General features: G+C 60.0%; 51 protein-coding genes and 4 tRNA genes (1 of these 55 only partly in view). 23 read left to right on the top strand and 32 right to left on the bottom strand.

The annotated features are described in order from the left end of the window. From HBO09_RS10625 to leuC, 6 genes are all read right to left on the bottom strand, one after another. Positions 1–613 carry the 5' portion of an aspartate-semialdehyde dehydrogenase gene (locus HBO09_RS10625; protein ID WP_169992306.1) on the bottom strand. Its footprint begins 398 nt before the window's first position, so only the first 613 of its 1,011 coding nucleotides appear in the window; its start codon is at positions 611–613; its stop codon lies beyond the left edge, outside the window. Between the two features lie 239 nt (positions 614–852). After that, positions 853–1,965, bottom strand: a complete 1,113-nt coding sequence (gene asd, locus HBO09_RS10620) for an aspartate-semialdehyde dehydrogenase (RefSeq protein ID WP_169992308.1) — start codon at positions 1,963–1,965, stop codon at positions 853–855. Between the two features lie 64 nt (positions 1,966–2,029). After that, positions 2,030–3,112 carry a 3-isopropylmalate dehydrogenase gene (gene leuB / locus HBO09_RS10615; RefSeq protein WP_169992311.1) on the bottom strand — a complete coding sequence of 361 codons (1,083 nt, stop codon included), beginning with the start codon at positions 3,110–3,112 and terminating at the stop codon, positions 2,030–2,032. 51 nt (positions 3,113–3,163) lie between these two features. Beyond that, positions 3,164–3,928, bottom strand: a complete 765-nt coding sequence (locus HBO09_RS10610; RefSeq protein ID WP_169992313.1) for a class I SAM-dependent methyltransferase — start codon at positions 3,926–3,928, stop codon at positions 3,164–3,166. Positions 3,929–4,074: 146 nt separating this feature from the next. Continuing rightward, on the bottom strand, positions 4,075–4,719 hold the full coding sequence (leuD, locus tag HBO09_RS10605; protein ID WP_003192559.1) for a 3-isopropylmalate dehydratase small subunit: 645 nt from the start codon (positions 4,717–4,719) through the stop codon (positions 4,075–4,077). Between the two features lie 10 nt (positions 4,720–4,729). After that, positions 4,730–6,148, bottom strand: a complete 1,419-nt coding sequence (gene leuC / locus HBO09_RS10600) for a 3-isopropylmalate dehydratase large subunit (RefSeq protein WP_169992315.1) — start codon at positions 6,146–6,148, stop codon at positions 4,730–4,732. Positions 6,149–6,294: 146 nt separating this feature from the next. On the opposite strand from leuC, the gene HBO09_RS10595 reads away from it, so the two are divergent. Together HBO09_RS10595 and HBO09_RS10590 are read left to right on the top strand one after the other, a co-directional pair. Beyond that, positions 6,295–7,185: a LysR family transcriptional regulator gene (locus HBO09_RS10595; protein WP_169992317.1), complete on the top strand. Its 891-nt coding sequence runs from the start codon at positions 6,295–6,297 to the stop codon at positions 7,183–7,185. Between the two features lie 63 nt (positions 7,186–7,248). After that, a complete protein-coding gene (locus tag HBO09_RS10590; protein ID WP_169992319.1) occupies positions 7,249–10,542 on the top strand; it encodes an EAL domain-containing protein in 3,294 nt (1,097 codons plus the stop codon). A gap of 13 nt (positions 10,543–10,555) precedes the next feature. Here the strand turns inward: HBO09_RS10590 and HBO09_RS10585 are convergent, their stop codons facing one another. The 13 genes from HBO09_RS10585 to gltX form a co-directional block, all read right to left on the bottom strand. Continuing rightward, entirely contained in the window at positions 10,556–11,875 is a 1,320-nt protein-coding gene (locus HBO09_RS10585; RefSeq protein ID WP_169992321.1) for a hypothetical protein, read from the bottom strand. Between the two features lie 178 nt (positions 11,876–12,053). After that, positions 12,054–13,019 carry a hypothetical protein gene (locus tag HBO09_RS10580; protein ID WP_346266430.1) on the bottom strand — a complete coding sequence of 322 codons (966 nt, stop codon included), beginning with the start codon at positions 13,017–13,019 and terminating at the stop codon, positions 12,054–12,056. A gap of 88 nt (positions 13,020–13,107) precedes the next feature. Continuing rightward, positions 13,108–14,007, bottom strand: a complete 900-nt coding sequence (locus tag HBO09_RS10575) for a hypothetical protein (protein WP_169992323.1) — start codon at positions 14,005–14,007, stop codon at positions 13,108–13,110. 568 nt (positions 14,008–14,575) lie between these two features. Next, positions 14,576–15,025: an Hsp20 family protein gene (locus tag HBO09_RS10570; protein ID WP_169992325.1), complete on the bottom strand. Its 450-nt coding sequence runs from the start codon at positions 15,023–15,025 to the stop codon at positions 14,576–14,578. A gap of 117 nt (positions 15,026–15,142) precedes the next feature. Next, positions 15,143–16,102, bottom strand: a complete 960-nt coding sequence (locus tag HBO09_RS10565; protein WP_169992327.1) for a tRNA-dihydrouridine synthase — start codon at positions 16,100–16,102, stop codon at positions 15,143–15,145. A gap of 166 nt (positions 16,103–16,268) precedes the next feature. After that, complete coding sequence (locus tag HBO09_RS10560; protein ID WP_169992329.1) at positions 16,269–16,709, bottom strand: thioesterase family protein; 441 nt, start codon at positions 16,707–16,709, stop codon at positions 16,269–16,271. A 55-nt stretch (positions 16,710–16,764) separates the two neighbouring features. Next, a complete protein-coding gene (locus HBO09_RS10555) occupies positions 16,765–17,598 on the bottom strand; it encodes an alpha/beta fold hydrolase (protein WP_169992331.1) in 834 nt (277 codons plus the stop codon). Between the two features lie 30 nt (positions 17,599–17,628). After that, complete coding sequence (locus HBO09_RS10550; protein ID WP_169992333.1) at positions 17,629–18,168, bottom strand: TetR/AcrR family transcriptional regulator; 540 nt, start codon at positions 18,166–18,168, stop codon at positions 17,629–17,631. Positions 18,169–18,350: 182 nt separating this feature from the next. Beyond that, a tRNA-Glu gene (locus HBO09_RS10545) sits at positions 18,351–18,426 on the bottom strand. Positions 18,427–18,504: 78 nt separating this feature from the next. After that, a tRNA-Ala gene (locus HBO09_RS10540) sits at positions 18,505–18,580 on the bottom strand. Between the two features lie 50 nt (positions 18,581–18,630). After that, positions 18,631–18,706, bottom strand: a tRNA-Glu gene (locus HBO09_RS10535). A 78-nt stretch (positions 18,707–18,784) separates the two neighbouring features. After that, a tRNA-Ala gene (locus tag HBO09_RS10530) sits at positions 18,785–18,860 on the bottom strand. 147 nt (positions 18,861–19,007) lie between these two features. Then, entirely contained in the window at positions 19,008–20,489 is a 1,482-nt protein-coding gene (gene gltX / locus HBO09_RS10525) for a glutamate--tRNA ligase (protein WP_169992335.1), read from the bottom strand. 198 nt (positions 20,490–20,687) lie between these two features. Here gltX and HBO09_RS10520 point away from each other — a divergent pair, with 198 nt between their 5' ends. Together HBO09_RS10520 and HBO09_RS10515 are read left to right on the top strand one after the other, a co-directional pair. Next, on the top strand, positions 20,688–21,734 hold the full coding sequence (locus tag HBO09_RS10520; RefSeq protein ID WP_169992337.1) for an HlyD family secretion protein: 1,047 nt from the start codon (positions 20,688–20,690) through the stop codon (positions 21,732–21,734). Between the two features lie 49 nt (positions 21,735–21,783). After that, a complete protein-coding gene (locus tag HBO09_RS10515; RefSeq protein ID WP_169992793.1) occupies positions 21,784–23,274 on the top strand; it encodes an MDR family MFS transporter in 1,491 nt (496 codons plus the stop codon). Between the two features lie 259 nt (positions 23,275–23,533). Here the strand turns inward: HBO09_RS10515 and uvrB are convergent, their stop codons facing one another. After that, entirely contained in the window at positions 23,534–25,549 is a 2,016-nt protein-coding gene (gene uvrB, locus HBO09_RS10510; RefSeq protein WP_169992339.1) for an excinuclease ABC subunit UvrB, read from the bottom strand. A 343-nt stretch (positions 25,550–25,892) separates the two neighbouring features. Between uvrB and HBO09_RS10505 the strand changes: the two genes are divergently transcribed. Together HBO09_RS10505 and HBO09_RS10500 are read left to right on the top strand one after the other, a co-directional pair. After that, positions 25,893–27,089, top strand: a complete 1,197-nt coding sequence (locus HBO09_RS10505; protein ID WP_169992342.1) for an amino acid aminotransferase — start codon at positions 25,893–25,895, stop codon at positions 27,087–27,089. 149 nt (positions 27,090–27,238) lie between these two features. Beyond that, the gene (locus HBO09_RS10500) at positions 27,239–27,448 is read left to right on the top strand and encodes a hypothetical protein (protein ID WP_029294097.1); all 210 of its coding nucleotides are present in this window, start codon (positions 27,239–27,241) and stop codon (positions 27,446–27,448) included. 82 nt (positions 27,449–27,530) lie between these two features. Here HBO09_RS10500 and HBO09_RS10495 read toward each other — a convergent pair whose 3' ends face one another. After that, on the bottom strand, positions 27,531–28,445 hold the full coding sequence (locus tag HBO09_RS10495) for a LysR family transcriptional regulator (protein ID WP_092231440.1): 915 nt from the start codon (positions 28,443–28,445) through the stop codon (positions 27,531–27,533). A gap of 104 nt (positions 28,446–28,549) precedes the next feature. Here HBO09_RS10495 and HBO09_RS10490 point away from each other — a divergent pair, with 104 nt between their 5' ends. From HBO09_RS10490 to chrA, 3 genes are all read left to right on the top strand, one after another. Further along, complete coding sequence (locus HBO09_RS10490) at positions 28,550–29,941, top strand: aldehyde dehydrogenase family protein (protein ID WP_169992346.1); 1,392 nt, start codon at positions 28,550–28,552, stop codon at positions 29,939–29,941. Positions 29,942–30,023: 82 nt separating this feature from the next. Beyond that, positions 30,024–30,887 (top strand): sensor domain-containing diguanylate cyclase, encoded by an 864-nt coding sequence (locus tag HBO09_RS10485; protein ID WP_169992348.1) that lies wholly within the window; start codon positions 30,024–30,026, stop codon positions 30,885–30,887. A gap of 51 nt (positions 30,888–30,938) precedes the next feature. Then, the gene (gene chrA / locus HBO09_RS10480; protein WP_169992350.1) at positions 30,939–32,129 is read left to right on the top strand and encodes a chromate efflux transporter; all 1,191 of its coding nucleotides are present in this window, start codon (positions 30,939–30,941) and stop codon (positions 32,127–32,129) included. Positions 32,130–32,144: 15 nt separating this feature from the next. Here chrA and HBO09_RS10475 read toward each other — a convergent pair whose 3' ends face one another. Next, entirely contained in the window at positions 32,145–32,378 is a 234-nt protein-coding gene (locus HBO09_RS10475; protein WP_169877465.1) for a hypothetical protein, read from the bottom strand. A 247-nt stretch (positions 32,379–32,625) separates the two neighbouring features. Next, on the bottom strand, positions 32,626–33,057 hold the full coding sequence (locus HBO09_RS10470; RefSeq protein WP_169992353.1) for a VOC family protein: 432 nt from the start codon (positions 33,055–33,057) through the stop codon (positions 32,626–32,628). A gap of 248 nt (positions 33,058–33,305) precedes the next feature. Here HBO09_RS10470 and HBO09_RS10465 point away from each other — a divergent pair, with 248 nt between their 5' ends. The 3 genes from HBO09_RS10465 (at position 33,306) to HBO09_RS10455 (ending at position 35,751) form a co-directional block, all read left to right on the top strand. Next, a complete protein-coding gene (locus HBO09_RS10465) occupies positions 33,306–33,875 on the top strand; it encodes a DJ-1/PfpI family protein (protein WP_169992355.1) in 570 nt (189 codons plus the stop codon). Between the two features lie 541 nt (positions 33,876–34,416). Beyond that, positions 34,417–34,866, top strand: coding sequence for a hypothetical protein (locus tag HBO09_RS10460; RefSeq protein ID WP_169992357.1), 450 nt, complete (start codon positions 34,417–34,419; stop codon positions 34,864–34,866). A 69-nt stretch (positions 34,867–34,935) separates the two neighbouring features. After that, positions 34,936–35,751 (top strand): hypothetical protein, encoded by an 816-nt coding sequence (locus HBO09_RS10455; protein ID WP_169992359.1) that lies wholly within the window; start codon positions 34,936–34,938, stop codon positions 35,749–35,751. Between the two features lie 260 nt (positions 35,752–36,011). Here the strand turns inward: HBO09_RS10455 and argC are convergent, their stop codons facing one another. Continuing rightward, entirely contained in the window at positions 36,012–36,941 is a 930-nt protein-coding gene (gene argC / locus HBO09_RS10450) for an N-acetyl-gamma-glutamyl-phosphate reductase (RefSeq protein ID WP_169992361.1), read from the bottom strand. Between the two features lie 114 nt (positions 36,942–37,055). On the opposite strand from argC, the gene HBO09_RS10445 reads away from it, so the two are divergent. Continuing rightward, complete coding sequence (locus HBO09_RS10445) at positions 37,056–37,940, top strand: LysR family transcriptional regulator (RefSeq protein ID WP_169992363.1); 885 nt, start codon at positions 37,056–37,058, stop codon at positions 37,938–37,940. A 114-nt stretch (positions 37,941–38,054) separates the two neighbouring features. Here HBO09_RS10445 and HBO09_RS10440 read toward each other — a convergent pair whose 3' ends face one another. After that, a complete protein-coding gene (locus HBO09_RS10440; RefSeq protein WP_169992365.1) occupies positions 38,055–38,540 on the bottom strand; it encodes an ATP-binding protein in 486 nt (161 codons plus the stop codon). Between the two features lie 201 nt (positions 38,541–38,741). Between HBO09_RS10440 and HBO09_RS10435 the strand changes: the two genes are divergently transcribed. From HBO09_RS10435 to HBO09_RS10410, 6 genes are all read left to right on the top strand, one after another. Next, positions 38,742–39,785 carry an FAD-binding oxidoreductase gene (locus tag HBO09_RS10435; RefSeq protein ID WP_169992367.1) on the top strand — a complete coding sequence of 348 codons (1,044 nt, stop codon included), beginning with the start codon at positions 38,742–38,744 and terminating at the stop codon, positions 39,783–39,785. A 107-nt stretch (positions 39,786–39,892) separates the two neighbouring features. Next, a complete protein-coding gene (locus HBO09_RS10430; protein WP_169992369.1) occupies positions 39,893–40,579 on the top strand; it encodes an MOSC domain-containing protein in 687 nt (228 codons plus the stop codon). A gap of 90 nt (positions 40,580–40,669) precedes the next feature. After that, on the top strand, positions 40,670–41,929 hold the full coding sequence (locus HBO09_RS10425; RefSeq protein WP_169992371.1) for a hypothetical protein: 1,260 nt from the start codon (positions 40,670–40,672) through the stop codon (positions 41,927–41,929). A gap of 198 nt (positions 41,930–42,127) precedes the next feature. Continuing rightward, positions 42,128–42,295 carry a DUF2986 domain-containing protein gene (locus HBO09_RS10420; protein ID WP_169992373.1) on the top strand — a complete coding sequence of 56 codons (168 nt, stop codon included), beginning with the start codon at positions 42,128–42,130 and terminating at the stop codon, positions 42,293–42,295. Between the two features lie 69 nt (positions 42,296–42,364). After that, the gene (locus HBO09_RS10415) at positions 42,365–42,991 is read left to right on the top strand and encodes a glutathione S-transferase (protein ID WP_169992375.1); all 627 of its coding nucleotides are present in this window, start codon (positions 42,365–42,367) and stop codon (positions 42,989–42,991) included. Between the two features lie 65 nt (positions 42,992–43,056). Then, on the top strand, positions 43,057–43,596 hold the full coding sequence (locus tag HBO09_RS10410) for an AAA family ATPase (protein ID WP_169992377.1): 540 nt from the start codon (positions 43,057–43,059) through the stop codon (positions 43,594–43,596). A 207-nt stretch (positions 43,597–43,803) separates the two neighbouring features. Here HBO09_RS10410 and HBO09_RS10405 read toward each other — a convergent pair whose 3' ends face one another. From HBO09_RS10405 to HBO09_RS10385, 5 genes are read right to left on the bottom strand one after another with little or no spacing between them, the layout of a single operon-like run. Next, positions 43,804–44,100 carry a DUF3144 domain-containing protein gene (locus HBO09_RS10405; protein ID WP_169992379.1) on the bottom strand — a complete coding sequence of 99 codons (297 nt, stop codon included), beginning with the start codon at positions 44,098–44,100 and terminating at the stop codon, positions 43,804–43,806. Positions 44,101–44,157: 57 nt separating this feature from the next. Continuing rightward, entirely contained in the window at positions 44,158–44,868 is a 711-nt protein-coding gene (locus tag HBO09_RS10400) for a tRNA (adenine(22)-N(1))-methyltransferase TrmK (RefSeq protein ID WP_262381213.1), read from the bottom strand. Continuing rightward, a complete protein-coding gene (locus HBO09_RS10395) occupies positions 44,865–46,322 on the bottom strand; it encodes a TolC family protein (protein ID WP_169992382.1) in 1,458 nt (485 codons plus the stop codon). Before HBO09_RS10395 ends, HBO09_RS10400 begins: the two co-directional genes overlap by 4 nt. Further along, positions 46,319–49,420, bottom strand: coding sequence for a MexW/MexI family multidrug efflux RND transporter permease subunit (locus tag HBO09_RS10390; RefSeq protein WP_169992384.1), 3,102 nt, complete (start codon positions 49,418–49,420; stop codon positions 46,319–46,321). Before HBO09_RS10390 ends, HBO09_RS10395 begins: the two co-directional genes overlap by 4 nt. Beyond that, positions 49,417–50,508, bottom strand: a complete 1,092-nt coding sequence (locus HBO09_RS10385) for an efflux RND transporter periplasmic adaptor subunit (RefSeq protein WP_169992386.1) — start codon at positions 50,506–50,508, stop codon at positions 49,417–49,419. The genes HBO09_RS10390 and HBO09_RS10385 overlap by 4 nt, the downstream gene beginning before the upstream one ends. A 122-nt stretch (positions 50,509–50,630) precedes the next feature. Between HBO09_RS10385 and soxR the strand changes: the two genes are divergently transcribed. Together soxR and HBO09_RS10375 are read left to right on the top strand one after the other, a co-directional pair. Next, entirely contained in the window at positions 50,631–51,104 is a 474-nt protein-coding gene (gene soxR, locus HBO09_RS10380; RefSeq protein WP_029294036.1) for a redox-sensitive transcriptional activator SoxR, read from the top strand. A 248-nt stretch (positions 51,105–51,352) separates the two neighbouring features. Continuing rightward, positions 51,353–52,651 carry an MFS transporter gene (locus HBO09_RS10375; protein ID WP_169992388.1) on the top strand — a complete coding sequence of 433 codons (1,299 nt, stop codon included), beginning with the start codon at positions 51,353–51,355 and terminating at the stop codon, positions 52,649–52,651. 175 nt (positions 52,652–52,826) lie between these two features. Here HBO09_RS10375 and HBO09_RS10370 read toward each other — a convergent pair whose 3' ends face one another. Then, complete coding sequence (locus HBO09_RS10370) at positions 52,827–53,951, bottom strand: integrase core domain-containing protein (protein ID WP_262381212.1); 1,125 nt, start codon at positions 53,949–53,951, stop codon at positions 52,827–52,829. A gap of 285 nt (positions 53,952–54,236) precedes the next feature. Between HBO09_RS10370 and HBO09_RS10365 the strand changes: the two genes are divergently transcribed. After that, positions 54,237–55,127 carry a bestrophin family ion channel gene (locus HBO09_RS10365; RefSeq protein WP_169992392.1) on the top strand — a complete coding sequence of 297 codons (891 nt, stop codon included), beginning with the start codon at positions 54,237–54,239 and terminating at the stop codon, positions 55,125–55,127. 137 nt (positions 55,128–55,264) lie between these two features. Beyond that, on the top strand, positions 55,265–57,124 hold the full coding sequence (locus HBO09_RS10360; RefSeq protein WP_169992394.1) for a DUF3857 and transglutaminase domain-containing protein: 1,860 nt from the start codon (positions 55,265–55,267) through the stop codon (positions 57,122–57,124). Here HBO09_RS10360 and HBO09_RS10355 read toward each other — a convergent pair. Next, positions 57,105–57,605 (bottom strand): DUF2938 domain-containing protein, encoded by a 501-nt coding sequence (locus HBO09_RS10355; RefSeq protein ID WP_346266429.1) that lies wholly within the window; start codon positions 57,603–57,605, stop codon positions 57,105–57,107. The two genes, HBO09_RS10360 and HBO09_RS10355, sit on opposite strands and share 20 nt — an antisense overlap. Between the last annotated feature and the right edge of the window lie 66 nt (positions 57,606–57,671).

The raw sequence follows: 57,671 nt of genomic DNA, 5'->3' as shown, positions 1-57,671 counted from the left end.
CCGGCGTACCGACCTGGGCCAACAGGTTGAAGGCCATTTGCCGATCGAAGAACTTTGGCTCCAGGGGGCGCACATTCAATAACTCGGCGGTTTGCCGAGCCAGCTCGCTCACGGCTTCGCGGCCCTGGGCAGATACGGCCAGGTTGGCGGTGACGCTGACGCGCTGAATGTCCAACAAGCCCCGCAACGGCGCCAGAACCACCGCCAGATGAGTGGCGCACGGGCTTGGGCTAGCGAGCTGGAAGGGCTTTTTCAAGCCGTCCAGGACGTGGGCGTTGGCTTCCGGCACCACCTGAGGTGCTTGCTCGGCCGGCAAGGCGCCAGACAGGTCGATCAGCGAGCAACCTGCCGCCGTGGCGCGCGGGGCGAAACTCAAGGTGACCGGAGGGCCTGCCGCGAAAAAGGCCAGTTGCACCTTGCTGAAATCAAACTCGTCGACTTCCCGCACCCGCACGTTCTTGCCGCGAAATGGCACCGAAGCGCCGGCCGACTCACTGCTGGCCAGCAGGTGCAGGGTGCCGACCGGGAAATCCAACTCTTCGAGGATCTGTACCAGGGTTTCGCCAACGGTGCCGGTGGCGCCGATCACGGCGATATCAAAGGTCTGGGTCATGGAGGCTGCCTCGGGCATTGCGGGGGGAGCGGCACTTTACCGGGTGGTTGGGGGTGAGGCAATTAACCCAGGTTTTGTGGTGTGGCTGATGACCCTTTCGCGAGCAAGCCCGCTCCCACATTTGATTGCATTCACACATCAAAATGTGGGAGCGGGCTTGCTCGCGAAAGGGCCCTAAAGAGCAATAAAAAACCCACGCCTGTCACCAGAACGCGGGTTTGTTCAACACGCCAAAGCGATCAACGCTCCAGCAGGATCCGCAACATCCGGCGCAACGGCTCGGCCGCGCCCCACAGCAGTTGGTCACCAACGGTGAAAGCGCCCAGGTACTGGGTACCCATGTTCAGCTTGCGCAGACGCCCCACCGGAACATTCAGGGTGCCGGTGACCTTGGTCGGGCTCAGCTCCTGCATGCTGATATCACGGTTGTTCGGCACCAGCTTGACCCACGGGTTGTGCTGGCTGATCAGCCCTTCGATATCGGCGATCGGCACGTCTTTGTTGAGCTTGATGGTCAGCGCCTGGCTGTGGCAGCGCATGGCGCCGATCCGCACGCAGATACCGTCCACCGGGATCGGGTTCTTGAAGCGCCCGAGGATCTTGTTGGTCTCAGCCTGGGCCTTCCACTCTTCGCGGCTCTGGCCGTTCGGCAGTTCCTTGTCGATCCACGGGATCAGGCTGCCGGCCAATGGCACGCCGAAGTTCTCGGTCGGGTAGGCTTCGCTGCGCATGGCCTCGGCCACACGACGGTCGATGTCGAGGATCGCGCTGGCCGGGTCGGCCAGTTGATCGGCGACGGCGGCGTGGGTTGCGCCCATCTGCTTGATCAGCTCACGCATGTTCTGCGCACCGGCACCGGAGGCCGCCTGATAGGTCATGGCACTCATCCACTCCACCAGCCCGGCTTCGAACAGGCCACCCAGGCCCATCAGCATCAGGCTGACGGTGCAGTTGCCGCCGACATAGTTCTTGGTGCCGGCGTCGAGCTGCTGGTCGATGACCTTGCGGTTGACCGGGTCGAGGATGATCACCGCGTCGTCCTGCATACGCAGGCTGGACGCCGCATCGATCCAGTAACCCTGCCAGCCGGCTTCACGCAGCTTGGGGAAGACTTCACTGGTGTAGTCGCCGCCCTGGCAGGTCAGAATGACGTCGAGGGTCTTGAGCTCTTCAATGTTGTAGGCGTCCTTGAGCGGGGCGATATCCTTGCCCACGGACGGCCCTTGGCCACCGACATTCGAAGTGGTGAAAAACACCGGCTCAATAAGATCGAAATCCTGCTCTTCCAGCATCCGCTGCATGAGCACGGAACCGACCATACCGCGCCAACCGATCAGACCTACACGTTTCATCGCAACTACACCTTGTTAAAAAGTGGGCCGCCTTGCAGCAACAACTGCAAGCGGGCCCGAGAGATTACAGATTCCGCAGCGCGGCGACTACTGCGTCGCCCATTTCCTGCGTACCGACCTTGGTGCAACCCTGCGACCAGATGTCGCCCGTGCGCAGGCCCTGGTCCAGCACCCGGCTCACCGCCTGCTCGATCGCGTCCGCCGCTTCGCTCAGGTTGAAGCTGTAACGCAGCATCATCGAGACCGACAGGATGGTTGCCAGTGGGTTGGCAATGCCCTGGCCCGCGATATCCGGCGCCGAACCGTGGCACGGCTCGTACATGCCCTTGTTGTTGGTGTCCAGGGACGCCGACGGCAGCATGCCGATGGAACCGGTGAGCATCGAGGCCTGGTCGGACAGGATGTCGCCGAACAGGTTGTCGGTGACGATCACGTCGAACTGCTTGGGTGCACGCACCAGTTGCATGGCGGCGTTATCGACGTACATGTGGCTCAGCTCGACGTCCGGGTAGTCCTTGGCCACTTCTTCGACGATTTCCCGCCACAGCTGGCTGGAGGCCAGGACGTTGGCCTTGTCCACCGAGCAGACCTTTTTGCCACGCACACGGGCCATGTCGAAACCGACCCGGGCGATACGGCGGATTTCGCTCTCGCTGTACGGCAGGGTGTCGTAGGCCTGGCGCTCGCCATTTTCCAGCTCACGCACACCCCGTGGCGAGCCGAAATAGATACCGCCGGTCAGCTCGCGCACGATCAGGATATCCAGGCCCGCCACCACTTCCGGCTTGAGGCTCGACGCGTCGGCCAGTTGCGGGTAGAGGATGGCCGGGCGCAGGTTGCCGAACAGGCCCAGTTGCGCACGGATTTTCAGCAGGCCGCGCTCCGGGCGGATGTCGCGTTCGATCTTGTCCCATTTCGGCCCACCCACGGCGCCGAGCAGCACGGCGTCGGCAGCACGGGCACGATCCAGGGTTTCGTCGGCCAGGGGCACGCCATGCTTGTCGATGGCCGCGCCGCCGATCACGTCGTGGCTCAACTCAAAACCCAGGCTGTACTTGCTGTTGGCCAATTCCAGGACCTTGACCGCTTCGGCCATGATTTCCGGACCAATGCCGTCGCCAGGGAGAATCAGAATCTGCTTGCTCATGCTTTCCTCATTTCATCGGGCGACCTGCCCACGGGCAGGTCGGGAAAATTATTAGCGTTCGGCCCAGACCACCAGCACGTCGGTGCTGAAGGTGCCGTCGGCTTGAATCTCGAAATAATCGCGGACTTCCTGGCCCATCGCCTTTTGCAGTTCCAGGATCGCTGCGCGCAATACCTCTGGCGTGCGCATGCGCTCGACCCACGAGGTGTATTCCAGGCGCAGGCGCTGGCGACTGCTGTTGCGCACATGCAGGCCGGCTTCGCTGAGCTGGCGCATCCACTCGCCAGCGGAGTAATCGCGCACATGGCTGGTGTCGCGCAGCACTTCGACGGTTTGCAGGTAAGTGTCCAACAGCGGGCTGCCCGGTGACAAGACGTCGACAAATGCCGCCACGCCGCCCGGCTTGAGCACCCGGCGCACTTCGCGCAGGGCCAGGCCCAGGTCGCTCCAGTGATGGGCCGAGTAGCGGCTGAACACGAAGTCGAACTCGCCATCGGCAAACGGCAGACGCTCGGCGGCGCCGTGCAGGGTGCGGATATTGTCCAGGCCACGGTCTGCGGCAGCAGCGGCGACCACATCGAGCATTTGCTGCGACAGGTCGTAGGCCACCACTTCTTTGACCAACGGTGCCACGTGAAAACTCACGTGACCGGCGCCACAGCCCAGGTCCAACAGGCGCGCATCACCCTGCCCGGCCAGCTCGGCCTGCAGCAGTGCGAATTCGGTGCCCTGGGCGTGCACGGCACTGCTCAGGTAGGCCGAGGCCTGTTCGCCGAATTGTTTTTGCACGACTTGGGAGTGGGCGGTGCTGGTCATGGTGATGCTCCTGGCTTTTGTGTTGTTCATACCGGCCCTTTCGCGAGCAAGCCCGCTCCCACACTCGACCGAGTTCCTTCAGTTGAAATGCGATCAAATGTGGGAGCGGGCTTGCTCGCGAAGGGGCCAGTCCAGCCTACATAGAATTACGCGTCACGAAACAACCAAGGCTGGCTCGCCCGGTGCTTGGCTTCAAACGCTGCAATGGCATCGCCGTCCTGCAAGGTCAGGCCGATATCGTCCAGACCGTTGATCAGGCAGTGCTTACGGAACGCATCCACTTCAAAGTGATACACCTTGCCGTCCGGACGGGTCACGGTTTGCGCCGCGAGGTCGACGGTCAATTGGTAGCCCACATTGGCTTCCACTTGCTGGAACAACTCGTCCACTTCGGCATCGCTCAAGATGATCGGCAGCAAGCCGTTCTTGAAGCTGTTGTTGAAGAAGATATCGGCGTAGCTCGGCGCGATGATGCTGCGAAAGCCATATTCTTCCAGGGCCCAGGGCGCATGCTCACGGCTGGAACCGCAACCGAAGTTTTCCCGGGCCAGCAGCACACTGGCGCCCTGGTAACGCTCAGCGTTGAGCACGAAATCCTTGTTCAACGGGCGCTTGGAGTTGTCCTGGTAGGCATAGCCCACGTCCAGGTAGCGCCACTCATCGAACAGGTTCGGACCAAAACCGGTGCGCTTGATCGACTTCAAGAACTGCTTGGGGATGATCTGGTCGGTGTCCACGTTGGCACGGTCCAACGGTGCGACAAGACCTGTGTGTTGGGTAAAAGCTCTCATCGGGTATTCCTCAGATCAATTCGCGAACGTCGATGAAACGACCGTTGACGGCAGCCGCAGCGGCCATGGCCGGGCTGACCAGGTGGGTACGGCCACCGGCGCCCTGACGCCCTTCGAAGTTACGGTTGGAGGTGGACGCGCAATGCTCGCCAGACTCCAAACGGTCCGGGTTCATCGCCAGGCACATCGAACAGCCCGGCTCGCGCCATTCAAAACCGGCTTCGAGGAAGATCTTGTCCAGGCCTTCGGCTTCGGCCTGGGCCTTCACCAGGCCCGAACCAGGTACCACAATGGCTTGCTTGATGGTCGAGGCCACCTTGCGGCCCTTGGCGATCACCGCCGCGGCGCGCAGGTCTTCGATCCGCGAGTTGGTGCAGGAACCGATAAACACGCGGTCCAACTGGATATCGGTGATCGCCTGGTTGGCTTTCAAGCCCATGTACTTCAAGGCACGCTCAATGGAGCCGCGCTTGACCAGGTCAGCTTCCTTGGCCGGGTCCGGCACGTTCTGGTCAACGGCCAAGACCATTTCCGGCGAGGTGCCCCAGCTGACTTGTGGCTTGATCTGGGCCGCGTCGAGCTCGACCACGGTGTCGAACACTGCATCTTTATCGGAAACCAGGTCTTTCCAGGCCTCCACAGCGGCATCCCAATCGGCGCCTTGCGGAGCGAATGGACGGCCCTTGACGTATTCAACAGTCTTTTCATCCGCCGCCACCATCCCCACGCGCGCACCGGCTTCGATGGACATGTTGCAGATGGTCATGCGGCCTTCGATGGACAAATCGCGAATCGCGCTGCCGGCGAACTCGATGGCATGGCCGTTACCGCCGGCGGTGCCGATCTTGCCGATCACGGCCAGCACGATGTCCTTGGCGGTCACGCCGAAGGGCAAGGTGCCTTCGACCAACACCAGCATGTTCTTCATTTTCTTCGCGACCAGGCACTGGGTGGCGAACACATGCTCCACCTCGGAGGTGCCGATACCGTGGGCCAGGGCGCCGAACGCACCGTGGGTCGAGGTATGGGAGTCGCCGCAGACCACGGTCATGCCCGGCAAGGTTGCGCCCTGCTCCGGGCCGATAACGTGGACGATGCCCTGGCGCACGTCATTCATCTTGAACTCGGTGATGCCGTACTCATCGCAATAGTCGTCGAGGGTCTGGACCTGCAAGCGCGAGACCTGGTCGGCAATGGCTTCGATGCCGCCTTTGCGCTCCGGGGTGGTCGGTACGTTGTGGTCCGGGGTGGCGATGATCGAGTCGACGCGCCAAGGCTTGCGCCCGGCCAGTCGCAGGCCTTCGAACGCTTGGGGCGAGGTCACTTCATGGATGATGTGACGGTCGATGTAGATCAGCGATGACCCATCATCGCGCCGTTTCACTTCATGGGAATCCCAGAGTTTGTCGTAAAGCGTTTTGCCGGCCATCAGTCGGTCCTCATCAGCGTCTTTCTATGCCCTGGGCGTTGAACGATTCAATAACCCTTTGGCTTGTGAGGCTGATGCTATGGCGTTACATTAAATAACTCAAATTCATATTTTTCATGCTTTGGATAACCAACTGGAATACAACCATGGACCTGGCCAACCTCAATGCCTTTATTGCTATCGCCGAAACCGGCAGCTTCTCCGGGGCCGGGGAACGCCTGCACCTGACGCAACCGGCAATCAGTAAGCGCATCGCCGGCCTTGAGCAGCAACTGAAGGTGCGCCTGTTTGATCGACTGGGCCGTGAAGTCGGCCTGACAGAGGCCGGGCGCGCGCTGCTGCCTCGCGCCTATCAGATCCTCAATGTGCTGGATGACACCCGTCGTGCCCTGACCAACCTGACCGGCGAAGTCAGCGGGCGCCTGACCCTGGCGACCAGCCATCACATCGGCCTGCACCGCCTGCCCCCGGTTTTGCGTACTTTCACCCGGGAATACCCGAACGTGGCCCTGGATATTCAGTTCCTCGACTCGGAGGTGGCCTACGAGGAAATCCTCCATGGCCGTGCCGAAGTGGCCGTCATCACCCTGGCGCCGGAGCCGCACAACCTGGTGCGGGCCACCCCGGTCTGGGACGACCCCCTGGATTTCGTGGTGGCGCCCGAGCATAGCCTGGCCAATAACGGCACTATCAGCCTTGCCGACATCGCCCGCCATCCGGCGGTTTTCCCCGGCGGCAATACCTTTACCCACCATATTGTGCACCGGCTGTTCGAGGCCCAGGGCCTGACGCCGAACATCGCCATGAGCACCAACTACCTGGAAACCATCAAGATGATGGTCTCCATCGGCCTGGCCTGGAGCGTGTTGCCGCGCACTATGCTTGATGATCAAGTGGCCAGTATCGCTTTGCCGGGCATACAGCTCAGTCGCCAGCTAGGCTATATCGTGCACACCGAAAGGACGCTGTCGAACGCTGCGCGGGCTTTCATGAGCCTATTGGATGCACAGGTCGATCCGGCTGGGATGCCGGCATGAGGCCGTGCCGCCTGTAGACCCTGCTCCCGCGCCGAATGCCCATCGAGCCAAGGCCCCTTGATAATGCCCAACCCCGTCGATCCCATGCCGCCGCTGCCTCGTATTCACGCCCTGGACCCCCAGCAGGCGGAACAAAGCTGGGAAAGCGCCCCGCAGCTGCTGGCGGCGCTCAATGCCGCACGGCTCGGCGCCTGGAGCTGGGATATCGACAGCGGGCGGATCAGTTGGTCGCGCGGCACCCAGGCGCTGTTTGGTTTCGACCCCCGCCAGCCGCTGCCCAAGGACCTGGATTACCTCGACCTGCTGCCCCACGAGGACCGCGGACGGGTGATCCGGGCGTTCCATGCGGCACTCACAGGCGAACCCTTCGGGCAGGCCATGCACCATCGCATCCAATGGCCCGACGGCAGCCTGCACTGGCTGGAGATCAACGGCAGCCTGCTGCCGGACCCGTCCGGGCGACGCCGCATGATCGGGGTTATTCGAGAAATCACCCATCAGCGCGAGCGCGAACAAGCCCTCAGCCACTCCGAAAAACGCTTCGCCACGCTGTTTCATCTGTGCCCGAACATGGTCCTGCTGACCCGCCAGGAAGACGGCCTGATCAGTGAGGCCAACGAGTATTTTGAAAGCCTGTTTGGCTGGCCGGTAACCGATGCCATTGGCCGCACGACCCTGGACCTGGGGCTGTGGGTGCATCCGGAACAACGAGCCCTGCTGGTCAAGGCCACCCAGCGCAAGGGCGAACCCATCACCATGGAGGTGCAGTTTCGCGCCAGTAATGGGCAAATCCATGACGGCACACTGAGCGCGCAAAAGGTCGAACTCGACGGCCAGGCCTACCTGATCAGCACCTTCCTCGACACCACCGAGCGCAAGAACGCCGAACAGGCCCTCAAGGACAGCCAGGAGCGCCTGGACCTGGCCCTGGATTCGGCCCAACTGGGCACCTGGGACTGGCATATCCCCAGCGGCATGCTCTATGGCTCGGCGCGGGCCGCACAGTTGCACGGCCTGGAACCGCACCCGTTCCATGAGTCCTTCGATGCCTTCTTTGAAGGTATGCCCGATGAAGAGCGCGCCAGTATGCGCGACGCCTATCGCACCTTGCGTGAAGGCCCGGCAGGCAATTACCAACTGACCTACCGCGTGCAACTGGAAGACGGCCGCTCGCGCTACCTGGAAAGCCGCGCCCGCCTTTACCGTGACACGCAGGGTGCACCACTGCGCATGGCCGGCACGCTGCTGGATATCACCGATCAGGTGGAGCGTGAACAACGCCTGAGCGCCTCGGAAGAGAAGTTCGCCAGCCTGTTTCTCGCCAGTCCCGACCCGATCTGCGTCACACGCCTGGCCAGCGGTGAATTCATCGAAATCAATCCCAGCTTCAGCCAGACCTTTGGCTGGAACGCCGCCGAAGTCATCAATCACACCGCCGAGCAGATCGGCTTGTGGGATGAGCCGACCCAACGCCTGCAGCGCATCGAGCAGGTGATCCGCGAACAAGCGCTGAACAACGTGGCGATCATCGTCCACCACAAGAATGGCCAGCGTCTGACCTGCATGATTTCCAGCCGGCTGATCACGGTCGGCAACCAGCCCTGCGTGGTCACCACCCTGCGCGATATCACCCAGCAACAGCGCTCGGAAGCGGCGCTCAAGGCCAGCGAGGAAAAATTCGCCAAGGCCTTTCACTCAAGCCCCGACGCGGTATCCATTACCGAGCGTGACACCGGGCGCTACGTGGAGGTCAATGACGGTTTCTGTCGCCTGACCGGCTACCGCGCCGAGGAAGCCATTGGCCTGACCCTTTACCAGATCGGCATCTGGGCCGATGACAATCAACGCGCCGCCCTGCTGGCCGAGCTGCAGATCAAGGGCCGTATCCACCACCTGGATATGCTCTGGCGCAACAAGCGCGGCGAGTTGCTGGCAGTGGAAGTGTCGGTCGAGCCCATTACCCTCAATGAAACGCCGTGCCTATTGCTCACGGCACGGGATGTCAGCCTGTTGAAAAGCGCGCAGGCGCAGATCCGCCACCTGGCCTATCACGACCCGCTGACCAACCTGCCCAACCGCGCGTTACTGATGGACCGCCTGAGCCAGCAGATCGCTTTGCTCAAACGCCACAACCTGCGCGGCGCGCTGCTGTTTCTGGACCTGGACCACTTCAAACACATCAACGATTCCCTCGGGCACCCGGTGGGCGATACCGTGCTGAAAATCGTCACCGCGCGCCTGGAAGCCAGCGTACGCATGGAGGACACCGTGGCGCGCCTGGGCGGTGATGAATTCGTCGTACTGCTCAGCGGCCTGGAAGGTTCGCGAATGGAGGTCAGCAAACAGGTGCAGGTGCTGTCCAACACCCTGCGAGAACTGCTGTCGGAACCGATGTTCCTCGATGGCCAACGCTTACAGGTCACCCCCAGTATCGGTGTTGCGCTGATTCCCGACCACGGCTCGACCCCGGCGGACCTGCTCAAGCGCGCGGACATTGCCCTGTACCGGGCCAAGGACTCCGGGCGCAACACCACGCAGATGTTCCATAACAGCATGCAACGCACCGCCAGCGAGCGTCTGCGCATGGAGACGGACCTGCGCCTGGCGTTGTCGCGGGGCGAGTTCAGCGTGCATTACCAACCCCAGGTCGATGCCCGGGGCAATCGCATTGTCGGCGCCGAAGCCCTGGTGCGCTGGCAACATCCACAGTTGGGCGCACAATCACCGACAGAGTTCATCAAGGTCCTGGAGGACAGCGGTCTGATCCTCGAGGTGGGCACCTGGATCCTCGATGAAGCCTGTGCCACCTTTGCCAGGCTGATTGCCGAGGGCCTGGTGAAGCCCGAGAGTTTCAGCCTGTGCGTGAACATCAGCCCCCGGCAGTTTCGCCAGAACGATTTTGTCGAACGGGTGGAACACAGCCTCAAGCGGCACCAGTTGCCCTTTAGCTTGCTGAAACTGGAAATCACCGAAGGCATCGTGATTCAAAACCTGGACGACACCATCAACAAAATGCGGCGCCTGAAAAAACTCGGGGTCAGCTTCGCCATGGACGACTTCGGCACCGGTTACTCATCATTGACCTACCTCAAGCGCCTGCCGGTCGACGCCCTGAAAATCGATCAGTCCTTTGTCAGGGACGCCACCCACGACCCGAACGATGCAGAGATCATCCGCGCAATCGTAGCCATGGCGCGCAGCCTCAACCTTGAAGTGATTGCCGAGGGCGTGGAAACCCCCGAGCAACTGGCGTTCCTGCAAGGCTTGGGCTGCCACCTGTATCAAGGCTACTTGCACAGCCGACCATTGCCCGTGGAGACGTTCATGCAACTGTTGAGGGACGGCGCGCAGACCTGAAAACAACCGGACGTCAGACCAATTTCAACGCTCGCACGAAGTAGCCCTTCCAGTCCGAGGCTTCCAGGCTGCGTTTTTGCCCATACAGGTCGAACATTCCGTCAACGACCGTCACTGAGTGACTGGTATCAGCCAGCGTTCCAATGGCCCCGTCAATCAGTTCTTGAACCGTGCTTTCCCGGACATAGGCATGCAGCCCCAGCCTGCGAAGCGCCGACCCGGGATACTCGCCGTCACTCAAGGTTTGCATGGCGATCTCATAACTCTGGTTTGCACGACCGTCGTTGTTCTCCAATTGCGCCCGCTTGGCACTGACGGCGTACAAGAAATTGGCATCGGCCAAAAGTGCCTGGTCGCTGCCCTTCAAACCGGAGTGCGCCTTGGCCTTTTTCAACTCATCGTGGGTCACAGTCAGTTTGTAGCCATCTCGCATGACCACTTCGTATCCATCAGCGGTGGCGGAGATTTTTTTATAGATGCCTTGCGGATTTTGCCCAAACCTCATCATGGCGGCCTTGATCGCGGACACCGTGACGCAGTTGCCTTCCACGCCCTGGTAAAAACCACTCCAGATATTAGCGGGACGAACACCCACACGCGCATTTGAGATAAGCAGATCATTTGTATCAGTGGTTTCAACGGGCGCATCTGGCGCCTTCTTATCATTGAACAACATATAACCGTAACTTCTGTCGACCTTGCGCTGCTCCGAATATACATGCTGGGTATTATCCATCACGAACGCAGAGCCAAAGTTATGGGTTTCTACGATCCCCAATGCGCCACCCGCCGCCATATAAGTTGTAGGCAAAAACTGCGCAAAACCCATCATCCCCATACCACGCAGGCAGTTCTGCGTGGTTTCACCTTCAAGACTCTTGAGCAAGACACTCTCGAAACGTTCATGATTGCCGGTGAGCTGCTTGCGCTTGATAAAAGCCGCAAGCACAACGTTGGCCTGCGAAATAGCCGTCCCATCACTCCCGGAAAATCGTGACGCCTGTGCGGTCAGCCTCAGCTCCTCGGCAGACACATGAACTTTAAACTCATCCTTCATAGTGATCTCATAACCGTCGCCCACCGCCTTGACCTTCTCGAACATATCATGGGGACTTTGACCAAACGTCATCATCATCAACTTGATGACTGCAGCATGAGTACTGTTATCAAAGGACTCGCCAAAGTTGCCTCGAGTGGCGGTAAACGCTTTCAAAATACCATGGGGTTTCGCCCCTTCCGCCGCCGACAAGGTCACTGAAGACAAACGCTTGATGGGCTGGTGATCCGCCCTGAAACCATCAAATACTGCTCGACCCAACAGTCCTACATTCATAAAAACCTCCTACCCAATCCATTATTAAAGACGCGACAAAGCACACATCGCCGACAAGCGAAGAACTTCACAACTTAAAAAACAGTAACAAGCAAAAACCTGCGCAGGATAAAGACAGCCAACTTTATTATTAAAAACAACATCCACTGCAAAAACGATTACTTACCAACAATATTAATCAATCAACTAACGCCACTGCATGCCCATGGGTTGGCGTCTTTCCTTTTCTCCCCCACCACTCTTCCTTACCGCCAATCACCGCAACTGAATGCCCAGTCCGGTTGACCATACCGACTTGCCCCTTGGCCAGGACACTTACAGCCACGCGCCGCATGTATTTCTTCAACCCCAAGCGCAGAAACCCTTCTCCCGCCCCTCTCTCATCTTCACCGTCATTCAGGCTACGGATTGCCGCGCTAAAACTTCTCGCCGCCCGGCCATCGTTGTTTTCCATCTGCGCGCGCTTGGCGCTGACAGCAAACAGGAATTGAGCATCCTTGAGCATTCCCCTGTCTCGTCCAAAAAAGCGCGCCCCCGTTGCCGCTTGCTTCAACTCTTGCTCGGTAAGCGTCAGCTGAAAGTCATCTCGCATGGTGATGGCATAGCCGCGCTCGGTCTTACTGACTTTTTTATAAATGTCCGTCGGGCTTTGCCCAAACTTATGCATGGCCGCCTTGATTGCCGATACCGTTACGCAGTTACCATCGGGACCTTGACGAAAACCGCTCCAGATATCATCGGCCTTCGCCCCATTACGTTTATCCGAGAGACAATCAAGAGGCGGGGTGGGTGGAGTTACTGCGGGTGTAGGCTCCACCTTGGGTAAGGCCAGATCGGGGGTGGTCTCGTCAAAAACGAGCTTCTCTTTGTTCCGGCCAGACAACAGGACTGACATCTGATTGAAAAAAGCCCTGAACATTGAGACAAGGCCCTTTAATTCCGCCTCCAGGCTTTCCGAGTAATTACTGAAACCCGTTGATTTGTTATTTTCAGCAAGATGGCGGGATACGCCAATGACACTCGCGTTATGCCGCAGGGGTGTTTGGCTCACAGTTTTTAAACTACCCTGCGTCCTTGCTGAACAATCGCACATAGCATTTGAAGTACTGTAAACACTTAAAACAGACATCATTTGTTCTCCCACAAAGTGCCCCTCCGGCCGTCACTTGACCGGAGAAGCAACTGATTGAAACCAACAACTGGAGTTGGTGCTTATTGCTGCAATGGATGCCCTAGACCCGGCGAGAAAAACCCCGTGCCCTGCCTATTTCATCTGGGCCACGACCAGGGCCCGGGGACGTCAGATCCGGTTCTGGTACAGGGTTGTGCTGCGGCACCGCAGGTGTTGGCCGGGGGAGAACCTCAGGACGTACGTGCACGTGGGGCTCCGGTACTGCCCGATCAGGCACTAAACCGGGCTTTATGTGTTTGTCGTTCACGAATACTGTCGGCCTGTGCACCAGGTCGGGCCTGATATGAGTGTCGATCATCGGCGAGGGCCGGGGATGGGGTCGCACTGGCACCGTAGGTCGAGGGTCCTCCGGGCAGTGGCAATTGTTTATGTTGAGATCGAGGTTCACCCGCACCACGGTGTCAGACGACACCTTGGAATCGGTACCTGCAACCTTTGGCATAATCGTGATATCGGGCACCACCACAGATTGCTTGCCGCCCTCCAACTTCACTCTGGCATCCGCACCTGGGATCGCAGGCTTGCTGTCGGACAGCACCTTGAGGTCCTTGCCGGGCGCCACCGGTTTGTCCGCGATTAGTCCATTCTTCTGCGGACGCTTGTCCGCTTCGACCTGCACTTTTGCGTCCTGTCCGGTGGTCAGCACTTTGTCAAAAAGTGTGGGTTCAAGTGAAGGTTTCTTGCCAGACAACATGTCTCGCATCGCTTTGAAAACAAGCTCAAACATATCAAACAGCTTTGAAAATGCTTCCGCACTGAAGGCTACGCCGTTACGGCCGACCTCTACAGGGCGATTATTTTCAGGCAAAACCGTTGGTTTATTACCCAGTAACTTATTCCCCTCCCCAAGGGGCATGGGTACTGGCATCGGTGACGGCAGGTCAAGTGGGCGATTGGGGACAATAACACTTGGAGGATTATTAAAAGACAGATAAGACATTATTCATTCCTCTTCTCAGAACAGCACCAGGGTGTTCAAACACCCCTAACGAATACTAGTTACTTAAAACTTGAAACGGCGGTCACCGCTTCGAAGTCCCTAGTTTCGTGGAGCAAAAAACGTTCGAGTTCCAGAAATCGCGGAAAACATAAGGACACCAAAAGAAAACTTCAGACTTTTACCCATGGACATCTGCAAAAAACCTGCTACCCAAGGGCTTCCTCTGAAAAAAGCGATGTCATACCCGCTAATAAACAGCGCCCATGAAAAAAAAACGATATGATTACTTGAACTTCCTTTACCGCGCCCATGCTATTCACCGCGCGTTAATACTGTTGCCGCTCTATAAAAAATCGAAAAACAAATAGTCGTACTCACCCCCTCAACTGGCTGGCACTACAATTACGTTACATATACCCGCTCTTAATAAACCAGACTGAACAACAAAACCAAACATGAACCTCACCGGGAGCGACTGAATTACGTGCTCATCCAGCAAAGCCTTAAACAAAAAAAGGGCGCCAGAGGCGCCCTTTTCAGAGGAAGTGAAAAACTTAAAAACATGAACTCAATGTTGCAAAGCCGGCTTCTGCGCGCCATTGATTGGAATGCGCTTGGCCTTGGCTTCTTCCGGCACCACCCGTAACAGGTCGATACTCAGCAAGCCGTTGCTCAGGTCCGCCGCCTTGATTTCAATGTGATCCGCCAAGCGGAACGACAATTTGAAGGCGCGCTGGGCAATGCCTTGATGCAGATAAGTGACACTCTCAGCCTTGGTATCGCGCTTGCCGCCACTGACGGTCAATACGCCCTTCTCCACCTGCAGCTCTAGGTCATCTTCCTGGAAGCCGGCAGCCGCGATGACAATGCGGTACTCGTCGTCGCCGTGCTTCTCGACGTTGTAGGGTGGGTAGCTGCTGCCCGGCTCATTGCGCAGTGCAGTCTCGAACAGGTCATTGAAACGGTCGAAACCCACCGACGAGCGGAACAGCGGCGCCAGGGAAAATGCAGTACTCATGGTCAAATCTCCTGAAATATCAGCAAGGTTCTTTATCTCCACGACCCGAATTCGGCATCGTGTAATCCCTAGATAAGGACCGCCAATTACATTTCAAGAGAGGCCGTAGGAAAAATTTCAGGCCACTTGCGGGTGGGGCATTCCGAGTAAACGGCTGACCTGCTGAAGGTCGGTTTCCCTGCGCAACGCGGTAAACAGCTCCACGGCTTGCGGGTAGTTACGCGTCAGCATGGCCAGCCACTGCTTCAGGCGACCCGGTGCCTGGCGCTCAGTCAATTGCGCCACGGACTGCCTCCAGAATTCCTGGAGCATGGGCTGCATGTCCTCCCAGGTCATTTCCACCACCTCGTGACCTGCGCGCGCAGCAGCGATCTGTCGGGCCAGGTCGGGACGCGCTACCAGGCCGCGACCCAGCATGATGTCTTCGACCCCGCTGATCTCACGGCAGCGCCGCCAATCCTCGACACTCCAGATATCACCATTGGCAAATACCGGCACCTTGACCACGTCCTGCACCCGCGGGATCCATTCCCAGTGCGCAGGCGGCTTGTAGCCATCGGCCTTGGTTCGCGCATGCACCACGATATGCGCTGCGCCGCCTTCGGCCAGGGCCGTGGCGCACACCAGCGCGCCATCCGGGCTGTCGAAGCCCAGGCGCATCTTGGCGGTCACTGGGATATGCGCAGGCACTGCGCGACGCACATGTTCGACGATCTGGTTGAGCAGCTCCGGCTCCTTGAGCAGCACCGCACCGCCACGGGATTTGTTGACGGTCTTGGCCGGGCAGCCGAAGTTAAGGTCAATAACCTCAGAACCCAACTCACAGGCCAACGCGGCGTTTTCCGCCAGGCACACTGGGTCGGAACCGAGCAACTGCACGCGCAACGGCACGCCCGCAGCGGTCTTGGCGCCGTGCAGGAGTTCAGGAGCAAGCTTATGGAAATAGGCCGGGGTCAGCAGGCGGTCGTTGACCCGGATAAATTCGGTCACGCACCAATCGATACCGCCAACCTGGGTCAGCACGTCCCGAAGGATGTTGTCGACCAACCCCTCCATGGGCGCCAAGGCAATTTGCATGGAAAACACTCAACGAAAAACGTGGCGCAGTTTACTGGGTTTCCCACAGCAACCGTTAACCCTACCGCCCATGTAGGAGCGAGCTTGCTCACGAAAAGCGCCCAGACGACACGGTAAAACTGATCGACCGCGTTATCGTTGACGTTCTTCGCGAGCAAGCTCGCTCCTACATGGACGATGCCGTAAGCGCTACGCCATAGCCCTCGACAAACTCTGCGGGCATGCGCTTGGGCTTGCCGCTGGAGAGCTCGATACAGACAAAGGTGGTTTGCGCACGCAACAAGGTAGTGCCATCGCTGGGGCGCATCAGTTGAAAGCGCCGGGTCATTTTCAGGCGCTGGTCCCAGTCGACAATCCACGTGGCCAATTGCAACTCGTCGCCTTCGTAGCCCGCCGCAAGGTAGTCGATCTCATGGCGCACAACCGCCATGGCCCGGTCCAGGCGCCGGTACTCGGAGAGATCCAGGCCCAGGCGCTGGGAGTGGCGCCAGGCGCAACGCTCCAGCCAGGACACGTAGACGGCATTATTGGCATGCCCCAGGCCGTCGATGTCCTCAGGGGCCACCTGCAGATCGATGATAAACGGCTTTGCCAAGTCCCAGCCCATGCCCTGCTCCCGGTCGATTAATGTCGGCGGGGAGCAGTGTAACCCATCGTTCGGCTCAAGCGGTTTGCCGGGCCGGCTCACGGCAGCCGGCGAGCAGCGCCAGCACACCTTCGATCACCCTTGGATCGGCCAGGACTTTCTGGTGCCCGCCCTGCTCCAGACGCAACAGGCGACTGTCGAACCAGGCCTCATGGATCATCTGAGAGGCTTTTACCGGAACGAAGGTGTCATCTTCGGCATGCACGATCAGCCCCGGGATGTTCATTTGATAGTGGGCGACATCCAGATGCTTGAGCGGGATGCCCAGCGAGTACTCGACCTCTTGGATAAACGCCGTGCGCGCCCGCTCCGGCATGCCGACCACCCCGGCAAAGCCACGCAATACATCAAGCAAGCGTGAAGGGGCAGCAATGCTCACCAGCGCATTGGTGCGCAGGCCCAACTGGATGGCCAGCATCGCACTGGCGCCACCCATGGAGTGGCCCACCACCGCGTGCAAGGGCGGCAACTCAGCGGCAGCTTCCAGCATCGCCCGGGCAAACAGCACCACATGGGCTTCGCGGCCCGGCGAACGACCATGGGCCGGACCGTCGAGCGCTATCACCGAGTAACCCGCGCCCACCAGTGCGTCGATCAGGCTGGCGAACTGGGTCGGGCGCCCTTCCCAGCCATGCATCATCAGCACCGCCGGGCCCTGGCCCCAGCGCAGGGCCGACAGGCCAAAGCGCAAGGTGACGCGCTCGGCCTGCGCCAGCAATGGCAACTCCCAATCACGCGGCGGCAAGTCCCGCGGCGTCATGAAGGCGCGACGCATCTGATTGGCGATAGTTTGCGGGGCCAGCCTGCCCAAGGTGCCGTTGACGCGGCGAATCCAGCTTAAGGTGCTCATCCATTCACTCCCCAGGCTCACAAGCCTTGTTCAGCGCACTGCCGACTTGGAGGCGCGCAATACACGATCCGATAATTCGCCTGGCCCCAAGGCCCGGGCCAATGCCAGGCCACCAATCATCAAGGCCATGTCGGCCAGGGCCTTGTCGGTGTCTTCCGGGCTGGCGGCCAGCTGTGCGGCCATCAACTCGACATGCTGGTTCAATACATTGCGAAACTCATCCGGCAGGCGGCTCATCTCGCCAACCGTGGCCGGGATCGGACAGGCTTGGGCGGTAGAATCGCGGTGCTTGCGCGAGAGGTAGAACGCAGCGACCAGGGCTCGGCGTTCTTCGCCTGTCAGACTGGGGTCCATATCGTCGATAGATGCCCGACGCCGCGCCAATAGTTGCTCGAACGCCTCCAGCATCAGGGCGTCCTTGCTTTCAAAGTGGGCGTAGAAGCCACCAACGGTCAGCCCCGCCGCCCCCATGACTTCACCCACACTCGGTTCGGCCGGGCCACGCTGGATCAGCGCGGAGCTGGCGGCCTGCAGAATACGTTCACGGGTTTGCGCTTTTTTATCGCTCATGACGGCCTCCGAATATTACGGTTAAAATATTATCTGCATAATAATTTTTAGCAAGCGGTGAATTCGACCGTTGGTCAGAAGAGGTATTTTGAAGAGGGTGGGAGAAAACCCAAACGCCAGACAAACAAAAGGGCCATTCAATAATTGAATGACCCTTAAAAATCCCGCATAGCGGGTAATCGTGGCGTCCCCTAGGGGACTCGAACCCCTGTTACCGCCGTGAAAGGGCGGTGTCCTAGGCCACTAGACGAAGGGGACACAAACCTTCTATACACATGATCAGGCTGAGACTGATCGATCCAAGGACGGTGTGGCCGGAACCTTGAACCTGTAAATTGGTGGAGCTAAACGGGATCGAACCGTTGACCTCTTGCATGCCATGCAAGCGCTCTCCCAGCTGAGCTATAGCCCCGGATTTTTCGTCTCGCGACGCAGCAGACCTTGCGAACTGCTTGTTGAAACTGGCGTCCCCTAGGGGACTCGAACCCCTGTTACCGCCGTGAAAGGGCGGTGTCCTAGGCCACTAGACGAAGGGGACAAAACCTTCTGTACAACTGATCAGAGCTGAGTTCTGATCGATTCAAGGACGGTGTGGCCAGACCTTGAACCTGTAAATTGGTGGAGCTAAACGGGATCGAACCGTTGACCTCTTGCATGCCATGCAAGCGCTCTCCCAGCTGAGCTATAGCCCCTCATCGGTGAGGACGGGGCGAATCTTAATGGTGGTTTGGAAACGTGTCAAATTTATTTTCAACAATTTCCAAACTTTTTTGCCGGGATAACAATCACTTACCGACGAAACCCCGGAAAACCTGGGTTTCGTCGTTTCAACAGGCTCCTTAAGCGATAGCGCCCAGCAGCTTTTCCCATTCCTTGTTTTCTTTCTTCGACACACCGCCAAGCAAATCAAGGGCTTGGCGCAGACGGAAACGGGTCAGGTCAGGACCAAGGATTTCCATCGCATCCAGTACCGACACCGAACTGGCTTGCCCGGTAATCGCAGCAAACATCAGCGGCATGGCATCGCGCAGTTTCAATTCCAGGGATTCGACCACGGCTTGGATGGTGGCGGTGATGGCATCCTTTTCCCACTGGCGCAGGCTTTCGAGTTTCCACAGGATCAACTGCATCAACTGGCGAACCTGGTCACCCGAGAGCTTCTTGGACTCGAATAGCTTGGCATCCGGGTTCACGCCACCGGCAAAGAAGAAGCTGGCCAACGGTGCGACCTGGCTGAACGTCTCCACCCTGCCCTGCACCAGCGGCGCGATCTTCATCATGTACTCAGGGTTCAACGCCCATTGCTGCACACGGCTGGCAAACTCTTCCACTGGCAGGTCACGCAGCCATTGGCCATTGAGCCACGACAGCTTCTCGATATCGAAGATCGGCCCGCCCAGTGAGACGCGGGATAGGTCGAAGTTATCGACCATTTCCTGCAGGGAGAACTTCTCGCGCTCGTCCGGCATCGACCAGCCCATGCGGCCCAGGTAGTTGAGCATCGCTTCAGGCATAAAGCCCATGCGCTCGTAGAACGTCACCGAGGTCGGGTTCTTGCGCTTGGACAGCTTGCTCTTGTCCGGGTTACGCAGCAGCGGCATGTAGCACAACTGCGGCTGCTCCCAGCCGAAGTATTCGTAGAGCAGGATCAACTTGGGTGCCGACGGCAGCCATTCTTCGCCACGCAGCACGTGGGTGATGCCCATCAGATGGTCATCGACCACGTTGGCCAGGAAGTACGTCGGCAGGCCGTCGGTCTTCATCAGCACTTGCATGTCCATGCGATCCCACGGGATCTCCACATCACCGCGCAACATGTCCGGCACCACGCACACGCCTTCGCTCGGCACTTTCATGCGGATCACGTGAGGCTCGCCCGCGGCCAGACGCCGGGCTACTTCTTCCTTGGACAGCAGCAGCGCACGACCGTCGTAGCGCGGGGTTTCGCCACGGGCCTGTTGCTCGGCGCGCATCTGGTCCAGTTCTTCGGCGGTGCAGAAGCACGGGAAGGCGTGGCCCATATCGACCAGTTGCTGGGTGTACTTCTTATAGATGTCGCTGCGCTCGCTCTGGCGATAGGGGCCGTGTGGGCCGCCCACATCCGGACCTTCAGCCCAGGTAATACCCAGCCAGCGCAGGGCATCGAAAATCTGCTGTTCCGACTCACGGGTCGAACGCACTTGGTCCGTGTCTTCGATCCGCAGGATGAATTCACCGCCGTGCTGCTTGGCAAAGCAGTAGTTGAACAAGGCGATGTAGGCAGTACCGACGTGGGGATCCCCAGTAGGCGATGGCGCGATGCGCGTGCGGACGGTGGTCATGGCGGGTCTCGAATGGGCAATAAAGCTGAAAATAAAACAAGGGGCGAATGGTAACAGCCCCAAGCCCCCCGGCTCCAGCGTGGGCCGATCAACAAAGGGCATATAAGCCAAGGTTGGGGCTGCAAGCGTGAGATAGCTATTTGCCAGATCGTTAGCTGGCTATATTCCATTACCTTTTGTAACTGACACTGCGCCGCCATGCCTGCCCAACTCAAACGCCGCCTGTTTATCTTCCTGTTCATCGTCGCCTTGATCGCCGCGGGCTTCTTCGCCCACTGGTTCTTCAAGGGGCGCTTTTATGAAAGCACCGACAACGCCTACGTGCAGGGCGAGATCACCCGGGTCTCCAGCCAGCTCGGCGCACGCATTGCCGAGGTCAAGGTGGGCGATAACGAGCACGTGGAAAAAGGCCAGTTGCTGGTCATTCTGGAACAGGACGACTTCCTGCTGGCCATCGACCGCGCCAACGCCGCCCTCGCCACCCGCGAGGCCGAACGCTTGCAGGCCACGAGCAAGCTGACCCAGCAGGCCAGCCTGATCGCCGCCGCCGATGCCCAGGTGTCGTCCAGCCAGGCGACCCTGGGCCGCGCGCAGATCGACTTGTCCCGCGCGCAAACCCTGCGCAAGCCCGGCTATGTCTCGGAAGAACGCGTCACCACCCTCTCAGCCGATAACCATATCGCCCGCTCCCAGGTCGCCAAGGCTCAGGCCGACCTGCAAGGCCAGCGCCAACAGGTCAGCGCCCTGAACGCCGAAATCAAGCGCCTAGACGCGCAGATCGCCAATGCCCGCGCCGACCTCGCCCAGGCAGAACTGAACCTGACCCGCAGCGAAATCCACGCGCCCATCAGCGGTCTGATCGGTCAACGCGCCGCGCGCAACGGCCAATATGTGCAGGCCGGCGCGTATCTGCTGTCCATCGTTCCCGACCAGGACATCTGGATCCAGGCCAACTTCAAGGAAACCCAGATCGGCCACATGGCCCCTGGGCAAAAAGCCGAACTGACCTTCGATGCCTATAGCGACACCCCTATCGAAGCCCGCGTCGACAGTTTGTTCGCCGCCTCCGGTGCGCAGTTCAGCCTATTGCCGCCAGACAATGCCACCGGCAACTTCACCAAAGTCGTACAGCGTATTCCGGTAAAACTCACCTTCGCCGCCGACAACCCACTGCACGGCAAGATCCGCCCCGGCATGTCGGTGACCGTCAAAGTGAAGATCCAAGACCCTGACCATGGCCGGTGATCAACTGCTGCGCCCGGTCGGCGAACCGACCCGGCGCGACTGGATCGCGGTGATGAGCGTGATGCTCGGCGCCTTTATGGCGGTGCTTGATATCCAGATCACCAACTCCTCGCTCAAGGATATCCAGGGCGCGTTGTCGGCCACCTTGGAAGAAGGCTCGTGGATTTCCACCTCCTACCTTGTCGCCGAAATCATCATGATCCCCCTCACCGCCTGGCTGGTGCAGTTGCTGTCGGCACGGCGCCTGGCGGTGTGGGTTTCGGTGGGTTTCCTGATCGCCTCGCTGATGTGCTCCATGGCCTGGAGCCTGGAAAGCATGATTGTGTTCCGCGCCCTGCAAGGTTTTACCGGCGGCGCGCTGATCCCGCTGGCCTTCACCCTGACCCTGATCAAACTGCCCGAACACCACCGCGCCAAGGGCATGGCGATGTTCGCCATGACCGCCACTTTCGCCCCGTCCATCGGCCCGACCATCGGCGGCTGGCTCACCGAAAACTGGGGCTGGGAATACATCTTCTATATCAACGTACCGCCAGGCCTGTTGATGATCGCCGGCCTGCTATACGGCCTGGAGAAAAAGGCCGCGCACTGGGAGCTACTCAAAAACACCGATTACATGGGCATCCTGACCCTGGCCGTGGGCCTCGGTTGCCTGCAAGTGTTTCTTGAAGAAGGGCATCGCAAGGACTGGCTGGAGTCGAGCCTGATCGTCAGCCTGGGCAGCATCGCCCTGCTGAGCCTGATCACCTTCGTTATCGTGCAACTGTCCAAGCCCAACCCGCTGATCAACCTGGGTATTTTGGCCAACCGCAACTTTGGGCTTTCAAGCATTTCCAGCCTGGGCATGGGCGTGGGGCTGTACGGTTCGATCTACCTGCTGCCGCTGTACCTGGCGCAGATCCAGAACTACAACGCCCTGCAGATCGGCGAAGTGATCATGTGGATGGGCGTGCCACAGCTGTTCCTGATCCCGCTGGTACCGAAATTGATGAAGTACGTGTCACCGAAGTGGCTTTGCGCGGTGGGATTCGGTCTGTTTGGCTTCGCGAGTTTTTCCTCGGGCGTGCTCAACCCGGACTTTGCCGGCAGCCAGTTCAACCAGATCCAGATCATCCGCGCCCTCGGCCAGCCGCTGATCATGGTCACGATTTCGTTGATAGCCACGGCGTACATCCTGCCCCAGGACGCGGGCTCGGCGTCGAGCCTGTTCAACATCCTGCGCAACCTGGGCGGTGCCATCGGCATTGCGCTGTTGGCGACATTACTGGATGCGCGGACCAAGACCTACTTTGACTACCTGCGCGAGGCCATTGTGCCCACCAACCCGCAGGTGGCCGAACGCATGGCGACGCTGACGCAGAAGTTTGGCAATGAAACGGCGGCGCTGGCCAAGCTCAGTGAAATCGCCCATCAACAGGCGCAAATCATGGCCTATAACGATGCGTTTCACTTTGTCGGATTGGCGTTGGCGGTGAGCATGTTGGCGATCTTCTTGACCAAGGCGTTGCCGGCGGGGCTCAAGGCTGGGGAAGCCCATTAGGCCGAGGCGCCGCCATCGGTATCTACACAACACTCAGACACCGACGACCTCCCCTGTGGCGAGCGGGCTTGCCCCGCGCTGGGCTGCGAAGCAGCCCTAAACCCGCCTATCGCGGTTTATCTGAAGAAACGCGGCGGACTTGTTGGGGCTGCTTCGCAGCCCAACGCGGGGCAAGCCCGCTCGCCACAGGGAAGTTCGTCGGTGTCTGAGTGTTGTGTAAATACCGCTGCTGGGATGAGGCCCCAGCAGTCAGCGCAAATCAGACCGCCAGCAACCGCTCACGCAACTTACCAATCTCATCCCGCATCTGCGCCGCCGCTTCAAACTCCAGGTCCCGCGCCAACTGGTACATTTTCTCTTCCAACTGGCGGATCCGCTTGGTGATTTCGCTCGGTGAGCGCAGTTCGTTTTCGTACTTGGCGTTTTCTTCGGCAGCCTTGGCCATGCCTTTGCGCTTCTTGCTGCGCGACCCCGGCACGGTGGCGCCTTCCATGATGTCGGCCACGTCCTTGAACACGCCCTTGGGAGTGATGCCATTGGCCAGGTTGAACGCAATCTGCTTCTCGCGACGGCGTTCGGTCTCGCCGATGGCCCGTTCCATGGAGCCGGTGATGCGGTCGGCATACAGGATCGCACGGCCATTGAGGTTACGCGCCGCACGGCCGATGGTCTGGATCAGCGAGCGCTCAGAGCGCAGGAACCCTTCCTTGTCCGCGTCCAGAATCGCCACCAGCGACACCTCAGGCATGTCCAGGCCTTCACGCAGCAGGTTGATCCCCACCAGCACATCAAAAGTGCCCAGGCGCAGGTCGCGGATGATCTCTACGCGCTCCACGGTATCGATGTCCGAGTGCAGGTAACGCACACGCACGCCGTGGTCGGCCAGGTAATCGGTAAGGTCTTCGGACATGCGCTTGGTCAGCGTGGTGACCAGCACCCGCTCTTCCAGGGCCACGCGCTTGGTGATTTCCGACAGCAGGTCATCGACCTGGGTCAGGGCCGGGCGGATTTCGATTTGCGGGTCGACCAGGCCGGTGGGGCGCACCAGCTGCTCGATCACCCGCCCAGCATGCTCGGCCTCGTAGTTGCCCGGCGTGGCGGAAACAAAGATGGTCTGCGGGCTGATGCTTTCCCATTCGTCAAAGCGCATCGGCCGGTTATCCAGTGCCGAAGGCAGGCGGAAGCCGTACTCCACCAGGGTTTCCTTGCGCGAGCGGTCGCCTTTATACATGGCGCCGACTTGCGGCACGCTGACGTGGGATTCGTCGATCACCAGCAACGCATCTGCCGGCAGGTAGTCGTAGAGGGTCGGCGGCGGCGCACCGGATTCACGACCCGACAGGTAGCGCGAGTAGTTTTCGATGCCGTTGCAGTAACCCAGCTCAAGGATCATCTCCAGGTCAAAACGCGTGCGCTGTTCCAGACGCTGGGCTTCCACCAGTTTGTTGTTGGCGCGCAGGTACTCGAGGCGCTCGGCAAGCTCGGCCTTGATCCCTTCCATGGCATCCAAAAGGGTTTCACGCGGGGTCACGTAGTGGCTTTTTGGATAGAAGGTGAAACGCGGCAGTTTGCGGATCACTTCGCCAGTCAACGGATCGAAGGCCGACAGGCTCTCGACTTCATCATCGAACAGCTCGATACGAATCGCTTCCAGGTCCGATTCAGCCGGGTAAATATCGATCACATCGCCACGCACGCGGAAGGTCGCGCGGGCGAAGTCCATGTCGTTGCGGGTGTACTGCAAGTCCGCCAGGCGCCGCAGCAAGGCGCGCTGGTCGAGTTTGTCGCCGCGATCGACGTGCAGCACCATCTTCAGATAGGTTTCCGGGCTACCCAGGCCGTAGATGCACGACACCGTGGTGACGATGATCGCATCCTTGCGCTCCAGCAGCGCTTTGGTCGCCGACAGTCGCATCTGCTCGATATGGTCGTTGATCGACGCATCCTTCTCGATAAAGGTATCGGAAGACGGCACATAGGCTTCGGGCTGGTAGTAGTCGTAGTAGGAAACGAAGTACTCCACCGCGTTGTTCGGGAAGAATGCCTTGAACTCACCGTACAGCTGCGCGGCCAGGGTCTTGTTCGGCGCCAGCACCAGGGTTGGGCGGTTGATCTGTGCGATCACGTTGGCGATGCTGAAGGTCTTGCCCGAACCGGTCACCCCGAGCAGCGTCTGGTGCGCCAGGCCAGCCTCGATGCCTTCGACCATCAGGCGAATGGCCTCGGGCTGGTCGCCAGCAGGTTCAAAGCGGGTGACTAGTTGGAAATCCGACATAACGTACCTCTTGAAGTCACCCCAGACTGTAAACCCGTCGGGGACGAAAAAGACCACAGCCCGCAAAACTTCAGAGCAGGCCATAGGAAAAAACCATGATAGCTGTAGAAGTGGAGGCGAATGTGAGGGGTTTCAAGGTAATAGTCCTACACGCCCACAGCCATCAATGTTGCAATAAGACTAACGGTCGATAAATAAACCGAAAAACTTGGCCGAAAAGCCATTTCGGCTGTCGCCGCGAGCGGTGTTGGCCTCTATACTAGCTCCCCGTTTGTGCACCGCTCTAGTGCATTCGGCTGGAGCGCGACACGTCCCTCCATTCCCCCATAGAGCTGCCGCAAAAATGAGCCTGTTCTCCGCTGTCGAAATGGCACCACGCGATCCTATCCTGGGCCTCAACGAAGCATTCAACGCCGATACCCGTACTACCAAGGTCAACCTTGGCGTAGGCGTTTACTGCAACGAGGAGGGGAAAATTCCACTCCTGCGTGCCGTTGCCGAAGCGGAAGCCATTCGCGTGGCGCAACACGCCGCCCGTGGCTACTTGCCGATCGACGGCATTGCCGCCTACGACCTGGCCGTGCAAAAGCTGCTGTTTGGTACCGACTCGCCGCTGCTGAGCGCTGGCCGTGTAATCACCGCCCAAGCCGTTGGCGGCACTGGCGCGCTGAAGATCGGCGCAGACTTCCTCAAGCAACTGCTGCCCAACGCCGTCGTCGCCATCAGCGACCCAAGCTGGGAAAACCACCAGGCACTGTTTGAAAAAGCTGGCTTCCCGGTGCAGACCTATCGCTACTACGACGCAGCCACCCACGATGTGAACCGTGCCGGCCTGCTGGAAGACCTCAACGCCCTGCCCGCCCAGTCCATCGTCGTGCTACACGCCTGCTGCCACAACCCGACCGGCGTCGACCTGAGCCCGGCCGACTGGAAAGACGTACTGGAAGTGGTCAAGGCCAAGAACCTGGTGCCGTTCCTCGACATGGCCTACCAGGGCTTTGGCGACGGTATCGACGAAGATGCCGCCGCCGTGCGCCTGTTCGCCGAGTCCGGCCTGACCTTCTTTGTGTCCAGCTCGTTCTCCAAATCGTTCTCGCTGTACGGCGAGCGCGTGGGCGCACTGTCCATCGTCAGCGAATCGAAAGAAGAAAGCACGCGCATCCTGTCCCAGGTCAAGCGCGTGATCCGCACCAACTACTCCAACCCGCCGACCCACGGCGCGGCGATCGTGGCGGCGGTGCTCAACAACCCGCAACTGCGCACCCAGTGGGAAGCCGAACTGGCCGAAATGCGCCTGCGCATCCGTGGCATGCGCGAGCAGATGGTCAGCGAACTGGCCAAGGCTGCTCCAGGCCACGACTTCAGCTTCGTCGGTCGCCAGCGCGGGATGTTCTCCTACTCCGGCCTGACCGTAGAGCAAGTCACCCGCCTGCGCAGCGAGTTCGGCATCTACGCCCTCGACACCGGCCGCATCTGCGTAGCCGCGTTGAACCAGGCGAACATCGATGCGGTGACCAAGGCGATTGTGCAGGTGCTGTAAGCCTGATCGCGAGGTACAAAGGGGGAAGCCAGCGGCTTCCCCTTTTTTGTGCCTTGCCCCTGTAGGAGCCCGCTCCTACAAAAAGCTCAGCGCTGGCAAGGCAAGCCCCTTAGACTGAAGCACGACTGCCCTTTGCGATGAGACTTTCTATGAGAAATGACGACCTGGACCTGCGTGCCGACCGCGACGAACTGGACCACTTCACCCCGCGCACACCTCAAGCCAAGCGGCAAAAAAGCCTGGTCCTGCAAGTAGCCCTGGGCGTCTTCCTCGGCGGCCTGGCCTTGTGGCTGGTGCAATTGGGCGCCACAGCGCTGATGGCCAAATTGGCGATGGGCACCCTGCAGTTCGGTGGCTGACCCTACCACCCTGTGGCGAGCGGGCTTGCCCCGCGCTGGGCTGCGCAGCAGCCCCACTACTTATTCAGGCAAAAACACCGCACTAGGGGTTTAGGGCCGCTTCGCAGCCCAACGCGGGGCTAGCCCGCTCGCCACAATGGGTCCGCTCCTGGAGCAGTTGCACAAAACTGTCCAGGCTCTGCGACACCGTGCCCCGGCGCCAGATCAACCAGGTGTTCAGCAGGCGAAACTCGTCCGCCAACGGCCACACGCTCACCGTGGTAAAGCCCGGCATGCTCTCCAGCATGCTGCGTGGCATCAACGCCAAACCCGCACCGGCACTGACGCAGGCGAGCATGCCGTGGTACGACTCCATCTCGAAAATCTTCCCCGGCACTGCACCGTCCTGAGAAAACCAGCGCTCAAAGTGGTGCCGATATGAGCAGTTGGAACGGAAGGTATAGATGCTTTCCCCGTTCACATCCTGCCCGCGGGTGATCGGGCCATGATGCAACGGCGCAATCACCACCATCTCCTCTTCAAACACAGCCACTCCCTCCAAGGTCGGATGCAGCACCGGGCCATCAACAAACGCTGCCGCCAGTCGACCCGATAGCACGCCTTCGATCATCGTCCCCGAGGGCCCGGTGCTCAGGTCCAGTTCGACCTTGGCGTGTTTCTGGTTATAGGCTGCGAGCAACGCCGGGATACGCACCGCGGCGGTGCTCTCCAGCGAACCCAGGGCAAACGGCCCCTGGGGTTCCTCCCCCGCCACGGTGGCGCGGGCCTCTTGCACCAGGTCGAGAATCCGCCGCGCATAGCCCAGGAAATTCCAGCCGGCAGGCGACAGGCGCAGTCGACTTTTCTCACGGATAAACAGCTCGACGCCCAGGTCCTGCTCCAATTGCTTGATACGCGTGGTCAGGTTCGACGGCACCCGATGAATCAACTGCGCGGCGGCACTGATGCTGCCTTGCTCGGCTACGGCCTTGAAAATCTCCAGTTGCACCAGATCCAAGTCATTCTCCAATCGTGAACGTATTGCTTAATATTATTCAGTTCCCGGAAAAGGTACAGCCCCGTACGCTGGGCACCTTCCCAAATGCTGCGCAGGACGGTGCCATGAACGCTATTTCTCACCAGACCCATGCCTTGTCGATCAACCCCGCCAATGGCGAAACTGTCGGCAGCTACCCGTACGAATCCGCCGCGCAACTGGACGCCGCCCTCACCCGCGCCAGCACCGCCTTTGCCAATGGTCGCAACACGCCCGTAGCGCAACGCGCCCAATTGCTCCTGGCCCTGGCCGGCGCCCTGCGCGAGCAAGCTGAGCAGATGGCGCAAATGATCACCCTGGAAATGGGCAAACCCATCGTCCAGGCCCGAGGCGAAATCGAGAAGTGCGCCTTGCTGGCCGAGTGGTACGCCGCCCATGGCCCGGCCATGCTTGCACCGGAGCCGACGCTGGTGGACAACGGCAGCGCCCGGATCGAGTACCGCCCGTTGGGCCCGATCCTCGCCGTGATGCCGTGGAACTTCCCGGTCTGGCAGGTACTGCGCGGCGCCGTACCGACCATGCTCAGCGGCAATACCTACGTGCTCAAGCATGCGCCCAACGTGATGGGCAGCGCCTACCTGATGAAACAAGCCTTCCAAAAAGCCGGCTTCGCCGAGGGCTTGTTCGAAGTGATCAACGTCACCCCGGACGGCGTATCCAAGGCCATCGCTGACCCACGCATCGCCGCCGTGACTCTTACCGGCAGCGTGCGCGCGGGCATGGCCATCGGCTCCCAGGCCGGCGCCGCGTTGAAAAAGTGCGTGCTGGAACTGGGTGGCAGCGACCCGTTCATCGTGCTCAACGACGCCGACCTCGACGCCGCCGTGCAAGCCGCCGTGATCGGCCGTTTCCAGAACTCCGGCCAGGTCTGCGCCGCCGCCAAGCGCCTGATCATCGAGCAAGGCGTGGTCGAAGCCTTCACCGCCAAGTTCCTCGAAGCCAGCCGCCAACTGGTGATGGGCGACCCGACATCGAGCGACACCTACATCGGCCCCATGGCCCGTTTCGACCTGCGTGACGAGTTGCACGGCCAGGTCCAGGCCACCCTGGAAGAAGGCGCCACCCTGTTGCTCGGCGGCCATCCCATCGAAGGGCCGGGCAACTACTACGCCCCCACCGTACTGGCCAATGTCACCGACCAGATGACCTCCTTCAAACAGGAACTGTTTGGCCCCGTCGCCTCGATCATCAGCGCCCGCGACGCCGAGCATGCGATAGCCCTGGCCAACGACAGCGAGTTCGGCCTTACCGCGAGCATCTTCAGCAACGATCCGGCCAAGGCCCGAGAAATCGCCAACCAGCTGGAAACCGGCGGGATCTTTATCAACGCCTACAGCGTGTCCGATCCTCGGGTGGCGTTTGGCGGGGTGAAAAAGAGTGGGTTTGGCCGCGAATTGTCACATTTTGGCGTGCGAGAGTTCTGCAATGCACAGACGGTATGGGTAGATCGGCGGTAGGCCAATCGTCAAGATTCCTCATTGCCAGCATGCGGGTTCAGGATATGATCAGGCCGTTATTTGAACCGGACTGCGTTGACCTATGCCCGTTGACCTGAAAGCGCTCTATCCCAAACTGATCCATCTGATGCTGGATACGGTTTTCGTGGTCGACAGGGACAGCCAGATTGCATTTGTCAGCGACGCCTGCGAGGCATTGCTCGGCTACCGTGCCGACGAGCTGACCGGGACTGTAATCACCGACTATATGCACCCTGAGGACCTGGCGGCCACGCGAGCCTCGATTATTAGGGTGATGAACGGCCAGCCCCATGTCGACTTCCGCAACCGCTATATCCGTAAGGATGGCAGTGTCGTTCATATTCTGTGGGCGGCATTCTGGTCCGAGGACGTCGGCGCGCGGATCGGCGTGGCACGGGATATAACGGCCCTCACCCAGGCCGAGGAGGAACTGCGCTTCCTCGCCCATCACGACCCGCTGACCGCCCTGACCAACCGCCTACTGTTCAATGACCGGCTGGACTCGGCCCTGCGTAATGCACGCCGACAGAACAGCACCCTGGCCTTGCTGTTCCTGGACATCAATGATTTCAAGGGCATCAACGATGTGCACGGGCACGTCGCGGGTGATCGCGTGCTGTGCACCATTGCGCGACGCCTGGAAAGCTGCGTGCGTGAGACCGACACGGTGGCGCGAATGGGCGGGGATGAGTTCACGGTGTTGTTGACCGACCTTCATTCAGAAGATGCCGTGGCCGAGAAAGTGCAACAGATCCTTGCCATCATGGCCGAGCCTCTTGGGGCCGAATTTGGCGCGGTGAAGATGCCATCGTGCAGTATCGGCGTGGCCCGGTACCCGGTCGACGGGGAAGATGCAGACACCCTGCTCAGCCATGCCGATGGCGATATGTACCGGGTGAAAAAACTCCACCGCGCGGCGAGCTGAGGCGAAAGCCCCGAACCTTGCCCCCGCTCATCCGCCCCAGAGAACGCAACCTTGGCCCACCCTCCAAGTGATCATCGCAGCAGCATCTGGTCAGTTTTCCTGATCTTCCTGCGCCTGGGGCTGACCTCCTTCGGCGGCCCCGTCGCGCACCTGGGTTACTTTCGCGACGAGTTCGTCACCCGACGCCGCTGGCTGAGCGAGCGCAGCTATGGGGATCTGGTCGCCCTCTGCCAATTCCTCCCCGGCCCGGCCAGCAGCCAGGTCGGCATCGCCTTGGGCCTGGCACGCGCGGGCTACGGCGGCGCAGTAGCGGCCTGGGTCGGTTTTACCTTGCCGTCGGCCTTGCTCTTGATTCTGTTTGCCCTGGGCCTTACCCAACACGGCTCGGCCCTCCCGGCCGGCGCGCTGCACGGCCTCAAAGTGGTGGCCGTGGCCGTGGTCGCCCAGGCGGTATGGGGCATGGCGCGCAACCTGTGCCGCAGCGCGGGCCGCATCAGCCTGATGCTACTGGCGACCGCCGCCACCCTGCTGCTTCCCTTTGCCTGGGCCCAGGTGACCATCATTGCCTGCGCAGGCGTGGTTGGCCTGTTGCTCTTCAAACCTGCGGGCGGCAGCGCCCACGATCCCCTGCCCATCCCGATCCGCCGTAGCACCGGCGCGATGTGGCTGACATTGTTCCTGATATTACTGGCAGGCCTACCGCTCCTCGCCCAGGCACTGCCCGATCTGGCCCTGATAGACGCGTTCTACCGCACTGGCTCGCTGGTATTCGGCGGAGGCCACGTGGTACTGCCGTTGCTGCAGGCCGAAGTGGTGCCGCGTCAATGGGTGAGCAACGACGTATTCCTCGCCGGCTACGCCGCCGCCCAAGCCGTGCCCGGCCCACTGTTCACCTTCGCCGCCTTCCTCGGCGCCGCCATCAACTCATGGTGGGGCGGCCTGATCGCCTTGCTGGCGATCTTCACTCCCTCGTTTTTACTGGTACTCGGCGTCTTGCCCTTCTGGGAAAACCTACGCCAAAGCCCACGCACACAGGCCGCGCTGGCCGGTGTGAATGCTGCCGTGGTGGGGTTGTTGCTGGCGGCGCTGTACCAGCCGGTATGGACCAGTGCGATATTCAGCGTACAAGACTTGGGCCTGGCGTTGATCGCCCTGATGGCGCTGATGGTATGGAAGCTGCCGCCGTGGCTGGTGGTGATAGGAAGCGGCGTACTGGGATGGTTATTTAGCCTGACGATGTAAAAAGCACAGCCACCGTTAGCCCTTCAACTCACCCGCCCGATGACTCGCCGCATCGTCGTAAGCCACATACAACGACTCCGCGATTGGGCTTTTAATGGCCTTGGTGGATTCCAGCCCCAACACAAACCCCTCAGCCTTACCGCCTGCGCGGTTCAGGTCTTCAAGGGTGCTGGCACCGGTGATTGCATCCAGCAACTTGGCTGCATGCGGGCCTACGCCTTTGGGCAGGCTGATCTGGTCGATGCTCATTGCGATACCTCAAATAAGGTTGGGGATGGGGTGTTGCGCGATAGCATGGTCATTGGCGATACCTTGAGGGCTTGGGAGCCGATAGCGCGTTTGGCCACTGCCGGGGTGGCATGGTAGACCGGTATGGGGATGAGGGGGCAGCTTTTGGCGATTTTTCAGTCGGTTGTCACCGGCAGCAATCGGCCAAAAACCGCCAGTCGCGAACGGCAGTAATCGACCCAAAGCTGACGGTCGGCTTGGCTTAGGTTCAGATTGAGCAAGCCGGTCTCTCACCCAACCGCTCTACCAACCTTACGAGATAACCATCGGGATCCTGGACGATGAATTCGCGCTGACCTACTTCTATTTTGTCAGCCCGATACCAGGTGTCTTTGCATTCTCGATAGAGTGGAAATCCAGCCTGAACAAGTTTTTGGATGATGGGTGCCACAGCCTCAACATCAATCTGTAGGTTGATGCCTCTTCCAAACGGTTTGGTCAATGGCGCAGTCTGCCATTGACCCGCGTCCGGATCAATCTGCTCAAGCATTACTTGAGCACCATTCAAATCAAGGTACGCAAATCCGTCATCCGAACGTTGATAAGCTACTTTGAACCCCAGAAGAGAAACCCAAAAAGCCAGGCCGCTATCCAGGTTGGTGACCATTAACTCCGGAACCAGTTTGTTACGTTCGAACATGAGATGACTTCCATTTCAAAATGCTTGTTTTTGTGAGCGGGCAGGTTCTGCACCTACGGCTTCGCTGCCAGGGCGGGATCGTGGTGAGCATGATGATGCACGCTTGGGTGGGAGTTATCGAGTCGCTTTGAGTGGCAGCTTCTGGCCGGTTGCAGCCCTTCACGAGAGGCCGCAATCGACCCATAGCTGCCCTTGATGTATGTGTGTTGTCGCCATATGTTATTGGCATTCATGGAGGATTCTGACTGATGGCACGTGTGGGATTGATACTGACACCCGGTTTTGCGGACTGGGAATACGCTTTCATTGCTGGAACTGCGTCTCCGTTTTACGGGATCGATGTCAGGTTTTTCGCTTCTGCTACGGGGCAGTTTCGCTCGCAGGGTGGATTGGCGGTAACGGTCGAGAGCAGTTTGCAACAATGTCTGGACTGGAAACCGGACGTTGTAGTCGTGATTGGAGGAATGGTCTGGGAAGGTGCAGAAGCACCTGATATTCGGGAGTTTCTTCATGCTAGTCGTGCAAGTGGAGCGACAGTTGCCGGTATCTGTGGGGGAACGCTGGCACTTGCCAGGGCCAGCCTTCTCGACACCGTTCCTCATACATCGAACAGCGCCGACTTCCTGCAACAGAATGCCATGGGTTATGAGGGGCGCACGCTCTATCGAAGCAGCCCAGTAGCTGTGGTTGCAGACCGCATCATAACTGCTCCAGGCCCTGCACCCGTTAGCTTCACCTGCGCAGTGTTCGAAGCCGCCGGGCTATCTTCCGAGGCCACTTCTCAATTCAGAACAATGTTGGCAGCGGAACATCGGTGACTGCGTCGTCCTACAAAACAGCCGGTTAGGTGATGTGTTCGAGTGGCCGCTCATGGCCGATTTCTGCCTTTCGCCGCCGTCAGCTTTGGGTCCAGACCGCTGGCCTATCCGACTGGCCTCTTCTCACTATCACACATTGGAAAGTGTTTTAGACACGTCAGCGCTGGTGGGAGACCGAAGACATAGAAATCATTGGCTGAATCGTGCCAGCAACCTCTGCGCGTCGACAGGCGGTCATCTTTCTACCGAATCGAGCCGAGCATAGTGTGCCGACGGGCAATGGCGAAAATTAGTAACTCAACCTATGTACTATGACTATGGCGATAACCGGTAGCGGCAACCAAGACCACTGCGCAAGCTATTGAAATTGAAGGGTTGCAGGCTGGATATGTGTTAGTTCCTGCAGGTTGTGAAATCTTTACTCATCCGATGTTTTAAAAACAGCAACCCTTGGCTTAAAGAATTCTGGTTACCTGCCGCTATAAAGGTTGAGTCTTGCTGTTTTTTCTATACAAGACGATGCGGAAGGACAAGAGTTATAGTGACTATCAAAATTAAATGGATATTTATGAGATTCGCTAAACTGTTCGGGGCTGCAACTTTATTCGCCTCTATGATTGCATCTACCCAAGCAGGCACAATCGTCACCGTGAAGGTGAAGAACTCTACGACCGGTCCAGCCGCGTACACTTTCGAGTACTTTTCTGGGAGTGTAGCCCCCACCCCAAGTACGATTCTGCCTTCTGCAACGACGACATTTGCCCTGACCAGTGTCGCGGATACGGTTTCAGGAATGCGATCCGTCTATACTTCAGGTAATAAGAAATGTCGTTTTGCAGCAAGCCACCAGGTCAATCCAACGACTAAAGCTCCTAGCTGGACTAAAATGGGCACTAGCACTGGTTCCGATAAGGCTACTTGCAATGCCAATATCACAGCAATTCAATCGGCGCCTCCCTATAACTACACTGTCGAATTTGAAATAAAATAATCCGACATTCGTATAGGCACCCTAGCTGAAGATAGCTCTCGAGCTATCTTCAGCGCATGGAGTATTACCATGGATATTTCGATCAAATCGTATCAAGCAAGTACACAGGCAAAGCTTTCTACACAAGAGAAGCTTCCTTCGTCCAACCCTGTAAATTTACCTTTAGGGGATGCCGCGCTCAAGACGACCGAGACCGTCACAATCTCCGATTCTGCACGGGCACTGTACGCATTAAGTAATGCTGATGACAAACAAGCCTCTATGTCCAATAGGGATTTAAAAGGACAATATGCAAAAGGTCAGAGCGATATGTACAATTTCGGGCAGCGGATTGCTGGTGGGAATCTTAATAATGAGGATCTACTTCCCAAAACAGACGACTCTGCCCGTTTGGCGTTAGGTCAGCAGTCACTAGATTACGCAGTTGGGCTGTCTAAGCTCCCCCCAGAAAAACTTCCAAACCCATTTGAAGGTATGGCCCGAAACGGGCTAAGCAATATTGTTTATGATGATTCAGGAACCTATACGGATGCAGAACGATATGCCGCTTATGGGGAGCTTAGTAAGCAGGATGAAACATATTTTTCCAAGTTGTACGCCAATATAACGAACGGCGGTGACAACAGTGAAATCTTCAAAGGCATCATGGACTATTTCGATGATCTTCCAGGGGTCGAGAAAGCGGCATACCCTGATGGCTTTAGGGACAGTATAAAAAGTCTTTACCAAGAGCAGTTAGGACAATCGGGGCCGCTCGCCCTGCTCAGGCAATCGACTGAAAACGACTCTGATAAATTGTCCCCGAGCTTCTTCAACAAGGAACAATCACCGGAGCAGATGTTACAAGCCGTCTTAGAAAAAGCGACTGCTCTTTCGACGATCTGACCAGTCCAAAGCAACCAATGTGTCGCTGCACGGATCAATGACGAAGTGTTTTTACACACTCTGGGTCGAAAGCCGTCTTTCGTGAATGTCGGCCAATGGCCGATTGCCACCCGTCATAGACGACCGTTCAACCCCAAGCTTGATTCGATTGCACACTGCTTTTCTATGGGTTTAATGCCGTCAATGCCAGCCCCTGGGCAGAAAGGAACAACCGCTCGAACATTCGAGCCGTAGACTCGAGAACCGGTGAGTAGTCGGCGTCATGTTCCTGCAACCATCAGATCCAGATTCTGCACCGCCGCTCCAGCGGCTCCCTTCCCGAGATTGTCAAACACTGCAGCCAACACAACCTGCCCCGTTTCATCATTTGCACACACCACCAATCGCAAACTATCAGTCCCGTTGAGCGCCTGAGGATCAAGGTGCGTCAGCCCTTTCGCCTCCTGCATCGACATCACCTGTACATGGTCTGCATCGATGTAGTGCTGCGAAAGACACGCATGCAGCCGCGCCGCATCCACGCCCGGCGCCAACAACCGAAGTTGCAACGGTATGGTCAGCACGATCCCCTGCCGAAAAGCCCCATAGGCCGGCACAAACATCGGCCGTTCCATCAAGCCGCTTTGCTGCTGAATCTCCGGAATATGTTTGTGTGCCAGCCCCAGACCGTACACCTGAAACGCCGGTGCCTGTGATGCGCCCTCTCCCTCATGCTCTTGCACTCCGGCGCGCCCTTTTCCGGAATAGCCCGACACCGCATGAATGTTCGTCGGGAAATCCCTGGGCAGTAACCCGGCCTCCAGCAATGGGCGCAGCAGCCCTATCGCCCCCGTGGGATAGCAACCGGGATTGCTGACCCGCCGCGCCGTGGCGATGCGTTGGGCCTGTTGCGCGTCCATCTCGGCAAAACCATAGGTCCAGTCTGGATGAGTGCGGTGCGCCGAACTCGCATCGATCACCCGAACGGCGGGGTTTTCGATGCTCGCTACAGCGTCGCGTGCGGCTTGGTCGGGCAAGCAGAGAATCGCGATGTCGCAGGCGTTGATGATTTCGGCACGACGTTGCGGATCCTTGCGGTGTTCGGGGCTGAGCGTTATGAGCCGCAGATCGGTCCTGCCTCTTAAACGTTGATGGATTTGCAACCCGGTGGTGCCTTGGTCGCCGTCGATGAATACAAGGGGGCTTGCCATGGAATGCTCTCGCACATAGGAAATCAGGAGCTCCGATCTTCCATCCGAGGCTAAGATAGGAAAAGTTGAATTTCCAAACGATGAAATTCAGTTTTTCTGAACAAGGAATGATTCATGCGCGAAATCAGCCTGGACCGCCTGCGCACGTTAGTGGCCATTGCCGACCTGGGTTCGTTTGCCGAGGCGGCCCGTGTGCTACACCTCGCGCCGCCCACGGTCAGTTTGCATATCGCCGACCTGGAGTCGCGGGTTGGCGGCAAGCTGTTGTCGCGCACGCGTGGGCGCATTCAGCCGTCGGCGATTGGAGAAACACTGGTGGAGCGCGCGCGGCGCCTGTTGGCGGATGCAGAGCAAGCACTTGAGGACGTGGAGCGTCAGGTGCAGGGCTTGGCCGGGCGTGTGCGGCTGGGTGCCTCCACCGGGGCGATCGCACAGTTGTTGCCGCAAGCTTTGGAGACATTGAGCCAACGCCATCCCGCTATCGATGTGCAGGTCGCGGTGCTCACGTCGCAGGAAACATTGAAGAAGCTTGCCGAGGGCTCTTTGGAGATCGGTCTGATCGCGCTGCCGCAGACCCCGGTGAAGGGATTGCGGATCGAACCCTGGCGGCGGGATCCGGTCATGGCCTTCTTGCCGGCACGCTGGGATTGCCCGGATGTGGTGAACCCCGGTTGGCTGGCCGCTCAGCCATTGATTCTGAATGACAACACCACTCGGCTTTCGCGCTTGACCTCGGAGTGGTTCGCCAATGATGGACGACAGCCCACGCCGCGCATTCAACTGAACTACAACGATGCGATCAAAAGCCTGGTAGCGGCCGGTTATGGCGCGACGCTGTTGCCCCATGAAGCCTCCACGCCATTGCCCGATACCAGGATCGTCATGCGGCCATTGCAGCCCTTGTTGTGGCGTGAACTTGGTATTGCTCACCGTGGTGGGGACGTCGAGCGGCCGACGCAACATGTGCTGGATGTGTTGTGGGGGTTGAGCGCGGGCTAGAGCAATGTTGTCGCTCTCGAACATTGCAGCCCTGAGACGTCCACGAAAGCCCGGTCGATTCACGCTGGGGCAGACGCGGACACTTCGGATGTCATCTCCAGGCGCTGCTGCCCGTCAAAGGCGGTGGGTTTTAATCTGAAGTCCCTCATCCTCGTCCGGCGCCCGAAAGTAGCTAGTGATCAGATCGAACTGCGCATCTGTCGCAGAAAACTCATGTTCGGCGCGGCGGTTGCGCATATGCAACCGGCCTCGACATATGTCCTCGTCCACCTCAAGGTAGTGGACACAATGGGAAACCTCGGCTGAGTCAGCGAGGCTGCGCAACCATCGTCGATCTTCAGGTGTGTTGGCGGGAAAATCCAAGACCACCGTCACGCCCGTATTGAGCATATCGATGACGAGCGGGCCCAGCACCTCTCTAATCTGACGTGACAGACGCACGTAATCGGTGACTGACTTGATCTGATCTGGGTAAAGCCGTGACAGCCAATTATCCTCACTCAGCAGGATCGCCGACTGTTCGGCTGCCAAGTTTTTGGCCAGCGTTGATTTACCGGATGCAATCTTGCCTGACATCAGATGAAGTACTGGTTTTGGCATAGGGGCGTCTCCTTGTCGAAGCCTGATGATGCTCATACAAAAGCGTCGAAGCAACCGCAGATACCTCACCTTCCGCTCCGGGTCGTTTTCAGCCGGTCGCGCTCGGCATTGCAGGCGCCCTGTGCCCATTGTCAGTCAGTAAGCGTATTCCCCAACTGCCCACTGTCGTACCCTTCCCATGTCGACAAACCAGAGGTTGCCATGGAAAACAGCCCAGCCCACACAATCATCGTCATCGGTGCCGGTATCGTTGGCGCTTCCCTGGCCTATCACCTGGCCACCAAGGGCGCAAAGGTCACCCTGATCGAATCCCAGGATATCGCCTGCGGCGTAACCAAGACCTCATTCGCCTGGATCAACACCACCCATCCAGCCCCCGACCCGATTGCGCAACTACGCGGTGCAGCCATTCAGGAATATCATCGCCTCCAAGCCCAGCTCCCAGGGCTGGAGATCCGTTGGACTGGCGCCCTGACTTACGGCGCGGCACCTGTGCCTTCAGCCAGTCGCGTATGCCGTTCGCAGATTCTCGACCTTGAGCCCAACCTCAAGCATCCGCCCGAACAAGCAACCTATGCCGCTGAAGAGGGTGCCCTGGATGCCGTGGCCGCCACCCACGCGTTGGTCAAAGGTGCCCAGGCCCATGGGGCCAAGGTGCTCACCCAGACTCAGGTGCTGGGCTTTGCCACTCAAGGTGATCAGGTAACGGGGGTCGAGACGCCAAGGGGGTTTATTGCGGCCGATACGGTCGTGCTGGCCGCAGGCACAGGCACTGCCAAGCTGGCGCAGATGCTCTGCGCAGAGCTCCCAATCAACGCGTCCCCGGCGATTTTCATCCGCTACAAGACCCACACTAGCCTGGTAAAAACCTTGATCTCCAGCCCTGAAATGGAAGTTCGGCACGCTGCGGACGGTACGTTGCTGGCGGCAGAGGATTACCTGGACGACACCCTGGACAACCAGCCAATGGCGATTGCACGACGCACGGCTGAAGCGATCCAGAATGAACTCCAAGGCGTGGTCAGCATTGAGCCTGAACTGGCCTGCGTCGGGCTCAGGCCAATGCCGGCCGACGGTATTCCCATCATCGGTTACCTGCCACAGGTCGGCGGTGTGTACGTGTGCGCCATGCACCCCGGGGTGATGTTGGCGGCGGTGGTGGGACGTCTTGCCAGTGAAGAGATCATCGACGGCAAGGTACCCTCTGCGTTTGCTCCATGCCGTCCTGATCGATTTGTCCGTTGACCTGCCACCTAGGGCAACACGCGAACGCCTTCCGGGCCGCTTTCAAGCAGCCGGCGCTCGCCACCCGCGTTGATCTGTCGTGAACATCAAACACCGGAGGTACCTGCATGACCCTGCCCACTATCCGCCTCGACACCTTGCTCACCGGTCGCGTGCAGCCATTCACCCGCCCAGGCACCCAGAGCGCCATCGATAAACAGCCGCAACAGGGCCAACTGAAGGTTTCCACCCTGGGCCTTCACGGCGACGAACAGGGCGACCTGCGCGTGCATGGCGGGGTGGAAAAAGCCATTCACCACTATCCGCTTGAGCACTACGCCCGTTGGGCCGACGAATTGGGCGCTCATCCCTTGCTGACGCAGCCAGGAGCCTTTGGCGAGAACTTCAGTACCACCGGCTGGAGCGAGCATGACGTCTGCCTGGGCGATCGAATTCGGGTCGGGACGGCATTGCTCGAGGTGTCCCAGGGGCGCATGCCGTGCTGGAAGCTCAGCGACCGCTTCGCCGTCGCCAACCTGGCCCTGCGCGTGCAGCAGTCGGGCCGCACCGGCTGGTACTACCGGGTGCTGGAGGAAGGCGTGGTGAGCGCGGGCGATAGCCTGCAACGGGTCGAACGGCCCTTTGCCGACTGGTCACTGGCACGCTTGTCCGCCGTACTGTTCGACAAGCAAGTAGAGACCGAATTGTTGCGCGAATGCCTGGCGCTGCCGCTGGTGCCGTCATGGCGGCGCACCCTGGAACGGCGCCTGGAAAAAGGCATGGCCGAGGACTGGGGCCCGCGCCTGCAAGGTTGAAACGCAGTGCAAACTCCGGGCTGCGTTGCCCCAGGCCAATAAATGTCTGGATAATGCCCCGCTCCCACGCCGATAAGGACATCCCTGCCAATGAAGTTGCCCACGCCTACGCTGCTGCTCGCCTCTGCCCTGCTGCTGCCGTCCCTGGCCCATGCCAACGACGCCGCCTTGACCGACACGCTCAAGGCGTTCACCCACTGTGACGCCCGTTTCTTCGATAGCCTGCACGCCCACGGCGACACCTGGCAGGCTTATGCGCCGCTGGTGCGGGCGAAGAACGCCACATGGATTGCCGTTAAAAATCGCGCCAGTGGCGAGGAAAACTCAGTCCTCGTCAGCGCACCGCCGATTGCCGGCTTGAAGCTGTTGTCGTACTTCGACGAGAGCACCGACCTCGGCAAATTGGGGCTCTACTATTACTGGGGCTTTGTGGTTGAAGGCGGTGTCGAGGAGGTGGCCAAGCACATCGCGCCGCTGCTGGAACAACCTGGGGCGTTGCAAAAAAACAGCCCAGTGTATGTTCGCAGCGAGCTCAAGGTCGGCGACCAGTGGCAGGCCATGGCGCCCCAGCCCGGCTCAGCGCCTGCCACGCGGCGGGTAGAGCGGGTGCTGCTGGTCGAGCCGGAAGGCAAGCAAGGCACGCAATCGCGGGTCAGTTGTTCGCTGCAGGGTGGCGTGGACGGAGCATTGCTCGCCCGTTTGCGTCCGGACATCGCGCCGGCTGACTATCCTCGAACGCTGGCAGAGACGCATATCGCCGAGGTCCCAGTGCCCGCCAGTGTGCTTGAGCAGCTTGATTCGCCCCTGCTGCAACCGAAGTTCAAGACACTGACCTACACGTCCCAGTCCACCAAGGATGATGGCAGCAAGGATCGCCCGGTTTCCGAGACGTTCACCGCCGAGGGTGGCTTGCTGAAGAAGAAAGAGATCTACAGTGAGCGCTTCACCGTCGATCGCCTCACCCAGGCCGACCTGATCCAGTTGAAGTCGAAGATGAATGGCATAGGCGATGGGCGCGTACTGCTGACCCACGAAATCGCGCTGGATATTCCAACAACCTGGACCCCAGGCCAAACCCTGAGCGCGCGCATGACCATGGCCGATGTACCGGCCAAGCCCACCGACAAATCCCGGATAACGCCCTTGAACTGTGTCGTGGGCCAACGCTTTCCCGCGCGGCAAGTGTTTGCCAGCTTGACGGGCGACGCGATCAAACTGGAGTGCGACCAGGGCGACTATAAAACCACGCGCGCGTTTATCGAGGACTTGGGGCTTGCCATGACCTTGGAGTCAACGTCGGACAAAACCCATTACGTGTATGAGTACACCGCGCTGGATGTCGTGCGTTAACCCAGAGGCTGCGCAGCAGCCCCAAAATCAGCTACCTCGGATTATCTGGTAAAACTCGGAGTGTTTATTGGGGCTGCTGCGCAGCCCAGCGCGGGGCAAGCCCGCTCGCCACAGGGGTTGTTCGCGCTTGATAAATGGCAGCGCAAGCCCGCTCGCCATACTGATATCATCCAGGCATTAACGCGCTGAGTAGAAAGCATGAACCGTCGTAAGAAACTCAATCAGATTTTGAAAGCCAACGCCAAAAAGGCCAATGCCAAATTGGCCCCCAAGAGCAAAGACAAGTACATCAGCAAGGCCGACCGTTTGAAACTGGAAGCCGAGCCCGCGCAGGACGCGCCGATTTCTTCTGACACGCCAAGCTGATTCAGGGCACTCTACGCCAGCGCAGCAGTCTGTTCCCAGACACCCCACTCTCGCCCGGCGGAGCTTCCCATGATGATTGTTCACCACCTCAACAACTCACGTTCGCAGCGCATTCTCTGGCTGCTCGAAGAACTCGGCCTGCCCTACGCGCTCAAGTGCTACCAGCGCGACCCGAAAACCAACCTTGCACCACCCGAGCTCAAGGCGATCAATGCGCTGGGCAAATCGCCGGTGCTTGAAGATGGCTCACGTGTGGTGATCGAGTCCGGCGCCATTGTCGACTACCTGATCCGCCGCCATGGCCAGGGCCGCCTGCAACCTGACCCCAGCACAGACGCCTACGACACCTACGTACAATGGCTGCACTTCGCCGAAGGCTCGGCAATGCTGCCGCTGATGCTCAACCTGTATGTCGGCCGCCTGGGTGAAGCCGGCGCGCCATTGCATCCGCGGATCGAGTCGGAACTGGCCAACTACCTGGGCTACCTGAACCACGCCCTGGCGCAGTCGCCCTACCTGCTGGGTGAGGAACTGAGCGGCGCCGATATCCAGATGAGCTTTATTGGCGAAATCGCCAAGGCCCAGGGCAAGTTGCAGGCGTACCCGAACCTCGCCGCGTGGGTCCAGCGGTTCCAGGCCCGGCCTGCCTATCGCAAGGCGCTGGAACAGGGTGGGGAATATGCGTTTGCCAAGTAAGCAGACGGGCGTTTGACTGCTCCTCGAAAGCCGGCATAATTGCCGGCTTTTTTCGGGATGTCCCCATGCAACGGATTGTAATTCTGGGCAACGCCGGCAGCGGCAAATCCACCCTCGCCCGCGCCATTGGTCAGCGTCTCAGCCTGCCCGTAGTGCACCTGGACACCCTGTTCTGGGAACCCAACTGGGTCGAGACCGACGCCGAGCAATTCCGCACACGGGTACGCGAAGCCGTAGCGTCGGACACCTGGGTGTGTGAAGGCAACTACGCCCGTCGCACCTTCGACCTGCGCCTGCCCCGTGCAGACCTGATCATCTGGCTGGATACGCCGCGACTCACCTGTTTCACTCGGGTACTGATACGCAGCGCCATGAAACGCCCACGCGCGGATCGGCCCGTGGGGTGTACCGATAAGCTCGACCGGGAGTTTCTGACCTTTTTGAGTTTTGTGTGGAATTTTGATCGCGGCTATCGGCCGGGCATCGAGGCGGTGCGTTTGGCTGTGGGGCCGGATATTCCGACGGTACATTTGCGCGGTAACCGGCAAGTGGCGGACTTTCTCGACAGGTTATCGATATCGCATGTAGGAGCTGTCGAGCTTTAGCGAGGCTGCGATAGCGGTGGGGTAGGCAATATCAATGCCGGCCTGCTCTTTGTATTGTTCGCGGCCCCCCCTAGCATTCAGTAAACACTAGCCCCTGTAGGAGCCGGCTTGCCGGCGAAAAGCCCGAGAGCAACGCGGGGCACCAGGCACCCTGCGGTATCGTGGACGATTTTTGCCTACAAGCCGGCTCCTACAATGAGATTGCGGTCAGCCGCCGGGGGCCGTCATGTACTGGCTGAAGTTGTTGATGTGATCATCCAGATTGTCTTCCAGCATCATCCGGTACTGCTCACAGAAGTACTTCAGCAGCGCTTCGCGCGACTCGGCCATTTCGGCGCCGGTCTTGAAGTTGCGCGCACTCGCCCAGGCATTGAAACGTGTCGTGCCGAACATCATCGAGGCGCTGACTTGGCCAAGGTTCTCGGGGGTTTTGAGTTGCTCGTTCGACAGCTCGATGTGCGCGTCGGCGCGGTCGTAGAAGGCTTGGTCTGTAGCGTCTGGCATGGTGGAACACCTGGGTTGGATAAGGGAGTCATTGAAGCATTCGCGGCAGGCAAGGCCCTAGATCACGTTCGTTGCCTCCAGCAACTGGGTAATCCAGCGCACCTCCTGCGCCAGTTCCTGCACTTTCTGTTCGGGTAGCGCCTGTCGCGCTTCGGCGAGTTGGCCCAGGGTCCGTTGTTTGTAGCGCAGCAGGCGCTGCCACTTGGCCAGGAACGCCTCGCTGCGGGCCTGCATCTGCAACGGGCCGAAGTACAGTTGCTCGGCGCTGTAGCTCACCGGCCCGCTGCGCTCGGCGACGATGATTTCATAGTCGAAGCGATTTTCTCGCAGCAGCTCCTCGCCGAGGATGCGGTAGCCGTTGTCCATCAGCCACAGGCGCAGCGGTTGTTCGCCGCCGTTGGGTTGCAGGATCAGACGCTCCTGGCCGCTGAGGTACAGCTTGCCGCGCTCGAGGATGTCGCGGATGGTCTCGCCGCCCATGCCGCAGATACTGACGGTATCGATCCGGTCTGCCGGCTCGATGGCCGCCAGGCCATCAGCCAGGCGCACCTGGATCTGCAACTGCTGGCCGTTGTCGCACACCGTGCGGTAGGCGGCGCGGAACGGGGTCAACGCCACTTCGCCGGCGACTGCCGCGACAATCGCGCCACGGTTGATCAACGCCACCGGCAGGTAGGCGTGATCCGAGCCGATATCGGCCAGACGCGCGCCGGCCGGTACTTGCGCTGCCACGCATTCCAGGCGCATGGACAATGTGTTTGGGTTCAACTGCTGTTCCTTTTCAAGGCACCGTTGGCCTCATTGAGGGCCGCAGGGTAAAGCCTCGGCGCCCGCCAGGCCAGCGCCTTGTACAGGTCCACCGCATTGCCATAGGACGCAGCCTGCGCCTGGGCAATCTCCTGGCGCAGGCTCAGCAGATCGCGCTGGCTCTGCTGCACCGACAAGTAACTGCCGGAACCTGCGCTGTAACGCCGCTGCGCGATATCCAGCGCCGCCTCGGCATGCCGTGCCGATTGCACCAGGTTGAGCAGATGCCGCTGATGCTCGGCCAGTTGGGTGATGGCGCCCTCCACTTCTTCCACGGCCACTAGCAGCACCTGCTCAAAATGCGCGGTCTCTCGTTGCGATAGGGCCTGGGCGCCGCGCAGGCGTGCGCGCACGGTGCCCAGGTTGAGTGCCGGCCAGGTCAAGCCCGGGGTCAATTCGAATGCCCGGGACGCGCTGCCCAGATCCCCATCACGCAAGGCGAAGAAGCCGATAAACCCACCCAGGTTCAAGCGCGGATACAAGTCGGCGGTGGCCGCGCCCACGTCCTCGACGCGGGCCGCCAGCAGCCGCTCGGCCTGCAGCACATCCGGTCGATTGCGGATCAACTGGTCGACATCCCCCAACGGCAATTGCCGCGCCAGTGGACCCGGCGCCAAGGTGTCGAGGTCGACGCTGAAACTGCCCGGACGTTGCCCCGACAACACTTGCAGCCGGTAAAGGCTGCGTTGCAACTGCCCCTGCAACGGCGCAATCGCCGCCTGGGCGCGCAGCGCATTGCCCCGGGCGCTCTCCAACTCTTCAGGCAAGCCACTACCGGCCTGGTTTTGCGCCTCGGTCAGGCCCACGGTCACTTGCCAACTGCGCACCGCATCTTGTGCCAGTTGCAGTTGCTGGTGCTGGCCCTGCGCCGCGTAATAGGCATGGGCCACTTGTGCGGCGATGCTCAGTTGCACCTGTTCAAGGTCGGCCTGCGAAGCTTCGGCCCGCGCTTGCGCAGCACGGTTCAAATGGTCGAGACGGCCAAACAGGTCCAGCTCCCATTGCAGGTCCAGGCCGGCACGCCAGGACTCGGACAAGCTGCGGCTTGGCCGCGACCCCGTCACCGCCTGCTGCTCCAGGCTGCGCTGGTACGCCGCCGTACTGCTGACAATCGGCAGGCGCTGCAACGCTTGCTCATCGACAGACGCCCGCGCCAGCAGCAAGCTCGAACGCGCCTGGCGCACATCGTGGTTGTGGGCCACAGCGGCGTCGATCAAGCGCGCCAGTTGGACGTCGTCAAAGAAGGTCCACCAGGCGTCCACCGGCTGCGCCGCTCGCTGGGCGAAGTCCTCGACCTGCGGGCTGGCCAGGTGAATCGGCGCGATCTCAGGCGCGTGGTATTGCGGCCCCACCGAGCAAGCGCCGAGGCTGGCCAGCGCACCCAGTAACAGCGGGTAATGGATAAATGTGTTCATGGCTGCACCTCGACATGCCCCGGCGCCAGGTAGTGCTCGGCGTCGGCCAGTTGCTGCTGACGCAGGCCCTGCACCCGATGATCGCGTGCCAGCCAAGCGTAGATAGTGGGAAGGACAAACAGCGTAAACAGCGTGCCGACCAGCATCCCGCAGACGATCACCACGCCCAGGCCAAAGCGACTATTGGCCCCGGCACCGTCGGCGAACAGCAGCGGCAATACGCCGAAGGTCATCGCCGCCGTGGTCATCAGCACCGGCCGCAAACGGATCTGCGCGGCGCGGATGATTGCGTCGGCGCGGTCGAGGTGCTCGCGCACCTGGATCTCATTGGCGAACTCCACCATCAGGATCCCGTGTTTGCTGATCAGGCCAATCAAGGTCACGAGCCCGATCTGCGTGTAGATATTCAACGTGGCCCAGCCCAGCGCCAGGGGGATCAGCGCGCCGCAAATGGACAACGGCACGGTGACCAGAATGATCAACGGATCGACCAGGCTTTCGTACTGCGCCGCGAGCACCAGATAGATCACCACCAGGGCGGCGAGAAACGCCAACACCAGCGCACTGCCCTCCTGCACGTATTGGCGTGACTCGGACTGCCAGTCATGGCTGAACCCCGGCGGCAGTTCAGCGGCCAGTTGCTCCAGCAGCGCCACCGCCTGCCCCTGGGAAACGCCGGGCGCCGGGATGGCCTGCAGGGTACTGGCGTTCTGCTGATCGAACTGCAACAGGCGGTTCGGCGCCACCGTGATATCCAGATGCACCAGCGTCGACAGCGGGATCAACTGGCCGCCTTCGGTACGCACATACTGGCGGGCCAGGGCCTGGGGAGTCAGGCGCTGTTCTTCGGTGCTTTGCGTAATCACGTCATAAGAGCGCCCATATAAGGCGAAGCGGTTGATGTACTGCTCGCCCACCAGCATCGCCAGCGAGTCGCCGATATCGCGCATGCCAATGCCCAGGCTCGCCGCCTTGGCCCGATCGACGCGGACCTTGACCACCGGATTGTTGTAGTCCAGGTCGCTGTCGACTACGGCAAACAGGCCGCTGTCACGGGCGCGCTGCTTGAGGGTTTCCATGGTCTGGTACAGCACCGGGTAATCCTGGGCGCTGCGCAGCACCATCTGCACCGGCAGGCCACCGCTGGAACCGGGTAGCGAGGCGACCTGGAAGGCAAAGATGCTGCTGCCTTCGACCTCGCCCACGGCCTGCTGCAACTGGGCCTGGACCTGCTCGGCCGAACGCTCGCGGGCCTGCCAGGCGCTGAGGTTGATCCCGCCGAAACTGGCCGCCGGCCCGTCGGTGCCATTGATGATCCAGGTGTCGGTGGTTTCCGGCAGGCTCTCCATGATGCGGTTGAGCTTGCTCGCAAAGCGTTCCGCGTAGTCGAGGCTGGCGTATTGCGGGGCCTTGATGGCGGTCAAGATCGCCGCCTGGTCCTCGGGAGGCGCCAGTTCGCGTTGCGGCATCGTGTACAACCACGGCAGGCTCAGGCACACCAGTAAGGCCACGCCGCCGCTGATCCAGCGCCGCGCCAGGGAGTAACCCAGCACACGGCCATAGGTCGCGGCCAGCCCGCCAAATACTCGTTCGGCCAACTTGGCCATGCGCCCCTCTTGTTGCCCTGGCTTGAGCAGCAGCGAGCTCATCACCGGCGACAAGGTCAAGGCGACCACGCCCGAGACAATCACCGCTCCCGCCAGGGTCAGGGCGAATTCGCGGAACAACGTGCCGGTCAGCCCGCCGATCAGGCCGATGGGCGCATACACCGCCGCCAGCGTCAGGGTCATGGCAATCACCGGCCCGGCGATTTCGCGGGCGCCAACCAACGCCGCGGCCACCGGGGTCAGGCCTTCTTCGATATGCCGGTGGACGTTTTCCACCACCACAATGGCGTCGTCCACCACTAGGCCGATGGCCAACACCATCGCCAGCAGGGTCAGCAGGTTGAGGCTGAAGCCGAAGAACAGCATCAAGGCCGCCGCCCCGAGCATCGACAACGGAATCGCCAGCACCGGAATCGCCACGCTGCGCAGCGAACCCAGGCACAGCCAGATCACCAGCACCACGATCAGCATGGCTTCCAGCAGGGTGTGCAGCACCTCCTCGATGGACGCCTCGATAAACCGTGCGGTCTCATAGGCCAGGGCGACGTTGACCCCCGGTGGCAGGGTTTGCTGGATTTGCGGCAGCAGTTGGCGAATCCCATCGACGATCACCAGGGGGTTGCCCGAAGGCGTGGGAAACAGCCCCAGGTGCACGGCCGGGCGGCCATTCATGGTGGCGCTGGTCTGGGTCGCCGCTGCGCCCAGCTCCACGGTGCCCACATCGCGCAGGCGCACCAGGGCTGTGCCGTCATTGCGGATCACTAGGTCGCGGAAGGCCTCGACGCTGGTCAGGTCGGTGTCGATATGGATATCGGCCAGCACGAACTGGCCACGGATCTGCCCCGGCGTGGCCTGGTAGTTATTGCGGCGCACCGCTTGTGCCACATCGGCGGCGGTCACCCCGCGCCCGGCCATGCGATCACTGTCCAGCCACAGGCGCATCGCCAGGTTCTGGCCGCCGAAGGTTTGCACCTTGGCGACCCCGTCGATCCCGGACAATTGCGGTTCGACCACCCGCGACAGGTAGTCGCTGAGCTCGGGAATCGACAGCGTGTCACTCGCAAACCCTACGTACGCCACGGCAGTGGAGTCGCCGGCCGACAATTCGACCACCGGGTCGTAGGCATCGTCGGGCAAGCGGTAACGCACTTGATTGACCTTGGCCATGGTCTCGGCCAATGCCTGGGTCGAGTCGCGGTTGAGGGTCATGCGCAGGGTGATCACGCTACGGCCCTGGACCGACGACGACGCCAGGTAATCGATACCCTCCACCGACGACACCGCCTGGGTAAGCGGTTGGGTGACAAAACCTTGCATCAATTCAGCCGAGGCACCGGGGTATTGGGTGCTGACGGTGATGGTCGAGCTTTCCAGCAACGGGTACTGGCGCACCGGTAATTTGCCGAGGGCAAACAGGCCGGCGAGGACGATCAGGCTGCTGACGACCAGCGCCAGTACCGGGCGCCGCACAAAACTGTCGGTGAAGCTCATGAGGCGCGATTCCCTTCAACGTCCAACGTGTTTTGCTCGACCGCTTCGACGGGCATGCCGTCGCTGAGCTTGAGCTGCCCGGAGACCACCACTTGGTCGTCCAGCGCCAGGCCCGAGGTGATTTCCACCAGGCCCTGCCAACGCTCCCCGGTGGTCACCTGGACGCGGCGCACACTCAAGGCGCCGGCCGGATCGGCGCTGGCGATAAACACGGTCTGCCCGTAGGCGGTGTAGGTAATGGCGGTTTCCGGCACCACCAGCACCGTGGGTGACTGCACCGCCGACAGACGCACGCTGGCGTACATGCCGGCCTGCAACTGCCCGCCCGGATTGGCCAGGGTGGCTTGCACCCGCACCGAGCGCGACTGGCCGATCAGTGGGTCTATAGCGTTGATCTGCGCCGAAAAATGCTCGCGAGGCAAGGCATCCACCGTGAGTTGGGCGATCTGGCCGACGCGCAAACCGGGGGACGCCTGTTCACTCAAGGCGAAATTCACATGCAGGCGCTGGGTATCCACCAGGCTGGCGATGGTTTCGCCGGTCTGCAGGTACTGGCCTTGATGCACACGGCGAATACCCACCTGCCCGGCGAACGGCGCACGGATGGCTTTTTGCGCAATCCGCGCATCGACCTGTTGTAGCTCGCCCTTGGCCATGTCCAGGGCGGCGGTGGCGTTGTCCAGTTGCTCCTGGGTCGCGACATTCACGGCCGCAAGCTTTTGAATGCGCAGGAACAGCGTCTGGGCATTGCGCAATTGGGCGTGCAGGCGCAAACGGTCGGCCTGTTCGGGGGCGTCATTGAGTTGGACCAACAACTGCCCGGCCTTGACCGCTTGCCCGGATTCGAAGGCGATCCGCGTGACACGCCCAGCAGTTTCCGCCGCCACCTGTACCTGGTTGGCCGCCTCCAGCTCCCCGGCGGCAAAGGCCTGGCGGGGCGCCTCGCCCTGCCTCACCGCAGCCAACGCCACCTTGGCCACCGGCCACGTCGCCGCCTGGGTTGAGGGTTGATTGCCCAACAACGTGATAACCAGGGCCAGCACAGCTACCGCTGCCACGCCCCCGCCCACTAGCATCCTTGTGCCCATGCCCTGCTCCGCTCATTTGTGGTGTGTTCGCTACCGCCCCACCCCGCACGGGCGATGGAAAGCGGTTGCAGCAAAGATCGGGCAGGACTATAAAACCTCAACTTAACTTGAGGGCAACACCCATGGCAGCAGAAAAGAACCCCGATGGTGTGCGCTCCCTCACCATCGGCGAGGTTGCCAGGCGCAGCGGCGTACCGATCTCCACCCTGCACTTCTACGAATCCAAGGGCTTGATCGCCAGCACGCGCAACGCTGGCAACCAACGGCGCTTCCCGTCGCTGGTGCTGCGCAGCATTGCGATCATCAAGGTGGCGCAGCGCACCGGTATCCCCCTCGAAGAGATCAAGCGCGCCATGGGCCGCTATCCACCGAACAGCAAACTGACGGCCGCGCAATGGGGAGAAATGTCCTCAGCCTGGCGCGACAACCTCAACGAACGCATCCGCACCCTGGAAGCCCTGCGTGACAGCCTGGACAACTGCATTGGTTGCGGCTGCCTGTCACTCAACGACTGCCCCTTGCGCAACCCCGGCGACACCTTGGCCCAGGAAGGACCGGGGCCGAGGATCCTCGAACGCGCCAGCCAGCGGATCTGAAATGCAATCTTCCAATCCCTGAAGATCAAGGTGGGAGCTGTCTCGCCCTGCGAGGCTGCGATGGCGGCGGCATTGCTGGGATTGATGTTGGCTGACCTGTCGCTATCGCCGGCAAGCCAGCTCCCACATTTGATCTTCATTGCCTTGGCAGGTCGGTGCTGACTACGCCGATGACACTTTTGAAGTAAGCCGCCCCGGACGCTTTCCCGATAATCGAGGGCTTACTGACGAAATGCCGAGGCCCCGCCATGACGCGAGCATCCACCGAACAGGTCCCGCCGCAAACCCTGAGAAAAGTCATCGTCGCTGCCGGGATCGGCAATTTTGTCGAGTGGTTCGACTTCGCCGTATATGGCTTTCTCGCGACCACCATCGCCCAGCAGTTTTTCCCCAGTGGCGATGCCAGCGCGGCGTTGCTCAAGACCTTCGCGGTGTTTGCCGTGGCCTTTGCCTTTCGGCCTCTGGGCGGGATTTTTTTCGGCATGCTGGGCGATCGCATCGGCCGCAAGCGCACTCTGGCAATGACGATTTTGCTGATGGCCGCGGCCACGACCTTGATCGGCCTGCTGCCCACGTATGCTGCAATTGGCGTTACGGCGCCGATCCTGTTGTCACTGATCCGGTGTGCCCAAGGCTTTTCCGCAGGGGGTGAGTACGCTGGCGCCTGTGCCTACCTGATGGAGCACGCGCCCAGCGACAAACGGGCGTGGTACGGCAGCTTTATCCCGGTGTCGACCTTTGCCGCCTTCGCCTCGGCGGCGGTGGTGGCCTATGTGCTGGAAGCGTCGCTATCGGCCGAAGCCATGGGCAGTTGGGGCTGGCGCCTACCGTTCCTGATCGCCGCGCCGCTAGGTTTGGTGGGGCTATACCTGCGCTGGCGGCTGGATGAAACCCCGGCGTTCCAGGCGGTAAAGCAAGAGCACGCCGTGGCCCACTCGCCGCTCAAGGAAACCCTACGCAACCATGGCGCGGCAATCTGCTGCCTGGGCGCCTTTGTGTCGCTGACGGCGCTGTCGTTTTATATGTTCACCACCTACTTTGCGACGTACCTGCAAGTGGCCGGCGGCCTGAGCCGGGCAACGGCATTGCTGGTGTCGCTGATTGCGCTGATCTTCGCTGCGGCGATGTGCCCGGCGGCGGGCTGGTACTCCGACCGCGTCGGGCGACGCGTCACGGTGATGACCGCCTGCGGGCTGTTGATGGTGGTGGTGTATCCATCGTTTTTGATGGCCAGTTCCGGCTCGTTCGCCGCATCCATCGTTGGCGTGATGCTGCTGGCGGTGGGTGCGGTGTTGTGTGGCGTGGTCACGGCGGCCCTGCTCTCGGAAACCTTCCCGACCCGCACGCGCTACACCGCTTCGGCGATTACCTACAACATGGCCTACACCCTCTTCGGCGGCACTGCGCCACTGGTGGCCACCTGGTTGATCAGCACCACCGGCAGCAACCTGTCACCGGCGTTTTATCTGATTGCCGTGGCCTTGCTGGCCCTGGCCGGTGGCCTGGCCCTGCCGGAAACCTCGCGCATTTCCCTGCATGACGCCTGAGTCGGGCTGTAGAGAGCGGCGATAAAAAGAGCTTGTAGTGGCGAAGGGGCTTGTCCCCCGTTGGGCTGCGCAGCAGCCTGACACTCCTCGGTGGGGCTTATATTGGGGCTGCTGCGCAGCCCAACGGGGGTGTAGAACCGTAGACATCCTTTACATCTGAAACCGGGGACATCGTTTACACATTTGAAGCTTGGATACGGCTCTTGCATCGTCCAAGCCTCCCCAGGGGATAGTCACATAGGTACAGATCCCAAACATCCTCTTCAGCTTCTTTAAGCCCTATCCGTTCTCCAGATAAAGCCTCGCTGACAAATACCAGCTTGTTCTTCCACAAGATAGAACCGTCCTGCCTGACGCTTCGAACCTGCATTTCTGCCGGATACTCCACAGCGGGTAAGCATCCGGGGTAAGGTCGAGTGGATGGTACATACAACTCTCCAGGACGTTTCATACCGAGCGCTTCGTGAGGTCGTATGTAATTGAATTCATTTCTGAAATGCTCCAGCAACAGCTGTTGCTCAAGCAAATCGCGTCCTAATGGCAACTCGAATTTCAAGCTGCGGTGCATTCGCTCATGACGACCGTTCTGAGCGGGTCTTCCTGGCATGATTCGCTCGGGATAGATGCCCAGACGGATCCACCAAACCGCCAATGTAGACATTCTTGCCAGACCAGGAGAGGCGAAGGGGACACCGTTGTCAGAACGAATGACTTGCGGCATGCCGTATTCCTGAAAAAGCCTCTCAAATGCCTGTTTTACAGGCTGGGTCATGATCTTGGGGTGGGCTCTGCACGCCAGAATCAGGCGCGATGCATGATCTGTAACGGTCAAAGGGAAACACATCTGCCCGTTAAGCATCTTGAATTGCCCTTTGTAGTCAGCACACCACGTCTTGTTGGGCTCGTTGGCCTCTCGCATCGGGGCGTGGGAAACACTGTGCCGACGCTTGAAGCGCCGTTTGCTGACCAATCCAAGCCGATCAAGCCATTGACCCGCCGTGCTCGGGGCAGGCCAGGCGATGGTGGGATCCTCGATTCGCAATAGCTCGAGAAGCTTCTTCGGCCCCCACTTATCGTGCGCTTCCTTCATGGCCACCACGCGGGCCAAGATCTCATCGTCGGTTTTGTTTGGGCTGTTATGAGGTCGTCGGGAAAGCTCGGATAACGACTTTAAATCGCCGTCATGCCGGGCAATCCACTTATCGACGGTAGGCCGACTTACGTTGAATCGGTGTGCCAACTGGGTTTTCGTGTAGTTGCCAGAAAGCCAGTCAGCGACCAGTTTGATTCGTTGATTCATGGGGGACTCTTGGTTCCAGGGCATGATCAGATACCTCCTGACCATGCGTATTAACCTGTAAACCATGTCCCCGGTTAGAAATGTAAACGATGTCCCCGGTTTGTACCGGGACAAGCCCCCTCGCCACAGCTAGTCCCCTCCACATAGATAGTCCCCTCCCCGCCACAGCAACCCTGCTCACCACTACAAGTCTGCTCACCAAGGCAGGCCCCCAGCGAACCTTTCTTGCACAGACACCGTCCGAGCTAGGGCATTGATGCTTTTCGCCCGCTCGGAGGTTTGTGTTTGAAAGCTGCCATCGTCAAAAAGTACCGCTTGATTATCAAGACCATGGGTTATGTCGGCTGGGCACTGTTCTGGCTGTTGCTCTGGGACATTGCGGTCACCGTGGACTTCATGCTGTTCCTCAACGCCAAGATCAACCTGCCGCTGATGCCCCTGACGCTGCTGGGTTCGGCGCTGGTGGTGCTGATCAGTTTTCGTAATACCAGCGCCTATAACCGTTGGTGGGAAGCGCGCACGCTGTGGGGCGCGATGGTGAACAATTCGCGCAGCTTTGCACGCCAGGTGCTGACGTTGCTGGATGACCCCGACAACGAGGTCAACCCGATCAAATCGACCCTGCTGCGCCGCCATGTGGCGTATGTGAATTGCCTGGCGGCGCACCTGCGGGGCGAGCCGTGCCCCGAGGAAGTACGGGCGTTTATTCCCACGGACGAGTTCGCACGCAACGGTGCCACCAACAACTTTGCCAACGACATCCTTACCGGCTCCGCCGCCCTGCTGACCCGGGAGTACAAGGCCGGGCGCCTGGACAGCATTCGCCTGGCGCGGCTCGAATCCACCATGGTCGATCTGTCCAACAGCCAAGGCGGCATGGAACGCATCGCCAATACGCCACTGCCCTACCCCTATGTGTATTTTCCACGGCTGTTTATTTCGCTGTTCTGCCTGATTGTGCCGGTGGGACTGGTGGAGTCCCTGGGCTGGTTCACCCCGCTGGCATCGACGGTGGTGGGGTTTATGCTGCTGGCCATCGAACGGATCGGCACCGACCTGCAAAGCCCGTTTCGCTCCAGTGAACACCAGATCCAGACTGAAGCCATCTGCGAAACCATCGAAAAAAACCTGCAGTCGATGCAGCGTGATTCGTTAGGGGATGTGCATAACCGCTGACCCGCTGCCACGTGATTGCCATTAAAAAGCCTGCATTGTCCGAGCATCTATATAATAATGCGTCGCATTAAACACTTTGTTTATCGCAATACGCTCGCCCTCGCCGGGTGAGCGTCGCATTAGTCAGAAGGATCTCTATGCAAGGCTCTTACCTGCCCTCCCTGCGCCTGCTGGGCGTACTGTTTTTGGCCGCTTGCTCACTGACGGCCCAGGCCGCCACCGATGAAACCGACCACTCGGCCACCTTCGAAAAAAATCAACAGTCCTACGTGATCAATGCCGATGGCAGTTTCGTCCAGACCATTGAACTGGTTACGCGGATCAATGAAGAGCGGGCGATCAAGAGCAACGCGCAACGTTCATTGAGCTACAACCGCTCTCTGGAAACCCTCGACGTACTTGAAGCCTTCACCCAGAAACCCGATGGCCGCAAGGTCAAGGTGGGCACCGAGCAGATCAAGGAGCAGCAGGAGACAGCCTCTTCAGAGGCGCCGATGTTCCAGGACTCGCGGGTCAAGGTAGTGATTTTCCCGGAGGTGGCGACCGGTGACCGACTGGTCCTGCGTTACCAGCGCCAGCGCACCACGGCGCTGTTCCCCGAGCAATTCGAAGACTTCTTCGTGCCGGACTTCTATGACGCCGAGCAGTTGAGCCTGAGCTACGACTTACCGGCCGACAAGCCGCTGTTTGTTGACGCCCGGGGCTTCAAGGCAAGTACCCCGGCCGCCGCCGCTGGGCGCAAAGTGTACCGTTGGGACTACGTACCGCAGGCAAAGGCGCGCATTGAAAACGGCGCCGTGTCCTATGTCGATTACGGTCAATTCCTCGCGGTCTCGACCTTCGCCAGCTACAAGGACTTTGCCCAGGCCTATGAGGCCAGGGCCCAGGTAGAAGTGACACCGGCCATTGCCGCCCTGGCCAAGCAACTCACGGCCAACCTGACCACCCCGCGCAGCAAAGCCCTGGCCCTGAGCGACTGGGTGCGCAAGAACATTCGTTATGTAGCGGTATATGTCGGCGCGGGCGGCGTAGTGCCGCATCCGGCCCAGGCCGTGCTGGATAACCGCTATGGCGACTGCAAGGACCACGTAGCCCTGCTTGAAGCCATGCTGCGCGCGGTGGCGATCGAAAGCTCACCGGTGCTGGTCAACCTGGGTAACAGCTACACCCTGGCCAAAGTGCCTACCCTGGGTGTGCTCAACCATGCGATTACCTACGTGCCGGCCCTGGATCTGTACCTGGACTCCACCGCCACTGCCATCGCCGCGGGCTACCTGCCGATTCCGGTGCTGGGCAAACCGGTGCTGTTGACGCAATCCGGCGAACTGGCCAAGACCCCGGCCGCGCAAACCGGCAAGGTCAGCAACGACCTGTTGTTCAAGGTCGACAGCAACGGTGCGGCGGACTTTGTGCATGCCACCACCGTGGAAGGCTGGGGCTCGGAGTTCAATCGCTACCTGCTCAATGCCATGAAACCAGCGGACCGCGACTCGATGGTCCGCAATGTCCTCGGCTGGTACGGGCAAACGGGCCAGGGCACGTTTAAAAGCGATTCCCTGCAGGATGAAGTCAACCCGTTCAAAAATTCCCTTGAAGGGCGCACCGACAACCTGGTCAACCTGCCAGGCCCCACCGGTGTTCCGGCGCTCAGCAGCCTGGTGGGCGGCATTGCGCAGAACGTATTTGCCTTCGCCTCGGAAAAAGACCGCACCCAAGGCTTCGGTTGCCTCTCGGGAGAAACCCAGGAGCAGGCCCGCTTCGAGTTTCCCAAGGAAGTCACGGTCCTCGCCGTGCCCAAGCCGCAGTCCCTGCAACAGGCCGGCTTTGACTATCAGGCCACCTACGCCAAGGAAGGCAATACGGTCCTGATCACCCGCCACTTCAAGTTTGCCCATGCCAACACGGTATGTAGCCCCGAGGACTTCAAGGCGATGAAGCCGGTGATCGAGAGCATGGTCAGCGACCTGAAGAGCCAGATCATCGTGCAGACCCTGTAATCAGAAGCAACGCCCAAGCGGCCAGGTACAGCCCTATCCCAAACACCCCATGGGCCACAATGCTGCGCAACCGCGCAGTGTTGGGCTGGGGCGTTCTGGACGCAGCAATGCCTGCCCCCATCGCCGGTTGCAAGACAAAGAACGGGGCGACCACAGACAGCACGCCAAAGCTCAAGGCCGGCAGCAACGTCGGCTGCCGCGCCCACTCAATTCCCACCATCAGCAGTAGCAAGGCCGCAAAGAACACCCCGATCAGGTAATGGGTGACCCACCCCAACAGACGTTCCCCCGGCACGGGAGGCGATTTGGCGATACCGGCATGCATCCAGCGCCCACGTGGCAGATGGCCGATCCAACGGCCCACCATAGTGAAATCCAGGGACGGCACGCCCAGGCAGCGCTTGAGCAACAACGCCCAAAGGTCCATGACCAAGGTCGCACCGGCCCCGATAACCACCGAATACCCAAGAAACTCAAGCACGTCCCTACTCCTTTTGATCGTTGGCGGTGAGAGCAACACAGAGGCTTAGGCGCTCCTAAGCAAACA

Source organism: Pseudomonas sp. WS 5027, assembly GCF_012985695.1.
Classification (GTDB): domain Bacteria; phylum Pseudomonadota; class Gammaproteobacteria; order Pseudomonadales; family Pseudomonadaceae; genus Aquipseudomonas; species Aquipseudomonas hygromyciniae.
Note: the sequence above shows the minus strand (reverse complement) of the source record. Positions and strands in the feature narration are given on the sequence as shown.

Bases quoted from the DNA above. Each gene is read 5' to 3' on its own strand.
- HBO09_RS10470 (WP_169992353.1), bottom strand. From the start codon at position 33,057: ATGTTCGAACGTAACAAACTGGTTCCGGAGTTAATGGTCACCAACCTG.
- gltX (WP_169992335.1), bottom strand. From the start codon at position 20,489: ATGACCACCGTCCGCACGCGCATCGCGCCATCGCCTACTGGGGATCCC.
- soxR (WP_029294036.1), top strand. From the start codon at position 50,631: ATGGCAGCAGAAAAGAACCCCGATGGTGTGCGCTCCCTCACCATCGGC.
- HBO09_RS10520 (WP_169992337.1), top strand. From the start codon at position 20,688: ATGCCTGCCCAACTCAAACGCCGCCTGTTTATCTTCCTGTTCATCGTC.
- asd (WP_169992308.1), bottom strand. From the start codon at position 1,965: ATGAAACGTGTAGGTCTGATCGGTTGGCGCGGTATGGTCGGTTCCGTG.
- HBO09_RS10465 (WP_169992355.1), top strand. From the start codon at position 33,306: ATGGCACGTGTGGGATTGATACTGACACCCGGTTTTGCGGACTGGGAA.
- HBO09_RS10585 (WP_169992321.1), bottom strand. From the start codon at position 11,875: ATGAATGTAGGACTGTTGGGTCGAGCAGTATTTGATGGTTTCAGGGCG.
- HBO09_RS10575 (WP_169992323.1), bottom strand. From the start codon at position 14,007: ATGTCTTATCTGTCTTTTAATAATCCTCCAAGTGTTATTGTCCCCAAT.
- HBO09_RS10415 (WP_169992375.1), top strand. From the start codon at position 42,365: ATGATGATTGTTCACCACCTCAACAACTCACGTTCGCAGCGCATTCTC.
- leuD (WP_003192559.1), bottom strand. From the start codon at position 4,719: ATGAGAGCTTTTACCCAACACACAGGTCTTGTCGCACCGTTGGACCGT.
- HBO09_RS10440 (WP_169992365.1), bottom strand. From the start codon at position 38,540: ATGCCAAAACCAGTACTTCATCTGATGTCAGGCAAGATTGCATCCGGT.
- HBO09_RS10555 (WP_169992331.1), bottom strand. From the start codon at position 17,598: ATGAGCACCTTAAGCTGGATTCGCCGCGTCAACGGCACCTTGGGCAGG.
- leuB (WP_169992311.1), bottom strand. From the start codon at position 3,112: ATGAGCAAGCAGATTCTGATTCTCCCTGGCGACGGCATTGGTCCGGAA.
- HBO09_RS10590 (WP_169992319.1), top strand. From the start codon at position 7,249: ATGCCCAACCCCGTCGATCCCATGCCGCCGCTGCCTCGTATTCACGCC.
- HBO09_RS10565 (WP_169992327.1), bottom strand. From the start codon at position 16,102: ATGCAAATTGCCTTGGCGCCCATGGAGGGGTTGGTCGACAACATCCTT.
- HBO09_RS10595 (WP_169992317.1), top strand. From the start codon at position 6,295: ATGGACCTGGCCAACCTCAATGCCTTTATTGCTATCGCCGAAACCGGC.
- HBO09_RS10390 (WP_169992384.1), bottom strand. From the start codon at position 49,420: ATGAGCTTCACCGACAGTTTTGTGCGGCGCCCGGTACTGGCGCTGGTC.
- argC (WP_169992361.1), bottom strand. From the start codon at position 36,941: ATGGCAAGCCCCCTTGTATTCATCGACGGCGACCAAGGCACCACCGGG.
- HBO09_RS10570 (WP_169992325.1), bottom strand. From the start codon at position 15,025: ATGAGTACTGCATTTTCCCTGGCGCCGCTGTTCCGCTCGTCGGTGGGT.
- leuC (WP_169992315.1), bottom strand. From the start codon at position 6,148: ATGGCCGGCAAAACGCTTTACGACAAACTCTGGGATTCCCATGAAGTG.
- HBO09_RS10410 (WP_169992377.1), top strand. From the start codon at position 43,057: ATGCAACGGATTGTAATTCTGGGCAACGCCGGCAGCGGCAAATCCACC.
- HBO09_RS10485 (WP_169992348.1), top strand. From the start codon at position 30,024: ATGCCCGTTGACCTGAAAGCGCTCTATCCCAAACTGATCCATCTGATG.
- HBO09_RS10375 (WP_169992388.1), top strand. From the start codon at position 51,353: ATGACGCGAGCATCCACCGAACAGGTCCCGCCGCAAACCCTGAGAAAA.
- HBO09_RS10425 (WP_169992371.1), top strand. From the start codon at position 40,670: ATGAAGTTGCCCACGCCTACGCTGCTGCTCGCCTCTGCCCTGCTGCTG.
- HBO09_RS10505 (WP_169992342.1), top strand. From the start codon at position 25,893: ATGAGCCTGTTCTCCGCTGTCGAAATGGCACCACGCGATCCTATCCTG.
- HBO09_RS10560 (WP_169992329.1), bottom strand. From the start codon at position 16,709: ATGGGCTGGGACTTGGCAAAGCCGTTTATCATCGATCTGCAGGTGGCC.
- HBO09_RS10435 (WP_169992367.1), top strand. From the start codon at position 38,742: ATGGAAAACAGCCCAGCCCACACAATCATCGTCATCGGTGCCGGTATC.
- HBO09_RS10455 (WP_169992359.1), top strand. From the start codon at position 34,936: ATGGATATTTCGATCAAATCGTATCAAGCAAGTACACAGGCAAAGCTT.
- HBO09_RS10395 (WP_169992382.1), bottom strand. From the start codon at position 46,322: ATGAACACATTTATCCATTACCCGCTGTTACTGGGTGCGCTGGCCAGC.
- HBO09_RS10500 (WP_029294097.1), top strand. From the start codon at position 27,239: ATGAGAAATGACGACCTGGACCTGCGTGCCGACCGCGACGAACTGGAC.
- HBO09_RS10420 (WP_169992373.1), top strand. From the start codon at position 42,128: ATGAACCGTCGTAAGAAACTCAATCAGATTTTGAAAGCCAACGCCAAA.
- HBO09_RS10370 (WP_262381212.1), bottom strand. From the start codon at position 53,951: ATGAATCAACGAATCAAACTGGTCGCTGACTGGCTTTCTGGCAACTAC.
- HBO09_RS10550 (WP_169992333.1), bottom strand. From the start codon at position 18,168: ATGAGCGATAAAAAAGCGCAAACCCGTGAACGTATTCTGCAGGCCGCC.
- HBO09_RS10445 (WP_169992363.1), top strand. From the start codon at position 37,056: ATGCGCGAAATCAGCCTGGACCGCCTGCGCACGTTAGTGGCCATTGCC.
- HBO09_RS10610 (WP_169992313.1), bottom strand. From the start codon at position 3,928: ATGACCAGCACCGCCCACTCCCAAGTCGTGCAAAAACAATTCGGCGAA.
- HBO09_RS10405 (WP_169992379.1), bottom strand. From the start codon at position 44,100: ATGCCAGACGCTACAGACCAAGCCTTCTACGACCGCGCCGACGCGCAC.
- uvrB (WP_169992339.1), bottom strand. From the start codon at position 25,549: ATGTCGGATTTCCAACTAGTCACCCGCTTTGAACCTGCTGGCGACCAG.
- HBO09_RS10430 (WP_169992369.1), top strand. From the start codon at position 39,893: ATGACCCTGCCCACTATCCGCCTCGACACCTTGCTCACCGGTCGCGTG.
- HBO09_RS10385 (WP_169992386.1), bottom strand. From the start codon at position 50,508: ATGGGCACAAGGATGCTAGTGGGCGGGGGCGTGGCAGCGGTAGCTGTG.
- HBO09_RS10360 (WP_169992394.1), top strand. From the start codon at position 55,265: ATGCAAGGCTCTTACCTGCCCTCCCTGCGCCTGCTGGGCGTACTGTTT.
- HBO09_RS10490 (WP_169992346.1), top strand. From the start codon at position 28,550: ATGAACGCTATTTCTCACCAGACCCATGCCTTGTCGATCAACCCCGCC.
- HBO09_RS10475 (WP_169877465.1), bottom strand. From the start codon at position 32,378: ATGAGCATCGACCAGATCAGCCTGCCCAAAGGCGTAGGCCCGCATGCA.